53 protein-coding genes and 1 pseudogene (1 of these 54 running past the window's edge) are annotated in these 57,671 nt (G+C 43.2%); 49 read left to right on the top strand and 5 right to left on the bottom strand.

Annotated features, from left to right (window positions below; translation table 11 throughout):
* The 7 genes from NYE35_RS23545 to NYE35_RS23515 all read left to right on the top strand — a co-directional run.
* Window positions 1–95, top strand: partial view of a hypothetical protein gene (locus tag NYE35_RS23545; protein ID WP_076275644.1) — the 3' end only. 118 nt of this gene lie to the left of the window's left edge; the window shows 95 of its 213 coding nt (coding positions 119–213); its start codon lies off the left edge, out of view; it ends in the stop codon at window positions 93–95.
* Between the two features lie 17 nt (window positions 96–112).
* Window positions 113–571, top strand: coding sequence for a phage holin family protein (locus NYE35_RS23540; RefSeq protein WP_341122141.1), 459 nt, complete (start codon window positions 113–115; stop codon window positions 569–571).
* Window positions 571–1,308, top strand: a complete 738-nt coding sequence (locus tag NYE35_RS23535) for an N-acetylmuramoyl-L-alanine amidase (RefSeq protein WP_341122140.1) — start codon at window positions 571–573, stop codon at window positions 1,306–1,308. Before NYE35_RS23540 ends, NYE35_RS23535 begins: the two co-directional genes overlap by 1 nt.
* A 141-nt stretch (window positions 1,309–1,449) precedes the next feature.
* A complete protein-coding gene (locus NYE35_RS23530; RefSeq protein WP_218640949.1) occupies window positions 1,450–1,572 on the top strand; it encodes a sporulation protein YjcZ in 123 nt (40 codons plus the stop codon).
* Between the two features lie 362 nt (window positions 1,573–1,934).
* The gene (locus NYE35_RS23525) at window positions 1,935–2,924 is read left to right on the top strand and encodes a hypothetical protein (protein ID WP_076275167.1); all 990 of its coding nucleotides are present in this window, start codon (window positions 1,935–1,937) and stop codon (window positions 2,922–2,924) included.
* Window positions 2,894–3,760, top strand: coding sequence for a DUF3037 domain-containing protein (locus NYE35_RS23520; RefSeq protein ID WP_341122139.1), 867 nt, complete (start codon window positions 2,894–2,896; stop codon window positions 3,758–3,760). The genes NYE35_RS23525 and NYE35_RS23520 overlap by 31 nt, the downstream gene beginning before the upstream one ends.
* A 168-nt stretch (window positions 3,761–3,928) precedes the next feature.
* Window positions 3,929–4,777, top strand: a complete 849-nt coding sequence (locus NYE35_RS23515) for a hypothetical protein (RefSeq protein WP_076275165.1) — start codon at window positions 3,929–3,931, stop codon at window positions 4,775–4,777.
* Window positions 4,778–5,051: 274 nt separating this feature from the next.
* Here NYE35_RS23515 and NYE35_RS23510 read toward each other — a convergent pair whose 3' ends face one another.
* Complete coding sequence (locus NYE35_RS23510) at window positions 5,052–5,921, bottom strand: hypothetical protein (RefSeq protein ID WP_341122138.1); 870 nt, start codon at window positions 5,919–5,921, stop codon at window positions 5,052–5,054.
* A gap of 702 nt (window positions 5,922–6,623) precedes the next feature.
* Here NYE35_RS23510 and NYE35_RS23505 point away from each other — a divergent pair.
* Window positions 6,624–6,911, top strand: coding sequence for a helix-turn-helix domain-containing protein (locus NYE35_RS23505; RefSeq protein WP_341122137.1), 288 nt, complete (start codon window positions 6,624–6,626; stop codon window positions 6,909–6,911).
* A 13-nt stretch (window positions 6,912–6,924) separates the two neighbouring features.
* On the top strand, window positions 6,925–7,101 hold the full coding sequence (locus tag NYE35_RS23500; protein WP_141240374.1) for a YolD-like family protein: 177 nt from the start codon (window positions 6,925–6,927) through the stop codon (window positions 7,099–7,101).
* Between the two features lie 214 nt (window positions 7,102–7,315).
* On the opposite strand, the pseudogene NYE35_RS23490 reads toward NYE35_RS23500, so the two are convergent.
* Window positions 7,316–7,555 (bottom strand): annotated as a pseudogene (locus NYE35_RS23490) (MBL fold metallo-hydrolase); the annotation flags it as partial.
* Window positions 7,556–7,703: 148 nt separating this feature from the next.
* On the opposite strand from NYE35_RS23490, the gene NYE35_RS23485 reads away from it, so the two are divergent.
* The 4 genes from NYE35_RS23485 to NYE35_RS23470 all read left to right on the top strand — a co-directional run bounded on the left by NYE35_RS23485 (window position 7,704) and on the right by NYE35_RS23470 (window position 12,939).
* Window positions 7,704–8,342 (top strand): hypothetical protein, encoded by a 639-nt coding sequence (locus tag NYE35_RS23485; protein ID WP_341122135.1) that lies wholly within the window; start codon window positions 7,704–7,706, stop codon window positions 8,340–8,342.
* A 395-nt stretch (window positions 8,343–8,737) separates the two neighbouring features.
* On the top strand, window positions 8,738–9,214 hold the full coding sequence (locus NYE35_RS23480) for a GNAT family N-acetyltransferase (RefSeq protein WP_038572782.1): 477 nt from the start codon (window positions 8,738–8,740) through the stop codon (window positions 9,212–9,214).
* A 203-nt stretch (window positions 9,215–9,417) separates the two neighbouring features.
* The gene (locus NYE35_RS23475; protein WP_341122134.1) at window positions 9,418–10,332 is read left to right on the top strand and encodes a phosphotransferase; all 915 of its coding nucleotides are present in this window, start codon (window positions 9,418–9,420) and stop codon (window positions 10,330–10,332) included.
* 1,014 nt (window positions 10,333–11,346) lie between these two features.
* Window positions 11,347–12,939, top strand: coding sequence for a sensor domain-containing diguanylate cyclase (locus tag NYE35_RS23470; protein WP_038572778.1), 1,593 nt, complete (start codon window positions 11,347–11,349; stop codon window positions 12,937–12,939).
* Between the two features lie 298 nt (window positions 12,940–13,237).
* Here NYE35_RS23470 and NYE35_RS23465 read toward each other — a convergent pair whose 3' ends face one another.
* Window positions 13,238–14,263, bottom strand: a complete 1,026-nt coding sequence (locus tag NYE35_RS23465; protein WP_341122133.1) for a ketopantoate reductase family protein — start codon at window positions 14,261–14,263, stop codon at window positions 13,238–13,240.
* 153 nt (window positions 14,264–14,416) lie between these two features.
* Here NYE35_RS23465 and NYE35_RS23460 point away from each other — a divergent pair, with 153 nt between their 5' ends.
* The 6 genes from NYE35_RS23460 to NYE35_RS23435 all read left to right on the top strand — a co-directional run bounded on the left by NYE35_RS23460 (window position 14,417) and on the right by NYE35_RS23435 (window position 21,094).
* Window positions 14,417–14,941, top strand: coding sequence for a TetR/AcrR family transcriptional regulator (locus NYE35_RS23460; RefSeq protein WP_076099848.1), 525 nt, complete (start codon window positions 14,417–14,419; stop codon window positions 14,939–14,941).
* Between the two features lie 440 nt (window positions 14,942–15,381).
* Window positions 15,382–16,350: an SIS domain-containing protein gene (locus NYE35_RS23455; RefSeq protein ID WP_339809543.1), complete on the top strand. Its 969-nt coding sequence runs from the start codon at window positions 15,382–15,384 to the stop codon at window positions 16,348–16,350.
* Window positions 16,351–16,366: 16 nt separating this feature from the next.
* The gene (locus NYE35_RS23450) at window positions 16,367–17,179 is read left to right on the top strand and encodes a fructoselysine 6-kinase (RefSeq protein ID WP_341122132.1); all 813 of its coding nucleotides are present in this window, start codon (window positions 16,367–16,369) and stop codon (window positions 17,177–17,179) included.
* A gap of 97 nt (window positions 17,180–17,276) precedes the next feature.
* Entirely contained in the window at window positions 17,277–17,990 is a 714-nt protein-coding gene (locus tag NYE35_RS23445) for a GntR family transcriptional regulator (RefSeq protein WP_038572768.1), read from the top strand.
* 90 nt (window positions 17,991–18,080) lie between these two features.
* Window positions 18,081–19,661, top strand: coding sequence for an amidohydrolase (locus tag NYE35_RS23440; RefSeq protein ID WP_076099846.1), 1,581 nt, complete (start codon window positions 18,081–18,083; stop codon window positions 19,659–19,661).
* A gap of 2 nt (window positions 19,662–19,663) precedes the next feature.
* Window positions 19,664–21,094, top strand: a complete 1,431-nt coding sequence (locus NYE35_RS23435) for a YfcC family protein (RefSeq protein ID WP_076099844.1) — start codon at window positions 19,664–19,666, stop codon at window positions 21,092–21,094.
* Window positions 21,095–21,229: 135 nt separating this feature from the next.
* Here the strand turns inward: NYE35_RS23435 and NYE35_RS23430 are convergent, their stop codons facing one another.
* Complete coding sequence (locus NYE35_RS23430; RefSeq protein WP_341122131.1) at window positions 21,230–22,210, bottom strand: MBL fold metallo-hydrolase; 981 nt, start codon at window positions 22,208–22,210, stop codon at window positions 21,230–21,232.
* A 190-nt stretch (window positions 22,211–22,400) separates the two neighbouring features.
* On the opposite strand from NYE35_RS23430, the gene NYE35_RS23425 reads away from it, so the two are divergent.
* The 27 genes from NYE35_RS23425 to NYE35_RS23295 all read left to right on the top strand — a co-directional run bounded on the left by NYE35_RS23425 (window position 22,401) and on the right by NYE35_RS23295 (window position 52,250).
* Window positions 22,401–22,808, top strand: a complete 408-nt coding sequence (locus NYE35_RS23425) for a PaaI family thioesterase (protein ID WP_341122130.1) — start codon at window positions 22,401–22,403, stop codon at window positions 22,806–22,808.
* A gap of 40 nt (window positions 22,809–22,848) precedes the next feature.
* The gene (locus NYE35_RS23420) at window positions 22,849–24,387 is read left to right on the top strand and encodes a class I adenylate-forming enzyme family protein (protein ID WP_076272229.1); all 1,539 of its coding nucleotides are present in this window, start codon (window positions 22,849–22,851) and stop codon (window positions 24,385–24,387) included.
* A 16-nt stretch (window positions 24,388–24,403) separates the two neighbouring features.
* Window positions 24,404–25,384, top strand: a complete 981-nt coding sequence (locus tag NYE35_RS23415) for a zinc-binding dehydrogenase (RefSeq protein ID WP_341122129.1) — start codon at window positions 24,404–24,406, stop codon at window positions 25,382–25,384.
* Between the two features lie 5 nt (window positions 25,385–25,389).
* Complete coding sequence (locus tag NYE35_RS23410; RefSeq protein ID WP_169744797.1) at window positions 25,390–26,232, top strand: VOC family protein; 843 nt, start codon at window positions 25,390–25,392, stop codon at window positions 26,230–26,232.
* A 53-nt stretch (window positions 26,233–26,285) separates the two neighbouring features.
* A complete protein-coding gene (locus NYE35_RS23405) occupies window positions 26,286–27,089 on the top strand; it encodes an ABC transporter permease (RefSeq protein ID WP_076272227.1) in 804 nt (267 codons plus the stop codon).
* A gap of 16 nt (window positions 27,090–27,105) precedes the next feature.
* Window positions 27,106–28,254, top strand: a complete 1,149-nt coding sequence (locus NYE35_RS23400) for an ABC transporter substrate-binding protein (protein ID WP_076272226.1) — start codon at window positions 27,106–27,108, stop codon at window positions 28,252–28,254.
* 20 nt (window positions 28,255–28,274) lie between these two features.
* Entirely contained in the window at window positions 28,275–29,051 is a 777-nt protein-coding gene (locus tag NYE35_RS23395; protein WP_341122128.1) for an ABC transporter ATP-binding protein, read from the top strand.
* Window positions 29,052–29,090: 39 nt separating this feature from the next.
* Window positions 29,091–29,783 (top strand): SDR family oxidoreductase, encoded by a 693-nt coding sequence (locus NYE35_RS23390; protein ID WP_052097246.1) that lies wholly within the window; start codon window positions 29,091–29,093, stop codon window positions 29,781–29,783.
* Between the two features lie 164 nt (window positions 29,784–29,947).
* Window positions 29,948–30,400 (top strand): MarR family transcriptional regulator, encoded by a 453-nt coding sequence (locus tag NYE35_RS23385; protein ID WP_052097244.1) that lies wholly within the window; start codon window positions 29,948–29,950, stop codon window positions 30,398–30,400.
* Between the two features lie 31 nt (window positions 30,401–30,431).
* Entirely contained in the window at window positions 30,432–31,568 is a 1,137-nt protein-coding gene (locus NYE35_RS23380; RefSeq protein ID WP_052097243.1) for an amidohydrolase, read from the top strand.
* 261 nt (window positions 31,569–31,829) lie between these two features.
* Window positions 31,830–33,734 (top strand): beta-glucoside-specific PTS transporter subunit IIABC, encoded by a 1,905-nt coding sequence (locus NYE35_RS23375; RefSeq protein WP_076272224.1) that lies wholly within the window; start codon window positions 31,830–31,832, stop codon window positions 33,732–33,734.
* Between the two features lie 44 nt (window positions 33,735–33,778).
* Window positions 33,779–34,615, top strand: coding sequence for a BglG family transcription antiterminator LicT (gene licT / locus NYE35_RS23370; protein ID WP_076272223.1), 837 nt, complete (start codon window positions 33,779–33,781; stop codon window positions 34,613–34,615).
* A gap of 18 nt (window positions 34,616–34,633) precedes the next feature.
* Window positions 34,634–36,091, top strand: coding sequence for a glycoside hydrolase family 1 protein (locus NYE35_RS23365; RefSeq protein WP_155288217.1), 1,458 nt, complete (start codon window positions 34,634–34,636; stop codon window positions 36,089–36,091).
* 148 nt (window positions 36,092–36,239) lie between these two features.
* On the top strand, window positions 36,240–37,130 hold the full coding sequence (locus NYE35_RS23360) for an AEC family transporter (protein WP_341122127.1): 891 nt from the start codon (window positions 36,240–36,242) through the stop codon (window positions 37,128–37,130).
* 140 nt (window positions 37,131–37,270) lie between these two features.
* A complete protein-coding gene (locus tag NYE35_RS23355) occupies window positions 37,271–38,149 on the top strand; it encodes a LysR family transcriptional regulator (RefSeq protein ID WP_341122126.1) in 879 nt (292 codons plus the stop codon).
* Window positions 38,150–38,444: 295 nt separating this feature from the next.
* A complete protein-coding gene (locus tag NYE35_RS23350; protein WP_341122125.1) occupies window positions 38,445–39,440 on the top strand; it encodes an ABC transporter ATP-binding protein in 996 nt (331 codons plus the stop codon).
* Window positions 39,427–40,431, top strand: a complete 1,005-nt coding sequence (locus NYE35_RS23345) for an ABC transporter ATP-binding protein (RefSeq protein WP_038572738.1) — start codon at window positions 39,427–39,429, stop codon at window positions 40,429–40,431. Before NYE35_RS23350 ends, NYE35_RS23345 begins: the two co-directional genes overlap by 14 nt.
* Window positions 40,428–41,378, top strand: coding sequence for an ABC transporter permease (locus NYE35_RS23340; protein WP_038572736.1), 951 nt, complete (start codon window positions 40,428–40,430; stop codon window positions 41,376–41,378). The genes NYE35_RS23345 and NYE35_RS23340 overlap by 4 nt, the downstream gene beginning before the upstream one ends.
* A 15-nt stretch (window positions 41,379–41,393) precedes the next feature.
* Window positions 41,394–42,272 carry an oligopeptide ABC transporter permease gene (gene opp4C / locus NYE35_RS23335; protein WP_341122124.1) on the top strand — a complete coding sequence of 293 codons (879 nt, stop codon included), beginning with the start codon at window positions 41,394–41,396 and terminating at the stop codon, window positions 42,270–42,272.
* Between the two features lie 24 nt (window positions 42,273–42,296).
* Entirely contained in the window at window positions 42,297–43,451 is a 1,155-nt protein-coding gene (locus NYE35_RS23330; RefSeq protein WP_256718383.1) for a M20/M25/M40 family metallo-hydrolase, read from the top strand.
* A 19-nt stretch (window positions 43,452–43,470) separates the two neighbouring features.
* Window positions 43,471–45,099, top strand: coding sequence for an ABC transporter substrate-binding protein (locus tag NYE35_RS23325; RefSeq protein ID WP_076272217.1), 1,629 nt, complete (start codon window positions 43,471–43,473; stop codon window positions 45,097–45,099).
* A gap of 15 nt (window positions 45,100–45,114) precedes the next feature.
* Window positions 45,115–46,536, top strand: a complete 1,422-nt coding sequence (locus NYE35_RS23320; RefSeq protein ID WP_341122123.1) for an amidase — start codon at window positions 45,115–45,117, stop codon at window positions 46,534–46,536.
* A 337-nt stretch (window positions 46,537–46,873) separates the two neighbouring features.
* A complete protein-coding gene (locus tag NYE35_RS23315; RefSeq protein WP_341122121.1) occupies window positions 46,874–48,796 on the top strand; it encodes a BglG family transcription antiterminator in 1,923 nt (640 codons plus the stop codon).
* Window positions 48,797–48,823: 27 nt separating this feature from the next.
* Window positions 48,824–49,162, top strand: coding sequence for a PTS lactose/cellobiose transporter subunit IIA (locus tag NYE35_RS23310; RefSeq protein ID WP_038572728.1), 339 nt, complete (start codon window positions 48,824–48,826; stop codon window positions 49,160–49,162).
* A 1-nt stretch (window position 49,163) separates the two neighbouring features.
* On the top strand, window positions 49,164–49,469 hold the full coding sequence (locus NYE35_RS23305; protein ID WP_036683292.1) for a PTS sugar transporter subunit IIB: 306 nt from the start codon (window positions 49,164–49,166) through the stop codon (window positions 49,467–49,469).
* Between the two features lie 3 nt (window positions 49,470–49,472).
* Window positions 49,473–50,771 carry a PTS sugar transporter subunit IIC gene (locus tag NYE35_RS23300; protein WP_036683289.1) on the top strand — a complete coding sequence of 433 codons (1,299 nt, stop codon included), beginning with the start codon at window positions 49,473–49,475 and terminating at the stop codon, window positions 50,769–50,771.
* A gap of 18 nt (window positions 50,772–50,789) precedes the next feature.
* Window positions 50,790–52,250: a glycoside hydrolase family 1 protein gene (locus NYE35_RS23295; RefSeq protein WP_341122120.1), complete on the top strand. Its 1,461-nt coding sequence runs from the start codon at window positions 50,790–50,792 to the stop codon at window positions 52,248–52,250.
* Between the two features lie 158 nt (window positions 52,251–52,408).
* Here NYE35_RS23295 and NYE35_RS23290 read toward each other — a convergent pair whose 3' ends face one another.
* Window positions 52,409–53,062, bottom strand: a complete 654-nt coding sequence (locus NYE35_RS23290) for a GntR family transcriptional regulator (RefSeq protein ID WP_036683283.1) — start codon at window positions 53,060–53,062, stop codon at window positions 52,409–52,411.
* A gap of 219 nt (window positions 53,063–53,281) precedes the next feature.
* On the opposite strand from NYE35_RS23290, the gene uxuA reads away from it, so the two are divergent.
* The 3 genes from uxuA to NYE35_RS23275 all read left to right on the top strand — a co-directional run bounded on the left by uxuA (window position 53,282) and on the right by NYE35_RS23275 (window position 57,569).
* Window positions 53,282–54,358 carry a mannonate dehydratase gene (gene uxuA / locus NYE35_RS23285; RefSeq protein ID WP_038572722.1) on the top strand — a complete coding sequence of 359 codons (1,077 nt, stop codon included), beginning with the start codon at window positions 53,282–53,284 and terminating at the stop codon, window positions 54,356–54,358.
* Entirely contained in the window at window positions 54,359–55,969 is a 1,611-nt protein-coding gene (locus NYE35_RS23280) for a mannitol dehydrogenase family protein (RefSeq protein ID WP_038572720.1), read from the top strand. It begins immediately after the preceding gene.
* A 220-nt stretch (window positions 55,970–56,189) separates the two neighbouring features.
* A complete protein-coding gene (locus NYE35_RS23275) occupies window positions 56,190–57,569 on the top strand; it encodes an ABC transporter substrate-binding protein (protein ID WP_341122119.1) in 1,380 nt (459 codons plus the stop codon).
* The last annotated feature ends 102 nt before the right edge of the window (window positions 57,570–57,671 follow it).

Genomic DNA, 57,671 nt, shown 5'->3' with positions numbered 1-57,671 from the left:
AACAAGTTGATCATAGAGTCGGTGAAATGTTAGGTACATTGCAACCAACAGAAAATTCAAAATTAGAACCAGCAGTAAATTCGGAAAAACAATAGAAAGGGGGCGAATTGTAATGACTAAATCTCAAATTGCTGCGTCAACAGTAGGCGCTGTGCTTATTCCAACATTTGATTTTTTATACGGGGAGGCGGACGCTGTCGTAACCATCATGGTCGCACTTTTGTTTTTTATTATCATGGATTGGTTATCTGGTATTCGAGCCGCCAAAAAGGATAACACATATGCAAGCAAATACGGAATTGATGGTGTGTTTCGTACATTCTTTATGCTCTTACTTCCAGCGGGAGGACATTTGCTAGATATGGTTTTTGGCTTACCTGGAGCGATATTTGGTGCATTAGCAATAGGTACGTTGTATCACGTGTTACAGAGTATGACTGCTAATTCAATTCGGGCAGGGTGGGGCGATTCACTTCCATTGCCGGTTTTAGATGTAGTGCTCAAGTGGGTAGGTAGCGAGCTAGATAAAAAGGTAAAAAGGGCTGCAAGTAGAAACGGAGATGAAGAGTAATGAAGAAGGTATGGATTGATGCAGGTCATGGTGGTAAGGACCCGGGAGCTGTCGCAAACGGGTTGAAGGAGAAAGACATCGTACTGTCAGTGGCATTGGAGATTAAAAAGCGTCTTGAAGCTAATTATGATGGAGTGCAGGTATTGCTATCTAGAAGCACTGATGTTTTTTTGGAACTTGCGGAGCGCACAAGTCTTGCAAACAAAGCTGGTGCTGACATTCTGGTGTCCATGCACTGTAATGCTGGTGGCGGCTCTGGTGGCTTTGAAACCTTTAGATATACAAAAGCATCAGCCGCATCAGCAGCACTTCAAAACGTCCTACACAAGGAGATTATGGACACGCTCAATAGGGTTGCGGTTGGAGTGATCAATCGGGGGCAGAAGGCAGATAATTTGCACATGGTACGAGAAAGCAAGATGCCGGCAGTACTGACGGAGAATTTGTTTTTGGATGTTGCAACTGACGCTGCCAAACTCAAAAAAGACGCGGTTATCCAAGCGATTGTAGACGGTCATGTGACTGGCATCGCTCAGTATGTAAGCTTAAAGAAAAAGGAGAGTGTCGTAGTGAACAAGGAAAATAAAGTGACAGTTAATGTAAACGGAAAAAAGGTAGCTGATGGAGTATTGGATGCTGGTACTGTTCAGGCTCCAGTGAGGGCCGTGGCTGAGGCATTAGGTACTGTGGTGAAGTATAATGCTGTAACAAAGTCGGTAAATATCACCTTAAAGTAAAATCCCATACGCTTGGGGTTAAGCCTGTCAGCTTCGACAGGTAGGCTTTTTCTCGTCTCTTTCTCGTTCATGCATGCCCAAGCAAAAGGCTGAATTACAACATACTTTATGTTGAATTCATTTATGAAGGAGGAAAAACTGATGGGTGGAAATGTTGGAGGAGTTGGTGGCGTTGGCCATCACCATGTTGGATTCACATCCACTGGTGCGATTCTGGTTCTTTATATCTTGCTGGTCATTATCCTTTGTTCATGCTTTATCTAAATTCTCAAACGCTTTGTATTGTGCCCACTAGATCTTGTTGGTGACTAGAACATTAAGCAAACATTTATCATGTCTTCATGGAGTCCTAAGCTAAGAAGATTATAGTAATCACATAACCCCCTTATAATATAGATCTTGACTCTGCCAGACTTTGGTGGAGTCATTTTTTTTCACTGGATTCGACTGGTGTTTTTCTGTTTATCTAGTGAAAGATCAGTTTATGGATTGCTCTAAAATATTAGTCAACTTCGACACAATTCTAGAAAATGTGCTATTATTTTAGCAACTCTCTCATAAAATGATTGTATATTTTTGTAATATGTCATAGAATGTTTACCATCTGAGTTTCCGGAGGGGTCTTGGTGGTAGATAAAATCCAAGTCAGCGCCTTTTTAAAATATCTTGGTGAAGGCGTGAGTCAACCAGCGTTAGTTCTAAGTGACGAAAATGAACGATATATTTTAAAAAATCAAAAGACTATGATTGATGGAAAAAGCGTTGATCTGAACTGTACATTCCTCAATGAGATTTTAGCATACCAGATTGCTTTGTTTTTAGATGTCCCAGTACCAAAGTCAGCGATAGCAGATGTTAATCAAGTTTTACTTGACAATGGCCCTTCGCTTAGATTCGTACATAGATTTAGTGAAGGGGAATTCTTCGCCTCAAAAGAAGTTCTCGACAAAGAAGAGAATCTTCTTGAGAACTACGGAATTCTCCGGCAAATGGGGAAGCCATATATAAATCGAAGTTGGAATAGATATTTTTCCAATATATGCAATCCAGAAGATGCACCAAAGATTATAGCACTAGATCTTCTTATCTCTAATGTGGATAGATATAACAATACCGGAAATTTATTAGTAGCCAATATTCCAGAAGGTCGTAAGATGTTCTGTATTGACCACGGTCATGCATTCTATGGGGCTGTATGGGATGTTAATAAGATGTCTAGACTGAAGAATACCTTTGTTTCGCAAGAAAGCTTAGATTCATATCTTGGATATCTTAAATATTTTCCGGCAGCAGCAGGACAAATGAACGGATTGGGAGAAGTCTTTAAGGCGATAGAAGTTAACTGCAACTTAGATCAAATTGATTTTCATTCGTTTCAGCAAGTCGTATTAAAGATTGAATCTATACAGGAGAGCCATTTAGATGAGTGGCTAGGTAATGTTCCTGACGCCTGGTTTGTTGATAAAAACAATCAAATAGGTCTTTATAAACATTTTCTGATGAATCAGAAAGAGTTGATGAGGTTTGTTATTCAATCCATGGCGAATGCTAATGCTTTTACAAACTTTAGAGGAGGGCAACTTCAATGGAAAGACAGGCTTGCTGGTACAGTATAGTCCGTTATTCTCCTGATGAGTTATCGGGGGAGATAATTAACGTGGGTGTGATAGTCCACTCAGCTGTTGGTGATAATATTTTACATTACTTTCTTTTGGATGAGTCCTCCCCTAAAGTTAGATCGATAATAAGTTCTAAGGCTGAGGAGTTAACATATAAGTCGTTCAAAGAAATTTTAGATTATTACCTTAAGGAAAGCCCGAAATCATTAGATGGTTCTGTTGGGGGATTAGAGATAGGCTCACCTCACTCTACAAATTACTTACTAGAATTACGGAAATTCTTTAAAAATAAAAAAATGAACCTTTCTGAACCAACATTTTCATTGAGTAGTGATATTTCAGGTTTGTTTAAAGCATTATTTAATTCATATGTTGGTGAAAAATATTATCCAATTGGTGATAAAGAGCAGAATATAAAAAGCATAGTCAGGAAAATATTTGAGGATAATCATTTCATGAATACAAAAGTAAAACAAGACATAGGTTTATATCCAATCCCAGAGTTGCCGGTTAAAATCAATGTTGATTTTGGTTTTAAAAATGGTGTTTGGAACTATATGCAAGTGACTCCTGACATAAAGAATGCATCTAAAAATACTGAATGGTTTACTAAAACTCAGTTCTTGATCGAAAATGTAAAAGATGATGCTAAGGTTTATCTAATGTATAGAAAATCATCACTTCATGGTGAAAAGAATGAGACTATGAATATAATTAATTACTTTAATGATAAAGACAGGGTTTTTGGAGTGGATTTAGACGATCAAAGTAGAATGAAGAATTTATGCCATAAAATTGAACGAGAAGCACATTTAATAGAAGAAGTAATTTAAGAATATATTTTGATTTTAATTACATAGACACCCTGCAGATAAGCTATGCAGGGTGTCTTTTTACGTTCAGGAAATATTTCCTTATCAGTGATATAGAGTACATATACATAATGTTCCAAATCATATATACTGAATTCCAATTAAGTTATTGATTGGAGTGGGAGTAGTTTGTGGAATCAGATTGCCGAATTTCCTTTATTTAAAACGTTAGGATGGGGAAGTGTTATAATTTTTATAGGAACTTTAGTTACTCAAATTAAAAAGTTACAACCAATAACAACCCTGTCTTCAACGAATGTTGAAAAATTATTATATACAAAGGAAATGCGTATTTCAGTAAATGTGTTAACTTTTATTTTTCATGCGTTTATAACTACCATGATATCAAGTGGATTATCTTTTTTGTTGTACGAAGTTTATACTAATTTTTTTATTGATGTGACCATCCAATCTTTAAATATAGTAACGTTTGTATTTTTTGGAATTGCAATGTTGAGCCTATTAATCTTATTTATTTCTGTAAACTTCAAAAAAGGAATAATTGAAATTCTATTCAAGTCTAGGGATGGACGTATCAATAGTACACTGATTATTCTAGCAATATTTGCAATTACCTCGTTTTGCATGTTCCCAAACATTCTTGTGTCATCAGTAATTATAGGGGATGTAGATTATGAAAATAATGCTGAATTATTTGCTATATTTCTAGCATTTCTTTTAGTACTTACGCCAGTTAGCTCATTTAACTTGGTTGTATTAAAGAGAGTATGGAAACTCATTCTAAAAAAATTGAGATCATACTCTGGAGAATATTATTACATATTGCAAGATGGAGATGCTAAGAGGTGGTTCGTATATCATCAAATTGAGAAGGATTTGTTCTTGATTGGAGATTCAGTACTAACAGAGGATTCAAAAGTGTTTAAAACGATTGAAAAGAAAGAGCTGATTACCATGAAAATATTTGTTTATCGAGTTTTAAATGATCCAGAAGGTAGTATTGAATATTCAATTTAATAAGTTGGAGTGATTACTTGAGCGCTACATATAAAGTCTTAGAGAGTGATGCGGAATTTTTGACAGCAGCCTTAGCCCAATCAAAGGTATCCGTATCGTTTTAGGCTGGAACCAGATCCAATAGGTCATCTTATGGATTATGGTGGAATTGTAGAGGGGTATACACCAGACTCAATTAAGATTGCTGGTGCCCATTTCATTCGAACGCGATTTGAATTTAGAGCAGAGATAAAAACACCCCGTCAACCTTAATTGGTCAGCGGGGCGTTTTTATTTATTCAATTGTGTATTCACTTACCTCAAATGTAAGTATTTTATCGAATACAACATAGTCTTTACGTTTGCTGAAAGGCCCTTTGTTATTTGAGTGTTTATCAATAGCATATAATCCAGGTCCTCTACCGGCATCACGGGAGTCATACCATTTCAAGAATGCATCTACTTCTGCAATTGGTAGGTCGTATTCTTTTTCTGTCCCATTCACCAGAGTGATGGTAAGAATAGCTCGATCCCCTGATGGCTGCTCTGGAGTTGCTGTAGGTTTAGGCGTCACTGTTGGTGTTGGTGTAGCAGTTGGGCTAGGAGTACTTGTAGGCACTGGAGTAGCCGTTGGTGATGGTGAAGATGTTGGCGTTGGCGTTGGTTGAACTACTATAGGAGCAGAAGTTGCATTTGTGAAAAAGTCTACCTCGTAAATCGTAATAGGATTTTTTGAGTTGTTGACAATTGCTATTTTATTCATATTTTCATCGATTTGTAAATCATATGAACCGTTACCGATGTGCCCGATGTTATTAGAGCGAATATAAAGGTTATCTTTAAAGTATTTACTATTAAGGTCACTGGCTACTGTAGCATTATGATAAATCTTCACACTATTAATTTGAGTTATTGCATTTAACTCCATCCATAAAGTATCAGTTGTAGTACCAGAAGCACCCAATGTAACTCCAGAAGTTAAATCACCATCAGAGGCAAGGGTAGTATAATGATCCACTGTATTTTCATCGCTTCCAACATTTAACGAATAACCGTGATTATCTAAAATCGCACCCGTTCCAGGAATAGCTAAGGCAGAAGACAAAGGTAGAGCTAAAATGATGATGAACATAGTCAAGAAAATCAATGAAAGCTTCTTTTTCATTTCATAACCTCTTTCATATATGTAATAGAATGTTGCAACTAGTCACTATCCTTGCTTTAGGTTTGGTTTACAGTCATCAGAATGTAATGTAGATTAATTGTCTGTTATTTTGTATAAAAATTCTTTTCTATATAAAATTTTTTTGATATAAAACTATTTATTGATCTTGATTATCAGTTCTCCTTTTTTTCTGGGTGACTTAAAGTTTCTTTCTGAAAGATTAGTTAACCCATGTAACGTCTCGACGAGGTTAATAAACGTAGGTAGGGATACCAGCCTAATTTGAGATTACTGGGCTGATAAAGAATATAAATTGGTAACCTTTAGTGTCGGCTTAATAAGAATATGACAATAAATATAATCAAGTCTAAACAATATTTCTTATATATGGGATAAAATGAATATATTCTTTAAAAATACATATGCAGGAATTTTAGTGGTCGTTTTCTTGTTGCTTATGAAACGAATGTTCGTTTATAATACAAACAAACGTTCTTATTTTTTGGGGGTTCTCAACATGCAAATGCAGATTGGTCAAACCGTTGAAATTGTTTACTTAGATAAAGTCGGCAAGATTTCTCAGCGTAAAATTGAGATCAATGGTATTCGAAACGGTCCGGGCCACCTGCAAGAATACAGGAGCGCCCCGCGTATTCCTTACGTCCAATATCCTCGCTTGGCAGGCTATATCAGAAAAACGCTATGCTTAGCGACACGGCCCGTAAGCTGCTGATGACCTTGCGGCATTGCTCGGTGCATCACGGATATATACCTACACTTGAGGTACTGGAGACAAAGAGTGGCCGGACACTAGAAAAGATCCGAGCCGGGTTGCAGGAATTGGTAGAGGATAACTATATTCTGTGGGAGTTTGGGAAACCATCAGAGAGTGCAGTTGTCGTTGAGGGATGGGAGCGAATAGAGGATCGATCAGCATCAGTTGCATGGGGCTTGGACGGTGGCCATATAGATTACCGGACAGATTACTAGGAGGACAGACACCATGGTTAAGAAACTGGAGAGTATTTGGGATTGCAGTAGGATGATGCTACCGGAGCATAAGACTCGGATTCTCAGTGATGAGCGAGGGCAGCAGTGGAGAGATCGTAAAAAGCCGATGCTTGACGCGCAGGAGTGGGAATTGATTGATCAAGTGTTGGCATATTCAAAACGATATTGAGAGCAGATAACAATAACTCAGTTTGAACCAGTTCAAAATATTAAGCTTCGGGGAGTTGTGATGGCCATAGACAGGCAGCTACGACGGATCAAACTCCAAACGGATGATGACTATGATTGGATTAAGATTGACGATGTGATTCAGGTGACTACATAAAAATGCCCTGGAAGCTTTCACCGGGGCATAACTATTATTCCTCAAATAACTCATCCATTAAACTAATAATAACGCCTTTAGTCACTACTTTGATGGTACGTCCCTCATTCTTCATAGCGGTCAAAAAATCTTTGTGAGTTTCAGTTGTATGCGAAAATTTCGGCGCGTACACTGCCTTCACATCCAGTGCCTTCAGAACATCATCTAGCCCACCAATGTGATCTGCGTCAGGATGAGTAGCAACCATGGCATCAAGTATCTTTACACCAAGGGCATTCAGGTACTTTACTACATTTTCACTTATTCCTTATTAAGCTAACGGGCAGATTAGTGGAGTGAAGATATGGTAAAATATATAAAGTGCCCCCTTGATGGTTAAGGAGACTGACTTGGAATATTCTTAAGTCAATCGATAGCAAATTATACAAGGATAAGGTGTGATGCGGATGACTGATTTTACAATGATTAAAAAGCTGTTTCATATTACGAAACGAAACGGGTTTAGTCATGATGAGATACAAACCATTAAAAATAATTTTGGTGAATTGCCCCAGGTATTTATAGATTATTATTTGGAACTCGGTAAAGACGAGCGGCTGAATCATACGCAAGATAGTTTGATCAAGCCCGAGCAATTCCAATACTTCAAGCATAGCGAATATTTAATTTTTTATTGCGAGAATCAGCGTGCCTGTGTCTGGGGAATCCATAGGAACGATTTATCCAGGTCCAATCCCCCTGTCTATATGAGTTACGATGAAAAGGTATGGAAAATGGAATTTGAAGCATTGACCGATTTTTTTCATGCGATGGCCTATTTGCAAACCGTATTCGCTCTTGAATACGGCTGTGAATCGTTTTATTCCATTGAACAAACCGACTTGGATTTTATTCGTGAAAATTTTAAAAACAAAGATATTTCCTTTCGGCATTGGATTGGCATCGAATTTTATGGGAATTACGATGACAGCATAATAACGTTGATGAATAATGACGATAGTTTTAATTTGATTTTTGCTTCAAGCGACAAAGAACATTTTGATGAAATGGATCGGGTTCTCTCAAAACTAGGAGTAGTAATTTGAAATTTTCTGTTTCAAGAAGTCAACAAAATAGGGACTTCAGAATGTCATCAATAAGTTAAATAGCTTGGAATAGCCTTACAGAAGAAGTGTGAAAAATAGAGTTAAATCCAGTGGGGCAAGCATCTGTTGTACTGTTTGGAATTGAGGATGAACGAAAAGCTAATTAGATTCGGGTAGGATGGCTCAATAAATTCGCGAATACTCTACATATGGAATTATTTACGAAGTTCGTAAATATGACATTATCTGAAAGAGCGGCCCAAAAAACTTTTAAAGTAATTCATTCGCAACATCCTGTTGCCTTATGCAAAAGATTATTTAGTGGAATTTCTTTTATACAACTCGTGTTTGTGAAAAAATACGAACGAGAAATTTAAATGAATAGGGGTTAATAAATGATAAAGATTCGAAATATGACAGAAAATGAATTTGAAAAATTTAAAGAGTGGTCTGTTAATGACTATGCAAAAGATTTAATCAAATCTAAAATGAGTAGCGATAAAGATGCTTATAAATGTGCTGAAAAAGAATTCAATGAACTACTTCCGATGGGTTTATCAACAAAAAATAATTATTTATATGTAATGATAAATCATAGTTTAGAAAAAATTGGTTTTATTTGGTATGAAAAAGAGAATACATCAGGATTCATTTGTGATTTTTTGGTTAAGCAAAATTACAGAAATAAGGGATATGGATTTGAAACTATGAAATTGATAGAGCAGGATGCCAAAGATAAAGGAATTAGAAAACTCAGACTTAGTGTATTTAATTTCAATGAACCAGCCTACAATCTATATAAAAAACTAAAATATAAAGAAGTTGAGAACAATGATGGAAATGCGATAATGGAAAAAATACTTGATAACTAATATATAGGGAATATTAAATGCCCCTTGTGTACTGAATCAGTAAATGATCATTAAGCTAATGGGAAACGTTAATTTAATAAAAACATGTAAGCAGCCGCTCAAACAACCGGCTGCTTTTTCATTTAAGCTAACGGGCAGTTATGCGTAACTTTTAGGGAATGTAAACATCTAAATAACGTAAGGAACGAGGAGGCAGACAATTCATGGGAGGAACGAATGTATGGGATGCGGAGTGGGAGGTTAACGAAGAGCAGGTGCGGACGCTGATCGGCAGACAATTCCCTCAGCTGTCATCGAAGCAAGTGAAGCGACTGGGCTGGGGCTGGGACAATACGGTTTTTCTCATCGGTAACGAGTACGTGTTCCGGTTTCCAAGAAGAAAGATTGCAGTTGGCTCGATTCGTATGGAAGGGAAGCTGCTGCCAAAGCTGGAGGCATATATAACCATCCCCTATCCGAAACCGTTGTTTTATGGCGAAGCAAGTGACGAATACCCGGCACCATTTCTTGGCTATGCCTACGTGCTAGGAGATTTCCCAATCGGTTTGACGGAAGAACGCCGGGCTTTATCGGCAGAGACGCTGGCGAAATTTTTGCGGAGATTGCATGAGTTTCCGGTGCAGGCGGCGCTGAAGTGCGGAGTTCAGCAAGATCATCGAAACTTGACGGACATAGCATCGCGCAAAGTGAAATTGGAGGGCTTTCTATCGAAGGTGGTTGAACACTTGTCGCCGGAGGAGTCCGGTGTGATCGAAGCGTATATTAGCAGGCTGCAAAAGGACCGTGTCGAGGCGGTGAATGCACTGCTACATGGCGATCTTCATTTCAAAAATATGCTTGTGAATGAGAACGGGATCGTTTCCGGCATCATTGATTGGGGCGATCTGAGCGTAGGCCATCCGGCTTGCGATTTGAGCGTTGCTTATAGCTTTTTACCACCTTACGCTCGCGGCGTGTTTTTCGAAACGTACGGAGGAGCGGACGAGGAAACGAAGCTGCTGGCGCGGCTAATCGCGGTATACATCCCCATACTGATCTTAATGCAAGCGGTCGATGACGGGAATGAAGCAATTGCGGCAGAGGCGAAATCCAACATCATGCGGGCATTGTCGGATTAGGCTCATTATTTCGTTGCGGCTATGGGGCTATGGCTATCGGCACCATTTTGTCGTTTAAAGGCCACGATAAGGTACGATCCGCCTTCTCTGATACCGCTTTATGTTGAGGAACACGAAATCCAACAGAGTAAGTCGTTGCGCTAACGGGAAACGTTAGCTCAATATAGACATAAGACACCCAACCGATACGATTGTAAAAATATGCCTCATCAGTGATTATACTGGTGGGGTTTTGCGTTTCTCTGTAACCAAAGATATTTTAACATGTATCAAGTAATTGATAGATTACATTTAGGATTTTATTAGATATGCAAATTAATGAGAGCAAAGTAAGTACGGCAGCAATTACACCAAATAGATATTAACCAGATACTAACCCAAGAAACAACAAAAACCCATGCACAGATTTTAATTTCTGTGCATGGGATCAAAACTCTGGTTATAGTATAAGTGGTACTTTCATTTTTATAATACAAGGTTTTGTTAAATAATCGCAGGGGACGGGCTGGGGACGAACTGGGGACAGACTCTAGGTCAACCAGTAGAAACCAGTCCAAATGAGAACAATATAAGAACGGGTTAAGTCCTTGATATGACTAGGTTATTGAGTTTAGTTCCATATCATATCAATAAAAACTCATGTCTTAAAATCCTGCGGTACGTGAGTACCGTACGGGTTCGACCCCCGTCCTCGGCATCACAGTAAAAACCTTGAGAAATCAAGGTTTTTTTGTTTTTCTTGAGTAAAACTTCCATCAAAAACTAAAGGTTCTTGTGTCATGGAATCACATCCGAGCTCACAGAATCAGGTTGATAACACTCCTTTTCAGTGCTTGTCTACTCACAAGCTCTGGAGGGGGTTTTTTAATGCGGAAGATTCCATTGAACTGCCATATATCAAACGGTATGTACAGTGAAATGAGAGATCCGAGCTCATTGATTACTGTCGAATAACATCTTAATTTGTTGTATTATTGATTAATCTAGTTTTCAAGAAACAAGGAGGGTTAAAGTTTGCTTACACTGAGAAGAGCCGAGCCGCGTCAAAGTAAAAAGCTCAGTCTCACATCGCTGCTTACGGGCTTGGTCACGCTGGTGGTTCTACTAACCTCAAGCATTCTTCTGATTGGCTCTTACGAGTCCAAAAAACAGTCATTGATGGAGACTACACTCCATCTGAATTACTACAACGCTGACCGAATGACCAAAACAATGGATTCCTTATTTCAGTCCATGCGCAGCAGTTTGGAATACAGTGCTGACACACTCTCCGATGACGAAACCTTAACGCCCAAGCAAGTGGATGATAATTTGGAACTGATGCGCAATAGTAGCAATTACTTCAATTCTATCGCCGTGCTCGATGCCGACGGGCTGATCCGCAATGTAGTACCGGCTAGTTTGGGGTCAGTAGGAAACCATATTACTTCTAAGGTCGGTTTGGAAGCTCTGGCGTTAAAAAAACCTTACATATCCTCCCCCTACATGACCCAAACCACCAAGAGACTAATCGTTTTTATGAGTCAGCCGATTTTTAGCAAGAATGGTACATATCGCGGTATTTTGAGCGGCACATTTTATCTGCAGGAGAACAATATTTTGTCTATGATTTTTGGCGATAATAACGTGGACGATTCTGGCTCCTATTATTATATTGTGGATTCAAGCGGGCATCTGTTGTACCACCCGGATAAGCAGCTCATTGGGGAGGATGTTAGCAATAACAAGGTTGTGCAGAAACTCATGAATGGGGAGAGTGGGGAACAGCAAGTGCGTAACACCCGTGACGTTGAAATGCTTGCCGGATACTCCAGCGTTCCAGCCAACGGATGGGGAATTGTGGTCGTTTCGCCGATTAGTGTCATCCATCATCAACTGATGGGGCACCTTCGGACCATTCTCTGGTATTCGTTGTTTCCGTTCATTATACTCCTGATGGGCGTCATTCTCGTAGCACGCAAGCTGGCCCGGCCTTTTGTGTACCTGGCAAATCTGGTGAGCAGGATGGGTAAGGAGAAGATTGAATTGCCAGAAGCGAAGCCGCAATGGAGCCGAGAGGCAGATCTGCTGACCAAGGCTGTGTTGCTTGCCGTGACGGATATTCAGAAGCAGACGGATCAACTGACCCAAGAGGCTACGACGGATGCTCTGACCGGTTTAATGAACCGAAGATCCTTAGAGTATACGATGAGTCAGTGGATTGACTCAGGACAACCGTTTTCGCTCATTGTGCTGGATGTAGACAAATTCAAACTCGTGAACGACACCTACGGCCATCTCATCGGCGACGAAGTGCTGAAACATGTAGCCAATGTTATAGTTACCTCGTTTCGTCCAGACGATGTTTGCCACCGCTACGGCGGTGAAGAGTTCATCATCTTGCTAGCCCACACTAGACCCGAGGAAGCCTTCACCATAGCTGAAAGAGTCCGGCGGGCAATGGAACAAAGCAGGGGGCCAATCCCGACACAGGTTACGATCTCTCTAGGAATCGCCCATTATCCTATTCATGCATTGGAGCGGGAGGGGCTGCTGGAGAAGGCGGATCAAGCGTTATACCTGGCCAAGAGCAGGGGAAGAAACCGGACGATGGTCGCTGATGTTTGAAACAATGGCTCGAAATATGCGGTACTTGCCCCCGTCTTCGGCATCATAGTGAAAACCTTAGGAATACAGAATTTGCGTAGAAGAATATAAGTCTCCTTTGCTGTATCTGATTAAATTAGATGAAGAGCGGGCTGACCGAATGCTGCATATCAGCACGAGTGGCACGAAGCCAGCGGGCAGCAAAGGACGAAAGTGTAACCTTCCAAGCTGAACAAGGAAAATGTTATTCGCTATTATGAATGTTCGGAGCGGAAACAGTATTTCATCTTTGATGAAATACTGTTTTTTTGTGCGGATGTTAATTATGTTCAACACGTTGCAATAATTCCTTTAAAGCCTTCATCTGCCGGCCTTGAAGTTCTCCCTCTACAATCGAATTCCGTAGAGATTCTACATCCTGAGCCTTCACTTTACCCCCATGATGGAAACGATTGAATGCTTGATAATCTAGCGGCAGCATATCTTGTTCCATTTTGAGATGTATTTTTGCTGTCATGCGTGGCCCCATCACAAAACTCATAATCTTACCGATTAGACTATGCTTGGGCAGGGATGCTATTTCACCCTGAGCACGGCAAGCGAGCTGCCAAAGATCTTTATTTGCAATAACGGCTGAGAATTTCGGCCAACCTACGATATCACAAGCAGCGTACACAGGAAAACCGATACTTGAGTAAATATTGAACATCGCCGGACTTACTTGACCACAGCGTGAGACCCCAGAGTTATTGTACAGTGCGCTAAATTGTTTGGCAGCTGATTTATTATTGTTCTCGACCTGGAAACCGACCTTGTTCGCCGGATGATTGTAACAGACAATGGCTTGGTTAATGAGTTTGGGGTCTGTTGGTGCATGCACAGGCAAATCAGCCTTGGATTGATGACTTAACGTACCCAGTATTCCTCTTAACAGCTGGTCTTCCGGAATTCTCATATACTGAATGTAATGTTCACGAATCCCGCTTCCAAACGCACTCATAATCACCGTAGTTTTAGAATTACGAACGACACTTCCCAATTTGGATAACGTAGCTACGCCTTCTGGTGAACGGCTCACATTTCCGTCCAATGTAATAATAATAAATTGATACTGCTGAGGTTTTATTTCTTCTATATTTTCTATGACATTAAAGTTGCTAAATTCTTTCAATGTAGCATCGTCATAGCAATATAGTTTCTGAGGAGGAGCGAAGTCTGCTTTTCGTCCTTTTCGTACAAGAAAGGTAACATCGGTGCCTGATAAATGTAGATGGTAACCTACAGAGAAACCTACTGCTCCTGCACCTACTATAAGAATGTTTGTTTTATCTGAAGTGATTGTCATGGTTAGTTCATCTCCTTGACATGTGTTGATTTAATGTCGTGTTGTCAGTATAATCTACACGTCTGAACAATCACAATAATCAATACCTTTGTAAATGTTATGAAGTAAACAGATTACATCTATTATGTTGAAAGGATAGAACAGGAGGAGCATATGGTTGGAACCAAGAATAACAGAAGAACTAAATATACGATTAATCTCATTAAAGAGAGCTTCCTGGTTTTATTAGAAACCAAAAAGTTACCTCAAATAACGGTCACTGAAATATGTAACTACGCTGATATCAACCGTGGCACCTTTTATTTGCACTACAAAGATCCTTTTGAATTATTTGAAGTGATGCAGAATGAATTTAATAAAGAATTGGTGGAAGCATTACAAGAAGGAGGCAGTCCTTGCACATCTGAAGAATCCATGGTCAAACTGTTAAACATCATTCAAGATAAGAAAACCATGTATCAGCTTCTAATTTCAGAGAGTGGAAAAAGTGAATTTTTAACACGAGTTTTACTTGAACAAAATTGGAACGAACCCTTTCTAAGGGACTATTCTTTCACTTACAAGGTTTATGGATCTATTGGAGTCATTAATCAGTGGCTCGAGTCCAATGGTGGAGAAAGTCCGCAATCCATTGCTAATATAATTTATTCTTTGGGTCATCAGAACAATATAGTTTGAAAAAAACACGCTAAGAGTGGCATTTTAGGAAGCTATATAATAATTACTGTAATAATGTACTATATATCAACAGTCTGTTAACATGCCATATCTCCAAATTTCTGAACCCAGAGGATTTATAATATAAAAAAGTGCCTTTAAACAATGTGGTTAAAGGATTTGTTGTCGAGCTTTGACTTGAAATTCTGAGGTACGTGAGTACCGTAGGAGTTCTACCCCCGTCCTTATCATCCTTGACCAGAAGATCGCATGACTCTCATGAAATATTGAGGTCATGCGATTTTTTTATTTTAAAAATCAGAGCATTACAGATCGTCGCTGCCGAAGATATTTTGGAGTTGAATTCTGAATAAATTAATAGTTGACAGCATTTTTGAAAGCGGTTATATTTATCTCGTAAACAATACGTTATATAACGTTATGTCAAAGGAGAGAATCAAATGAATGCAAATCAGGTTGTTCAAAGTATCCGTGAAAAAGTGGCAGAGGGGATTTCAGAGGTATATTTTGTAGCTTGTGGGGGTTCACTGGTTGATATGTATCCCGCGAAATATTTTCTGGATAGTGAAGCGAAGAAACTGGTAGCGGGGCTCTATACGGCGAATGAGTTTGTTCATGCATTGCCTAAACGTCTGGGCACACAATCGGTAGTAATCGTTTGTTCCCATGGCGGAAATACACCGGAATCGGTAGCTGCGGCGCAAGTAGCCAAACAGCATGGAGCGCACACCATTGGCCTAACCCATAACAAGGAAGCTGCGCTGCTGAATTACTCTGATTATTCTTTCTTGTATGAATGGGGAGATGATAGCAATGTGAAAAATAACCCGATGGCTATCATTCTGGATCTCGCTACTCAATTGTTAGATGCGGCTGAAGGGTATGCGCATGTTGAAGCTTTTCAAAAAGGATTGGAAGCTATCGATGGCATTATTAACCAGGGTAAAAAGCAGGTCGCTCCACGTGCCCGTGTGTTTGCCAACAAATACCGTAATGAGGAGCTTTATTATATCTTGACGAGTGGAGCTTCGTACGGACATGCTTATGGATTTGCAATCTGTTCTTTGATGGAAATGCAATGGCTGCATGCTGCGGCGATTCACTCCGGTGAATTCTTCCATGGTCCTTTTGAAGTGACGGATAAAGAAACCCCATTCATCCTAATGATTAATGAAGGGCGCACCCGTGAGCTGGATGAACGAGCACGGACTTTCCTGAATCAGTATGCAGAGAAAGTCGAAGTGATTGATGCTAAAGAGCTGGGAATTGGTACAATTGCTGATGAAGTTGTGGAATTCTTTAATCCGGTATTATTCTACAGTATCATTTGTGTCTATCGCGAGGCTCTTGCCGAGGTGAGAAATCATCCGCTAGAAACCCGCCGTTATATGGGGAAAGTAGCCTACTAATCGGGAGGATAAAACCATGAAAGCTCTAGGTATTGGCGATAATGTGGTAGACAAGTATGTTCATCAGCGTACGATGTATCCCGGCGGCAATGCACTCAACTTTAGTGTTTTCGCCAAAGGTGAAGGAGTTGTCGCGGCTTTCCTCGGTGTTTTCGGCGATGATGACGAGGCACGTCTTGTGGAAAATACGCTGCAGCAGCTGGAAATCGATATCTCACATTGCAGACATCATAGCGGAGAGAACGGATGTGCACGGGTAACCTTAGAGAATGGGGAACGGGTATTTCTGGGCAGCAACGAAGGCGGGATTACGAGACTGAATCCAATAGCGTTGAGTGAAGCCGACAGAGAATATATCCGCGGGTTTGATATCATCCATACAGGGCTTTATAGTCACACCGGACATTTGCTTGCGGAGCTGAATGAACTGGGAATTCCCCTCTCTTTTGATTTCTCCGATGACTTCGAGGATGCGCAGGTAGAACGGTATATTGGCAATGCGGATTTTGCTTTCTTTTCCTGCAGCCATATGACGGATGAAGAGACGCAGAATTTTATTGAGACTAAACGCAGAAGAGAAGGCCAAGTATTGGTGGCAACACGCGGGGGAGACAGATCCATTGCCTATGATGGAGCAAGCTTTTATTATCAGACCCCTGAGCTTATTGAGGCTGTTGATACGATGGGAGCAGGCGACTCTTATATTACTGCCTTTTTAATGAGTATGATTAAGGATGGTGATATTCAAGCTGCTATGCGGGAAGGCTCCAGATTAGCTGCCAAGAGCTGTATGGTGGAAGGTTCCTTTGGATTCGGGGCTTCTTATTAACAACGGATGCGTACTTATCTTTGCTTGTGAAAAAGAGGATCGTTTGTTACTCTAACAATAGAGTAATATAACGTTATATAACAAGTGAGGGTAAATCATGTTAAATTCAGAGCAGGCAGAGCCATTATATATTCAATTGAAAAAAGCGGTCCAATCCGCCATTGCGAACGGTACCTTTAGTTCAGGAGATAAAATTCCTACTGAAATTGAGCTTAGTGAAACATATAATGTCAGCCGAATTACTGTTAGGAAAGCTATAGAGGAATTGGTGAATGAGGGATATCTGACGAAACGCCAGGGCAAGGGCACTTTTGTCAACGCACAAAAGATCGGCCGCAAGATTGAGCATGTCATCAGTTTTACGGCGGCCTGCAAAGCCAATGGTGTTTCATCACACAGCGTCGTTACGGAGAGAACTAAACTTAAAGCCGATCAGGAAACCGCGGAGCGGCTGCAAATACAGCAGGGTGAACCGGTGTTATATATTCAACGTAAAAGATATGCTGGCGAAAGACCCCTAATGCTGGAAAATAACTATTATCCGTATGACCGTTTTTCTTTCTTAATGGATGAAAAGCTTGAAGGATCGGTATATGAGCTGCTGCGGAAACGTTATCATATTGATCCCAATCAGCCGGGAGAAACGGTGTTGCAAATCACCTTGGCTGATGAACAGCAAGCAAAATTACTGGAGATTCCCATTGGTGATCCTTTGTTCTATATGAACACTATTATTTATGATCAGGACAGTCAGCCGGTTCATGTAGGCAAGCAGTACATTATCGGTGACCGTTATCAATTTACTTTATAATTCATTCTGCTTCTTGCGGTAAGCGGGAAGCAGAAGCTTCGATATAACGTTATAAGTCGTATTATTAATCGGCAGAAAGGCGTTGAAATCATGGAAGCAGTTAAACATGGTTTTGCAGATCGGGTACTGTTGTCTAATGCAGTATTTACAGGAATAGAAGATGGCGCTTCACCGGCATTTATTGCCCTGCAAGGGGAGCGAATCGTCGCGGTTGGAATCCCGGCAGAAGCAGAGGAATGGATAGGACCGGCAACATTTGTTCATCATCTGAAGGATGCGTTCATTATGCCTGGTATACATGATAACCATGTTTTTTTTACCGGTTACATGTCCATGCACCGTGGAGTGGATCTGACGAATGTCGCTACAATTCAAGAGGCTTTAGAGTTGCTTAAACAGGAAGCAGAAAAAATACCCTCAAAGCAAAATGTATACGCTTACGGGTGGAGTGAAGAGTGTTGGGGCGAGCTTCCGGGGCAAAGCTTATTAGACGAAGCTTTTACTGAATGGGCTGTAATCGCCATTAATCTGACGAAAAGCTATTGTTGGATGAACAAGTTTGCTCAGGATAAGTATCAGTTTCTCCCTGACCAATGCAGCGCGGAATCACGCGCCCTCCTCCTTCATGACATGATGCAGGATCAGGAATTAGTCAGACAAGAGTTTTTGGACTTTGCCCGAATGCTTGCTAAACGGGGTGTCACTTCGATAAAAGATATAGGCTTTGACAGGCATAGCGGTTTGTTGCCGGTCCTTGAAGAGCTGGAAGCAACGGGAGAGCTGCCGTTGCGGGTCCATTTTGCGCTTGAACCTGTATTGCAGCCGCTTGATATTTCCACGGGTTTGCAGTACAAAGAGCGTTATCAAGGAGAATTTCTTCGGTTTCAGGGATATAAGCTGATGTTGGATGGTGTGGTAGCTGATCATACGGGAGATATGCTGGAGCCTTATGCGGATATGCCAGGTGTTACAAACTTGCAGTCAGTTGACTACGAAGGGTTAGAAGAGGCATTTCGGGCAGCAGACAGCCATGGAATTAAATGTTGTCTAACGGCTGAGGGAGATGCAGCAATTCGTAAGGCAGTAGACATGATCGAAGATTGCAATCGTAACCGGGGAGCACAGCGGATTAGGCATTCAATCAGCGATTTGGAATATCCACATCCCGAAGACATTCAGAGGATGGGGGAGAACGGGATTTTTGCCGAGGTATATGCCCAGATCTTGCTCTTAAATCCTTCTTATGAGGATGCTTATATGGCTGCTGTGGCCGGAAAAGAGAATGAAAGCCGGTTTTATAATTACAAGTCCATGCTTGAGGCCAATGTACCGATTACGATAGGTACAGATTTGCCGCTTTTCCTCACCAGTGTTCCTGATTCGCTGTATGCGGCTTCTTTTCGGTTGTTCCCTGATGGATCCCCTCCGGGAGGCTGGAATTCCGAGCAGGGGATGCCGGCATCAGAAGTCCTAAAGGCCTGGACGATTAACGGGGCCAGACATTGCGGTATGGAAAGTACAGGAACCTTGGAAGTTGGAAAAGCTGCTGATATTGCTGTATTTGACCGTAATCTTCTGGATACAGCTGCAACCGAGATTAGAGATGCACGTGTGATTTTGACAATTACCGCCGGTCAAATCACCTATGATGCTGCCAGGAACGAGGGGTAGAAATGGAAACGGTTAAACGTAAAATAAAATGGTCCCTTCCTCATAGTTATACATTGATTTTTCTGATTATCGTGGCTATTGCCGGATTAACCTGGATTGTCCCGAGCGGCCAATTTGACCGTCAGGAAGTGCTGGTGGATGGTTCCTCCAGAACAGCCATCATCCCGGGAACCTATCATACCGTTCCCAAAATCAGTGAGCAAGGGGATTTGAGACAAGGATTTGCCCAAATTGCCAGTGCGCCGTTAGAAGGAATCATCAATGCTGCTGATGTCGTCGCCTTCGTCCTGATTGTAGGGGGAGCTTTTGGAATTATTCTGCAGACTGGGGCGATTGACCGGGCACTGATGGCTCTAGCCGGAAGACTCAAAAGTAAAGGGATATTACTGATTCCGATAGCCATGGTGATTTTCAGCCTGGGGGGTTCAACCTTTGGAATGAGTGAAGAAATCATTCCGCTTTATGCCATTTTTATACCGTTAATGTTTGCCTTGGGCTTTGACTCCATGACGGCGATTCTCATTCTATTTCTCGGAACACAGATCGGCTATGTCGGATCAACTGTTAATCCTTTCTCTGTATTGATTGCGCAAGGCGTAGCAGGGGTGCAGGGAAATCCACAGCTATGGCTCAGATTTATTGAATGGGTTGTTTTTACTGCGATATCGATTGGTTTTACGATGTGGTATGCGCAGCGGGTGAAGAAGAATCCGGAGAAATCAGCGGTATTCCAAAATGATATTCTAAACCGCCAACACTTCATCAAGGAGAACGATGGGATAGATGTAAGTTTCTCGAACCGGGATAAATTAATTATTGGAGGCTTCATCTTTACCTTGGGGCTAATTGTCTGGGGAATACTGAGCAAAGGCTGGTATATGACCGAGATCGGAGCGCTTTTCTTTGCACTTGGGATTTTTTCGGGGATTGTCACCCGGATGAGTCAGAAGGAAATTGCCGAGAATTTTGTTAAAGGTTGCGGAGAATTTATCTACGCTGCCGTGATTATCGGTTTGGCCCGGGGGATCCTCGTCGTTGCAGAGAACGGGATGATTATCGATACCATTTTGAATGGGCTGGCTACTATGCTTGAGGGCTTGCCGAATTACTTGTTCACCACCATCATGCTGGTCGTGCATAATATTATTACGTTCTTGGTTCCTTCTTCATCAGGAGAGGCGGCCTTGACGATGCCTGTGCTTGCACCATTAGGCGATCTTGTGGGTGTTAACCGCGAAGCAGTAGTAACCGCATACCAATTTGGAAATGGATTAACGAATCTCATTTCGCCAACAGGCGGTGTGCTGCTGGCAGGTTTGGCCATCGCCCGGATCAATTTTGGACAATGGTTAAAGGTAATTCTCAAGCTGTTTCCGATTCTTTGGCTGGTGGCGGCAATCTTTGCCGCAGTTTCCTCAGCTGTAGGCATGTAGTGGATAAAAAATATTGCAAAGCCATGCGGGATTTCCCGCATGGCTTTTGAATTTTCATTATTTACGGCAGAAGCCTACATCAAAACAAACCTGTTATATGGCCATGCTTCAAAAACAAAAAAAAGCGCCCGCTACTCATAGAACATCGTTCAAAACACAATATAACGATTCATCTCGTTCTATAATGCTAAGCTCATTCCTCTTCTGTAAGTACCGCAAATGCGCTACCGTTTCTCCAAGCGCAAAATTTAGGGAAGCAGGATCGACTACCTTAGTGAATAAATAGGTGCTGATTTCGTAAGGGGTGAGTTCTTCGGCGTTTAAGTTTCTCCATATGGACCGGATCTCCTGAAGACGTTCAAGATGATGCTTAATTACGCCATCGATGAACGATTCAGCTAACTCAAATACTTTGCCGTGCCCAGGAAGGACAGTTTGGATTTGTAATGTCCGCAGCATTTGTAGGGTATCAAAATAATCTTGTAGGGGATTGGTGTTGGTACTGTAATCATACGTAATATTAGGCGTGATTTTCTCAAGCAGAAGGTCACCACCTATGAATAATTTGCTTGACTCGTTAAGAAAGCCGATACTCCCTTCCGCATGACCGTTACCCAATTTAATTTGAAATTGCTTCCCTCCTAATAGAATGTTCTCCTCTGGTTCTAGGATCACTTTGGCTCCCTCGATAGGCTTCACCCAAGTAAACAGTTCCTCATGGTGTTCACTCATCTTGTTTACGAGCGAACCTGGAACCCCACACTTTAGGCTAAATTGAGCAGACTTCCTGATAGATTCGCTGTGAAAGATGCGATCTGCCCATTCAAATGTTTCCATGCTGCTGTAAACAGCAGCATTCGTCCACTGCTGAAACAGACCTGCAAGGCCGTAATGATCCGGATGATAATGAGTCACTATAATCCTTTTGATGTCGCCGAAAGTCAGATGATAGTTTTTCAATACTTCAGTCCAGACCGTTAAGGTATCCTCTGTAGCTAAACCAGGATCAATTACGCTCCATCCCTCTTTATCCTCTATGAGATAACTATTCACATGGTTGAGACGCAGGGGCAGAGGTAATCTCACTTGATGTATGCGCAGCTCTGAATGGTTCATCTTTATCTCCTTTTAATTTAATCTGATTTATCGGAATTGTGAAATTAGTATGAACTATAATCCAGAAATAGCGCAGTGTCAACGCTTTTTAATTGAAAAAAGGATGAAAAAAAGTATATTGACAATTAAATCATATCGGTTTAGTATGATTAAAATGTTTCGTTGGCAAACAAAAAGGGGGTGACACAGCATGAAAGATGCAATCAACCGAGAGCGGATTGAAGCCTTGCTTAGAAGCTCGGCGTATCACCGCTTTTTGGATGTTCAAGTAGAAGAATTAAGCGAAGAGTCAATTACGATTTTACTTCCGGAAAATGATCTGTTTGTTACAGGGGATGCTGGATATATTCATGGTGGAATTATTGCAACGCTGATTGACATTGCCGGATACTTTGCAGTACATCGCAAGGTAAATCTGCCCACACCCACTATTGATCTGCGGATTGACTATTTAAGACCAGCTGCGCCAGGTGCTCTGCATGCCAAGGCCAATTTAGTTAAGTTGGGAAGAACGGTTAGTCTGGTAGATATTTCAGTAACAGATCATACAGAGAAGGAAGTTGCTGTAGGCCGAGGATTGTTCAGCTCGAAGCAGTAACCATAACTATTAGGAAGTCAGCCCTAGAAGGAGAGGAGTTATGAATACGTATAATTTTGCAAGCATCATTCAAGAATCTGCTGCTCGATATCCTTCAAAGACTGCGTTGATCACACCCCAGATTACATTGAATTATTCAGAGCTGACTCAGCGGGTGAATCAAGCGGGGAATTTCTTCTTATCCCTTGGGGTTAATCCGGGAGATCGTGTCAGTATATTATTTAACAATGATTACCGATTCCTGGAAATCTGCTTCGGCTTGATGTCGATCGGAGCTATTCCAGTGCCGATGAATGCCAAGCTGGGTGCGGAGACGTTAGCTTATGTGTATCGCAATAGCGGCAGCCGTGTACTCATCTTTCATGATGAACTGAGTGAGAAGGTACAGGCTGTGCAGCAGATCAGTGAAGCCTCTATTCTGGTACGCTGCGCCAGCGTGAATGAACAAAAGACTCCCGTTGCATTGTCCTACGACGAATTGCTTCCTCTGCAGTCCTTAAGTCTGGAACTGTACCCGTCAGAGGAGGGAGATATCTGTTTCCTCCCGTATACATCCGGTTCAACCGGAAATCCCAAAGGCTGCAGGCTAACTCACCGAGGGCAGTTGTGGAATGTTCAGTCTACTTCGCAGCTTAGAGGTTTAACGGATGAGACGCGGGTGATCATCTCTCTGCCTCTCTATCACAAGAATGCCATGACGACGATGAAGACCATTTTTTGGCTTGGTGCCTCAGCCGTCATATTGCCTAAAGCAGATCCCGAGCAGATCTTGAAAGCTATTGAGACTCATCGCGTTACATATATGACGGGAGTGCCCGCTCTTTATCGAATGTTAATAAACTATCTTAAAGAGCATCCAGGTTTTGATCTTACGTCCTTACTTTTTGGTATCTGCGGTTCTTCCGATACACCTAGCGAACTATTGGATGAGGTTCAACTGCTCATGGGGATGCCGGTATATGAAGGGTATGGACTTACCGAAGGGGGACCCGTTGTGCTGGAATCCCGGGAGGGTGTTCAGCGAACGGGCTCGGCAGGTATTCCAGTACCAGGCTGTAAGATCCGAATCGTGGATGAACACGAGAACGAGGTCGGGCCGAATGTAACGGGTGAGCTTTGGGTGAACAACCCGGGAGTGGCTGACGGTTATTGGAATCTCCCGGAGGTTACTGCTCGCAAGATTACACCAGATGGTTGGCTGAAGACTGGGGATGCAGCTTGTAGGGATGAGGATGGATTTGTTTACATTGTTGGACGTAAGGACGACATGATGAATGTAGGCGGAGAGAACGTGTATCCCAAAGAGGTGGAGAACATTCTGCTGAAGCATCCTTCGATTGATGATGTCTGTGTCCTGCCCATTCCTCATGAAGTAAAGGGAGAAGTTCCTATAGCCGTCATTGTGACAGGCAAAAGAGGTGAACTTAAGGAGGAGGAGGTGAAGCAGTTCTTCATCCTGAATGGTCCTGCTTACGCTCATCCCCGCAGAGTCATCTTTGTAGATGCTTTGCCACTTACCGGACCGGGCAAGCTTGATCGAATGTCTTTAAAAGAGCAAGTCATTCAAAATTTAACCTAGGAGGAGAAGATATACGATGAGAGCTGCACTTATTCTTGAACATGGAGATCGCAATAATGTTGTTGTAGGAGAGTACCCGAAACCCGAAGCGGGGCTAAACGAAGTTGTTGTTAAGGTTGAAGCAGTTTCACTGAACCACCTTGATATTTTTGTACGGCGAGGAATTCCGGGGAGAAAGCTCCCTTTGCCACATATCTCTGGTGGGGACATTTCTGGAGTTGTGGAACAAGTAGGAGAAGGAGTTCTAAACGCCAAGCTTGGTGACCGGGTTCTCATTGATCCATCTATTCCGGGTCATGGGGCGCTGGGGGAAGACCTGACTGGAGGACTTGCAGAATATGTGAAGGTTCCAGCGCAGAATTTGATCCCGTTGCCGGATGAGATTTCTTTTGAAGATGCGGCTGCTCTTCCTATTGCTTATGGAACAGCCTGGAGAATGCTGATTACCCGTGGCAAGCTACAAGCGAATGAAACGATTTTGATTCTGGGTGCAAGCGGCGGTGTAGGTAACGCGGCTGTGCTCATCGCTAAGCTGGCGGGTGCCAAAGTTATTGCGGCAGCCGGATCTGATGACAAGTTGGAGAAGCTTAAGGAGCTTGGAGCGGATCTGGTCATTAACTATAACAAAACAGATTTCTCGAAAGAAGTCTGGAATTACACGGGCAAAAAAGGAGCGGATGTCGTCGTTGACTATACCGGAAAGGCCACATGGCCTCAAAGTATTAAATCGACTCGGGTAGGTGGACGAATTCTAACCTGCGGTGCAACGACTGGTTTTGAAGCAGTGACGGATCTGAGATATGTGTGGGTACGTGAAATTACAATTATCGGCTCCAATGGTTGGGAAGCGGGCGATCTGATCACTCTGCTGGAGCTTGTGCAAAGTCGCAAGCTGAAACCGATTATTGACAGAGTATTGCCACTTGATGAAATCAGGGAAGCTCATCGCATCATTGAAGAGCGAGAATTTTTTGGCAAGATCATTATCAAACCATAGGGGAGGTGGACATTATCGGGTTCACATTGAAGTTTGACCATATTGTTCATTATGTACATCAGCCGGAGCAGGTATTTAAAGCATTGGAACCTTACGGCATCAGTGCCATACAGGGTGGAAGACACGAACAAATTGGGACTTATAATGCACTCAGCTACTTCGATCTCAGTTATATCGAGTGGATCGGTGTATACGATCATAGTCTGCTTCCACTTGGAGACCGGACAAGCCGTTATGGTCTGATAGAAACGTTGGCCGAAGATGGATTCCAGGAAGGGCTTAGCAGAATCGCACTTCGTACCCATGATATTGAAGGACTTGCAGCGCATCTGCGCAGTCAAGGTCTTGAGGTAATTGGACCGGAGGAAGGTAGTCGCAGAAGACCGGACGGTACGCTGTTAAAGTGGAAGCTCTTATTCGCAGGAGAAGCCGATGTAGAAGACGGGCTCCCACTTCCCTTCTTCATTCAGTGGGAAGGAGAAGAATCGAAGCGGAAGCAAGAGCTGCAGGAGGCCGGAGTGATCGTTCCACATGAACGTGGACTTCTCAAGCTTAGTGAGGTCGGATTTACAGTGATTCGTCTGCAAGAGACAGTCGAAAAATGGGCGAAGTGGTTCGGCGTCTACGCGGGTGAAGTTGTCTATGATCCTATATTGAGAGGCAATCGGCAGACTCTTGATCTGCAAGGGACTGTACTCAGCTTTGTCGAGCCTGTGGAAGAGGGGCCGGCTGCAGAAGCCTTGAAGTTGCGCGGACAGCGACCATTCCTTGTAGGGTTAAGTTCCGAAGAACCTGGAAGTCAGCAGCAATATGTTGATATTCACGGTTCACTATATCATTTGGATTGAGGCTGCATGTCGGACTTCTTCTGACAAAACAGGCAAAGAAGGGAGGTTACTGTATGGCCAAAGAGAGGAAAGGCCGAACGGGGCAAAAACCTCTATGGATTATTATTGTTCAGGTGGCGTTTGTAATTCTGCTGCTGGGGTGGATGGAAATTGCGGTCTCCAAAGGCTGGGTGAGTCGAGTTTTCCTGGCTTCACCAACACAAATTTGGAATGAACTTGTCTATACCATTCAAGAAAATACATTGTGGCCGCATCTGATCTTAAGTCTGAAGGAGGTTACAGTAGGCTATTTGATATCTGTTGTTGCCGGAATCGGACTCGGTGTACTCTTCGTGTCATTCCCAACATTGGAAAAGCTGATAGATCCACTGGTAGCATCAGTAATGGCTATCCCGAAGACAGCGATTATGCCGCTGCTCATCGTCTGGTTTGGGATTGGGTTTACGAGCAAGGTCGTGCTAGTTATTCTTTTTTGTTTTTTTAATATTCTCTACAACACCGTTACAGGTGCCAAACAGACTCGGAACGATCATATCAAACTAGCCAGGGTCTTCAAGGCAAGCAGAGCTCAGACAGTATTTAAGGTACTTCTGCCATCGGCGCTGCCAAGCATTTTCAACGGGCTGCGGGTCACTGCGGCCACAGCGATTACCGGCGTTGTTTTTGCAGAGATGGCAGCCTCCAAGGGCGGATTAGGATTTATGCTAAATGAGTCTCAAGCTGTACTTAATACACCCAGGTTATATCTCGTTATTATCATCGTAACGATCTTGTCCGTCTTATTCGTGAACATCGTCAATCTTGTCGAGCGGATCACTTGCCGCCGTTGGATGACGAGCCCACATCAATCTAAATAGAGTAGGTGCGATCCATATGAAGAAGCGTAATAAAATAATCAACCTGTTATCCATAATTCTCATTCTATCCCTCATCTTGACAGCATGTGGATCTAACCCTGGTTCAAATGCTGCGAACAATAAATCAGCTAACGATTCCAATACAAGTAATACCCCTGCAGCTACCGCGTCCCCTTCAAATGCAAACAATGAGGAAACTACGTCCTTGAGCCCAGCTGATGGAATCCCTCCTTGGCAAGGCCGCGACAATGAACCTGTTAAAATCAATGCTGGCTTCGCCAAAGGAATGACTGGGATAGCCAATCAATTTGCAATAGCGAAAGGTTGGTATTCCGATGCTGGTATAGATCTTGATATCGTTGATATTCCCAATCCTGTAGCTGCTTTCGGCGCGGGCGAGGTAGACATTGCCGATGGTGACCCAGGTACTTATATTCCAGCCATCGCTAATGGCGTTAAGATGAAAATAGTCAGCAATATGTGGAGAAGTCGAGGCGCCTACTGGATTATTGCCAAACCGGAGATTAAGACATGGGCAGATCTGAAAGGCAAAACCATTGGAACCGGTCAAGCCACAGGTGGCATGCCTTTGACTCTCAAGGAGGTTCTTAGCCAGAACGGGATTGATTATGAAAATGATGTGGAATATGCGGCGAATAACTTTTTTCAAGAAGCCTATGCATCTTTTGTGAAGGGTGAAGTTGACGCTACGATCATTCACCAGCCATTCGCCACGTTAGCTGAACAAGAAGGAACAGGACATGTTCTTGCAAAAACCTGGGAGTTTGTCCCCGAATATCAGACGGGTGTGCTTGTAGCCAGCCAGAAGTTGATTGATGAACAGCCGGAGGTTGTTGAACGCTTGCTTGAAGTTTACTTTTATGCGAATGAATATGCCAAAACTCATCTTGATGAATTTTATCCTTGGGCAGCCGAATATCTGAATCTGGATGAAGAAACAGTTAAGACGGCTATTAATTCCGAGATTGTATTATGGGAGAACAATCCGATCGTCGATACGAAACGTCTTCAGGTTACTGAAGATCTGCTAACCAAATATGGCATGCAACGTGAAGCGATTTCTGTTGACGGTGTTGTCGATAACACATTTGCCGAAAAGATTGCGAAGACATTGCTGCTTGGAAAATATGCGAAGCAGCAATAATCACACAGGGAGGAGCGCTTATGCCTACTATTGAACTCCGTAACATCAACAAGGAATACTCCAGTGTGGACGATGAGCAGACTCTAGCGCTCAAAAATATAAATCTTCAGGTGAGTGATGGCGAGTTCGTCTGCGTTCTTGGGCCAAGCGGATGCGGAAAGAGCACGCTGCTCGAAATCGTGGCGGGCTTACTTAAACAATCCACTGGTGAGATTATTTTGGATGGCAAGGTGCAGTCTGGAACGAGCAGAGATATCGGAGTTGTATTTCAGGATTCCGCTTTATTTCCTTGGCGTACTATTCGCCGGAATATAGAATTCGGCTTGGAAATTGCAGGGGTTCCTCGTTCAGAGCGACGTGAGCGGGCAATCCGCGCGATTGATCTTGTAGGGCTAGGCGGTTTTGCTGACAAATATCCGCATCAATTATCTGGAGGTATGCGCCAGCGAGCCGGCTTAGCCCGGACGCTGGTAGCAGATCCACAAGTCATCTTAATGGATGAACCCTTCAGTGCTGTCGATCACCTGACACGACTAACGCTGCAAGATGAGATCATACGGATCTGGCAACAGGAGAAGAAGACGGTATTCTTCATTACTCATGATGTGGCTGAGGCCGTATATTTGGCTACACGTATCGTCCTGCTCAGTCCACGTCCAGGACGGATCCATAAGATTTTTGATGTTCCTTTTGAAAGACCGCGCAGTAGAAATGATGCCGAGATTCTGAACATTGTGGAGAAGATCTATATCAGTATCAATAATCCCCCTGAGGATCAGACCGAGTATTTTATTTAATAAGTCACATTTCAATAAATTAGCCACGGAGGTGACACGATGAATATATTAATTACCGGGGGAAGCGGAGGAATTGGATTTGCAATCAGCCGGAGGCTTGGTGCGGGGGGCCACCGCTTGCTCATATCTGGGCGGGAAGAACGTCATCTCGAAAATGCAGCCGCAGTACTACCTCAGGATGCATTGTATTTGACTGCAGATGCTGGGGACTTATCTTCTATTAACCGGCTTGTCAAATATTCCGAAGAACATTCATTCTCGCCAGATGTGCTGGTGCTTAATGCTGCAGCCTTCTATGATGCAAGCCGTTCGGTGATTGAACCCGATGTGGCCGAACTAGATCGTATATTACAGGTGAATCTACTGGCGAATGTAGCTTTGGTAAAGGCTTTCCTTCCAGCTATTAAGACCGGAAGTTACCCACGTATATTTTTCATAGGATCAACGGCGGCTCTTCGTTCGGACAGCTCTTTTTATGCTATATCCAAAGCAGCCTTGAGCAATTATGCCCGTGGCTTAAGAGAGGAACTAAAAACATCCGGCGTAGGCGTGACCCTCATTCATCCTGGGGCAACATTTACTGAAAGAAGAGTACCGGGAGAAGGGATTGCTGAGGATAGATTTCTTGCATCAGATGATATAGCCAAGATCGTTGAGATGATGCTGGAGCTAAGCCCACAGGCAGTTGTGGAAGAGATTAGTATTCGTCCTATGCTCGGTGATACTTACTAAAAACAACCTAGAGAATACCGCGCCTCAGCTTTCAACATGAGATTGCCTTTGAACTCGTCATGGGCATTGGTGAGAATGAAATTTTTGTTTGACGAATCTTGTGGAGTACGTATAGTATGAAATTGTTTCGTAAGAAAACAAAATTTCAAGAGGGGCGTTAAAGATTGGAGAAATTTCATGTTGAACTGGACCGCGCGTTGGTTCGAATGTTCGAAGTTTATAATGCACTGAACAAGAGACCAAGAGAGTATACTTCTGGGGTCGTCTTATATTTATCTGAAATTCATATGATTGAAGCGATTGGGCATCATCCCGACTGTAAATTAACAGAAATCTCAAATGTTCTTAACATTACCAAAGGCACCACTTCCAAATTATTATCCAAGCTGGAAGCAAAAGGTCTTGTTTCGAAATATCAGGTTGAAGGGAACAAGAAGGAAGTGTATTTTAGACTGACTGAACTGGGACAAGGAGCCTTTGAAGGTCACTATCAGCTACATGAGGCGAGAAGTTCGGATATTGATAGAGAATTCGACAATTATTCTCCTGAAGAGCAGAGGATCATCCTTAGGTTCATCCACATGTACACGGAGGAAATGGGACGTTATCTAGAATAAGGCTATTGTCTAGTCATTAGGAGGAAATGCATTGAAGAACTTGGAGCAGAAATTGCAGGAGATTCGTAATAATTTGCATGAAAATCCGGAGTTATCCAACGAGGAATATTCGACAACTCGCAAGCTGAGGGACTGGTTAGAAGAAGCGGAAATTCATATCTTGGATACACCCTCTCTACGAACAGGACTCGTCGCGCAGATCGGTACAGGACAAGCACCCATCATAGCCATTCGTGCAGACATTGACGCTCTTCCGATACAAGAGGAGACGGGGCTGCCCTATAGCTCTCAAGTGGCCGGGAAGATGCATGCTTGCGGACATGATGTACATACGGCAGTGATTCTGGGGGCCGCTTATAGTCTTAAAGAGCGGGAGAAAGAATTGTCTGGAACTGTGCGTATCCTTTTTCAGCCTGCTGAAGAGACTGGACATGGAGCCAAACAGATCATAGATTCTGGAGGTCTCAAAGATGTTGAAGCAATCTTCGGCTTGCATAATTGGCCTGAACTTCCGGTAGGTGAATTAGGAACCAGGGTCGGTGCAATTACTGCAGGCGTAGACCGATTTGAAATTACAATTAACGGAACGGGAGCTCATGCTGCGTTACCGGAGAAAGGTACAGATTCGATTGTGTTGGCTTCACAAATTGTGCTGGCTTTGCAGACCATTAGCAGCCGGTCTATTAGTGCACTAGAATCTGTAGTAGTGAGCATAACACGGATTAGCGGAGGAAATACATGGAATGTGCTTCCGGAAACCGTGGTCCTTGAAGGGACAGTTCGAACTTTAAATACATCGATTCAGCAGGAGATTCCCCGCCGAATGGAGCAAATTATTCAGGGGTTGGCTGCAGCCGCTGGGGCAGAAGCGTTGTTGCACTGGTATCCTGGACCGCCTGCAACCATAAATGATTCCAGATGGACTGCATTTATGAGTTCGGTGGCTGAAGAGCAAGGCTATCGAGTTCTTGAGATAGGTCCCCAGATGGGAGGAGAGGATTTCTCTTATTATCTGCAAACGATTCCTGGAGCTTTTGTAATGATCGGATCAGGGGCTACCTATAATCTACATCATCCAAAGTTTGCGCCCGATGAGACCCTGCTGCTTCCAGCAGCAGAATATTTTGCTACCCTGAGCGTGCGGGCTCTGAAAGAATTGAGCAAATAAAATACAAAAATAACCTGTCACAGAAGCTCTTGCATTTTCAATTAGCAGATGATATAGTGTGCATGTAAGCGTTTTAGGCGAAATGACCCGGGAATCGCTGCTTATAATAATACTTATATAATTCACTATAACTTCATAAAGCGTAATCCAATACAGGCGTGTTACTGTTCGGCAGGCAAGACCTAAATTGGGTAGAGAAATTTTCCTACCCTCTTTAGGTCTTTTTTTGTTCCCTATTTGAGGAAAGCGGGTGTATCCCATATGAATTACAAAGAAACGGCTCAGTTGATTTTTGACAAAGTAGGCGGAAATCAGAATATTAGCGGGGTTATCCATTGTTCGACCCGACTGCGAATTAACCTCCACAATCCTAGTCTCGCGAAAACAGAGGAAATTAAAGCTTTGACTCCAGTTATGGGAGCTGTTTATAGTGGCGGACAATATCAAGTCATTATTGGAAATGATGTAGGGTATGTCTATAACGAAATGGTAAAATTACTCGATTCAGACAAGACTGCTCCAGCGCAGGAGATATCAGCAAAACCTGACCGTAGCCTAAAAGGGTTGTTTAATAGCTTTGCTGCTATCATATCGGGGATCTTTCAGCCTATAATACCTGCAATTGCTGCTGCCGGAATGCTAAAGGCGTTGCTTCTATTAAGCACCGTAACCGGGATTCTCTCTAAGGAAGGGCAGACCTATACGATCCTTAGTGTGATGGCAGATTCTGCTTTTTATTTCCTTCCGCTATTACTAGCCTTTTCAAGTTCGCAAAAATTCAAAACAAACCCTTATGTTTCAGTTGCTTTAGGAGGGGTTTTACTGCATCCGAATTTAATCAGTTTGCTTGGCGGTGAAGAACCTGTTCGTTTTATTGGGCTCCCAGTTGCTTCTGTCACCTATGCAACTTCTGTTATCCCTATTATCTTAACGATTTGGTTTATGTCTTACATTGAAAAATTTGCGGATAAGATTTCACCTGGACCGGTAAAAATTTTCCTTAAGCCACTCATTACTATTCTAATTGTTGCACCCGTTGCTTTGATTGCCTTGGGGCCGTTGGGGAATTATGTAGGTACAGGGCTTTCCAGCGGTGTTTTCTGGATACAGGAGCGGATCGGTTGGTTAACGGTTGTCATTCTCTCCATTTTGATGCCGTTAATCGTTATGTTCGGGATGCATAAAGTGTTTTACCCGATTATTTTTGCCGCTATCGCATCACCAGGTTACGAAACGTTGGTATTGATTGCTATGCTGGCTTCCAATATGGCCCAAGGAGCAGGCGCTTTAGCCGTTGCTGTAAAGACTAAAGACTCTAAATTGAAACAGATTGCTTTGCCCGCTGGAATATCTGGGTTATTCGGAATTACTGAACCAGCTCTATATGGAGTACATTTACGTCTGAAAAAAACACTTTTTGCCTGTATGATCGGTGCGGGAACGGCTGGACTATACGCTGGGCTGGTGAATCTTAAGGGATATGCTGCTGTTGGTCCAGGCTTGGCTTCGCTTCCTATGTTTATCAGCGAGGACAGCTCAAACCTCATAAACGCTTTGATTACCATGGCTATTTCCATCATCGTTACGTTTGTTGCTGTTTTTATCCTCGGTTTCAATGATGAGGGAGCTGTACCCGCTTCAGGTGAGCCAACGTTGGCTGACGGAAAAGACAAGCTTGCCGAACAGCCAATTAAACCGCAAAATACCAAAGCTAAATATGTTGTTTTTGCACCGATTGAAGGAACTGTATTGCCGCTTCGTGAGGTTAACGATGAGGCTTTCGCTCAAGAGGCGATGGGCCAAGGGATGGCGATTCAACCTGCTAACGGAAAAGTTGTAGCCCCGTTTGACGGCACTGTGGAAACAGTCTTCCGTACAAAGCACTCCATTGGGTTAAGATCAGCTGACGGCATTGAATTACTTATTCATGTAGGGCTTGATACTGTGAAATTAAAAGGTCAGCATTTTAATCTCCATGTGAAAGAAGGCGATGAGATCCGGCACGGGCAGCTGCTGATGGAGTTCGACCTTGATGAGATCCGAAAGGCAGGATTTGATACCACTACACCGGTTATCGTCACAAATTCGGCTGACTATCTGGAAGTTCTGGGTCATGATAGCCCAGGTTTAACTGGACCAGATAAGCCGCTGATTACTGCGTTTTAACTTGGAAAAAGAAAATATGCCTGGAAAGTGAGAGGTCATTTTATATGGAAGTAGTAAAAGTTCTCAATACGAGCATCGTTCTTGCCAAGCGTGCAGATCAAAAAGAAGTTATCGTAATGGGCAAAGGCATCGGGTATAAAAGCAGACCGGGTGACAGTATTAATGAGGACGAGATCGAAAAGGTATATGTGCTTGAAAATGAAAGCATGTCTTCCAACTTGACTGCTTTAATGAAGGAAACTCCCCAGGAGTACTTGATTCTTGCGGACGAAATCATATCTAATGCCAAAACCGTTCTTTCCAGGCACCTCAGCGAACATTTATATATCTCTCTGACGGATCATTTATATATGGCGGTCAAACGTCATAAAGATAATCTTACAATTCAGAACCGGATGCTTTGGGAAGTCAGAAAGTTTTATCCAGTTGAATTTGGTATTGGAGTCCAAGCCCTTCAACTTATTGAACGGCAAGTGGGAATCTTGCTGCCAGAAGAAGAAGCGGCTAATATAGCCTTCCATCTGGTTAATGCTCAACAAACCGATGACAATATGAATCAGGTCCTACTCATGACGAGTACAGTAAAAGACATACTTAACATTATCAAAATTCAATATGGAATTGAACTTAATACCCAGAGTATTAATTACTCACGTTTTTTAACCCATTTGCAGTTTTTTGTCCAGCGCTTACTAGAAAACAAGATGCTGGAATCTCATGATCATGAACTTTTGGGGCAGATCATAAATAAATATCCGGAAGAAGAACGATGCGTCGAATCTATCAAACATTATATAGAAGCGAAATTCGAGTACACCATATCAAATGAAGAAATGATGTATCTAATTATTCATATTAACCGTGTTATTCATCGGAATTAGAGAGGAGCCATAAAAGTGATAGAACATTTAAAAAGAAAATTCCCTGAAGGTTTTTTGTGGGGAGGGGCAATTGCGGCTAATCAGGCGGAAGGAGCTTGGAATGTAGACGGTAAGGGATTATCAACCGCTGATATAGCGATATACAAAAAGAATCTAAGCAAAAGTGACTATAAAAAACATAATACGGTGGGTGAAGAGCAGATTCAGATGGCTATGGAGGATGCTTCAGACCGGGATTATCCAAAACGCAGAGGTATTGATTTCTATCACCGATATCGAGAAGACCTCGCCTTATTCGGAGAGATGGGCTTAAAAACCTTGCGGGTATCCATAGCATGGACACGGATATTCCCGAATGGTGATGAAGAACATCCTAATGAAGCTGGGTTGAAATTTTACGATAATTTGTTTGATGAAATGCATAGGCAAGGGATAGAACCACTGGTTACTTTATCCCATTATGAAATGCCGATGCACCTTGTTAATGAATATGGGGGATGGACAGATCGGCGTGTCGTAGAATTTTTTATTACTTTCTGCAAAGCGGTGTTTGAAAGATATAAAAACAAAGTGAAGCTTTGGGTTACGTTTAATGAAATTGACAGTATTGTACGTCATCCGTTTACTAGTGGCGGGATTGTTCCAAATCGTCATGACAATGTTGAACAAGCTGTTTATCAAGCATTGCATCACCAATTCGTAGCTAGTGCACTGGCAGTAAAGTACTGCCATGAAATTGTTCCTGGGTCAAAGATTGGCTGCATGCTAACTCGGCTCATGATGTATCCCCATACCTGTAGTCCCAAAGATGTTCTGGCCGCCTTTAAGGATAACCAGTTCAATTACTTCTTTACAGATGTGATGGTACGTGGAGCATACCCTAACTTTATTAAACGCTTCTTCAGTGATAAAGGTATAAATATTCATAAGGTAGAGGGTGATGATGAAATCTTAAAATCACATCTGGTCGATTTTATTTCATTTAGCTATTATATGTCATTGGTTGCCAGCGCTGAAAGCGAGGGTCTAGAGAAAGTTAGCGGAAACACTATGGGGGGCGTAAAGAATCCATACTTAGAAACCAATGCTTGGGGATGGCAAATCGACTCCATTGGTCTTCGGATTTCTCTGAACGATCTCTACAACCGGTATCAAGTTCCGCTATTTATTGTAGAGAACGGAATTGGAGCGCATGACAAAATAGAAGATGACGGAACAATTCAGGATGATTATCGAATCGCTTATTTCCAAGCTCATCTCGAGGAAATGCACGAGGCTATTCTGGATGGTGTGGAGCTCATGGGTTACACCAGTTGGGGCGTGATAGATCTTGTCAGCTATTCTTCTTCCGAAATGGAGAAAAGATATGGATTTATTTATGTTGATTTAGACAATGAAGGAAATGGGACGCTCGAAAGAAAGCGCAAAAAGAGTTTCTATTGGTATAAAGATGTAATTGCAAACAATGGATTGTAAGTTAAAGTGTTGATGTTATAAGTGCTTATATCTTTTAAGTATTAAAACTAGATTATATATATATTTGGAATATGATTTGACCTATGGTAGGATTTTTCTGTCGCGCTGAATAGAGTTCTGACGTTGACGGAAAGGATAAATGATAGAGATGATCATAACACAAATCTTGATATTATTTGGTTTAATGGCTATTGGGTTTATAGCGAATAAAAGAGGGATTTTAGACGAAAGTAGTGATAGGAGTTTCTCTAAGCTTATTATTAATATTGCTATCCCGGCGACGATAATCAGTTCATCGATTGGTCAGAATATGGACAACAAAATGGAAGCTATGACCGTATTCGCAGTAGCGATGGCAGTGTTTATTATAACTCCTATTTTCGGTAGATTTTTTGTGAAAAAGCTGAAAATGAATAAAACTTATGAAATCATGCTGGTGTACAGCAACCTAGGGTTTATGGGTATTCCTATTATTTCAAGTATTTATGGTGAGAGTGCCATATTTTATGTTTCGATATATATGATGTTATTTAATATAAGTCTTTTTTCGTATGGGATTTCCATTATTCAGAAGGATGATGCGAGCCGTGTAGGGATTTTTATAAATTTGATTAATCCAGGTATTATATCAGCAATCCTAGGCTTAGTCATATTTATCCTAGACATACCGGTTCCACTTCCGCTTGTTAAACTGTTAGCGACTATTGGGAGTGTCACCACACCACTGGCGATGATCGTTATTGGATCTACTCTAGCTGCAGTAAGTATAAGGGATGTTATAAAAGATAAGACGTTATATCAATTTACCTTCTTGAAAATCGTACTAATCCCAGGAGTGCTGTGGTTTATTCTTCAATTTTTTATTCACGACGCAATGATTTTGGGGATAGCCGTTATTTTAACAAGTTTGCCGACAGCCGGCAATGTGTCCATGTTATGCCTGGAATATGACGGAGATGTTGAACTGGTTACGAAGGGCATCTTTATGTCTACTATTTTTTCGCTGGTGACGATTCCTGTTTTGTTATTTCTTTTTTAGACTAGCCCCTTGATGAGAGGGGTTCTTTATTATGTATGGAGTGCTTTTGCTTTGCATTCGCAAGAAACTATTAAAAAATGAAGAGATTGTCTATACTTATTAAAGCTCGTCTATGTTGTAAGTGAAGGAGGAGGGCTTTAATGGATACACGCAAGTTGCGTTACTTCGTAACCATTGTGGACTCGGATCAGAATATAACAAAGGCGGCCAAGTTATTGAATTTAGCCCAACCCCCTTTAAGTCAACAGGTGAAACTGCTTGAAGAGGAGCTAGGGGTTAGTTTGTTCGAACGCCACGGGAAAAGGCTCTATTTGACACAATCGGGGGAAGTTTTATATCAGCAAGCTGTTAAGATCCTGCAATCTATAGAGGATGCACGTTGTGAAGTGATGGAGACGGCAGAGGGTCTAAGGGGGAAACTGAATATAGGGATTTACGATTTTTATTCAGGTCTGATTGCAGAGAAGATTAGGATATTCTCGAATAAGTATCCTTTGGTCACCTTTAAAATATTGGAACATGAACCCCAGCAACTGATTGGGCTGCTGAAGGACAGAACAATTGATTTAGCTTTTGTGAATTTGCCTATCCCTATGGACGATTTCTCTGTGCGAATTTTTGGGGATCATGGATTGGCGTGTGCTGTTCCGAATAATATAGGAGGGGACTTCACAGGCCACGACGTGTCTCTGTACGAATTGAAAGATATTCCTTGGATTATTTTAAAACGGGACAGTCAAAGTGGATTGCAGCCGATCATTTTAAATGAATGCAGTAAACTGGGGATCACACCGAATATATTATGTGAAAGCAATAATGTGGAATCCGTTTTGGCTCTAGTAAATGCCGGTTTGGGTGCTGCTATATTCCCTGCATTTTTTGTTCAGCATGCGGCGAATCCTAAATATCGAATTCTAAATCTCAAAGATATCTCGCTGAAAATGGAATCGGCAGTGATCTGGATGAAAGAACGTTACTTATCCAAGCAGGCTCGCCTCTTTCTGGAATTATTTGAATAGTACAGGATGAAAAATAGAGCTATATTATAGGATGGTTACAGGGCTTGTCGTTATTAAAACGGCAAGTCTTTTTGTTATGCACAAATATATATGTTAGATAATATCACTCATAATATGTTTTAGAATAAGATTTTTATGTTGATTATACGATTTTTGTATATGCAAACAACGATTTAAGTATTGGATAGGCAAAAATGATTCTGCTAATATACAAATATATAATATAATGTGTGAAGTTATATAACACAAAATGGTATATTTGTTCATTGCATTACAGGGGGAGTGAAGAGAATCAATGAGTAGTCTTCTTAGAGTATCAAATCTTCAAGTGGCTTTTAATACGGATCATGGTGAGGTTATCTCTGTAGATCAAATCAACTTCAATGTTAATTCTGGTGAAACCGTTGGGATTGTCGGTGAATCCGGTTGTGGAAAAAGCGTGACCTCGTTGGCGATCATGAGGCTCCTCAGTAACAATGGGAAAATAACAAACGGAAATATATTTTTTGAAGATAGTGATCTTGCAGCTATGTCCGAAAGCAAAATGCAGAGAGTGAGAGGAAAAGAAATAGCAATGGTTTTTCAAGAGCCGATGACGGCCCTGAACCCGGTTTTCACGATAGGCAATCAGATGATCGAGGGTGTAAGAAATCATTTAAAAATGTCTGTTGCCGAAGCCCGGAAACATTGTATTGCAACACTTAAGGAAGTAGGAATTTCGAGAGCTGAATCCATTATGAAAGACTATCCACATGCCCTTTCTGGAGGAATGCGCCAGCGGGTAATGATCGCGATGGCGGTAAGTTGCAGTCCGAAATTAATCGTTGCAGATGAACCCACAACGGCTTTGGATGTGACGATTCAAGCGCAAATCCTAGATCTAATGAATCGGATGAAGGAACAAACTGGTGCTGCACTTATTCTAATTACTCATGACTTAGGGGTAGTTGCTGAAATGGCGGATAAAGTCATAGTCATGTATGCGGGACAAGTTGTTGAAGAAGCTGATGTCTACCAATTATTCGCAAACCCATTACATCCCTATACTCAGGGGTTAATGCAGTCCATCCCCCATTTAGACAATCAACGGGAAACCAGATTGGAGTCCATTCCAGGCTCTGTACCCTCAATCCAAGAGATGCCAACCGGCTGCCGGTTCCAATCGCGTTGTTCTAAAGTACACGACAAATGCCAACAGGCACCGCCTTTATATGAAATCGGCACTCGAAAAGCCAGATGCTGGTTGGTGGAATCCATGATGAAGGAGACAGATGCAGATGCCAACGAATAAGAGTGCCGCTGAGGAACCTTTAATAGACGTAAAAGGATTAAAAACTTATTATCCGATCAAAAAAGGAATTGTATCAAAAACTGTTGGCCATGTGAAGGCTGTTGATGGTGTGGATTTTATGATCAATAAGGGTGAAACGCTTGGGTTGGTGGGGGAATCCGGCTGCGGCAAATCTACCGTTGGCCGATCGGTCATTCGTATGGAGCAGCTAACGGAGGGAAGTATCCACTTTCAGGGACAGGACATTACTTCCTATTCACAAAAACAGATGAGAAACATCCGTACAGGGATGCAGATGGTTTTTCAGGATCCGTTCTCTTCCCTAAACCCGAGAATGACCATCGGTGATATTTTAAAAGAGCCTATCAAAGTGCATCGTCTTGTTGAACCGGATAAAGCTTCGCTTCGTGTGAATCAGCTACTGGAAATGGTCGGGTTGTCTAAATCTTATATCAATCGTTACCCTCATGAATTTTCAGGGGGACAGAGGCAAAGAATCGGTGTGGCGAGGGCGTTATCCGTAAACCCCAAATTGATCATTTGTGATGAGCCGGTATCTGCACTTGATGTATCGATCCAATCTCAAATCCTGAACTTACTAAAGGACTTACAGCAAGAATTTCACTTTTCTTATCTCTTTATAGGTCATGGCTTGGGTGCTGTTAAATATATCAGTGATCGAATTGCGGTAATGTACATGGGAAAAATTGTGGAGACCGGGAAGACAGAAGAGCTAATGGCAAATCCGAAACACCCGTATACGAAAGCATTGCTAGGAGCGTACCCCATTCCGGATCCATTAATGAGAAAAAAAGAACGGGTGATTATACAGGGAGATGTGCCGAGTCAAGTAAACCCTCCCCAAGGCTGTCGGTTCCACACTCGTTGTCCAATTGCATCTGTGGAATGTACGCAACAAGAACCTCTGCTGAAAGGTGGGGAACATGCTGTTGCCTGCTTAAAAGTAGAGGAGTTTGGAGGGTTATTGTGATAAATTACATCATTCGCAGACTATTAATCTCGGTTCCTGTCCTATTTGGAGTGACTCTAATCAATTATTTTATTATCCAGATGGCGCCAGGGAGCCCCGCTGATATGTATATCAGTCCGCAGCTTTCTGCAGAGAATATTGCTAACTTGAAAGATCAAATGGGCTTAAATGATCCTGTCTGGCTTCAATATTTCAAATGGCTTGGCCAATTATTTCAAGGTAACCTCGGTTATTCTCTAAAAACCAATGAGCCGGTGATTCAACTGATTGGAGAGCGGATCTTACCGACGCTGCTCTTGACCGGAAGTGCGCTAATCATCGGGCTACTGATCGCATTACCGCTTGGTATTATCAGTGCAATCAAACGTAATACAATCGTGGATTACTGTTCAACCGGATTTTCCTTCTTGGGCTTCTCAATCCCAACCTTTTTCTTAGGCTTAGTAGCTATATTTATTTTTGCACTACAACTCAATCTCCTGCCCAGCGGAGGAATGAAAACGTTAGGGAACAGCGGAGGAGCATGGGATATTATTAATCATTTAATCTTGCCTGCCTGTATTCTATCTATCGGAACTGCATCAACGGTGACCCGGTATGTACGCTCCAGCATGATTGAGATTCTTGGACAAGATTATATGCGTACTGCTCGTGCGAAAGGGTTGAAAGAGTTTTTTGTGATTGGAAAGCATGCTTTGCGTAATGGGCTTATTCCTATCCTTACATTAGTGGGGTTATCAGTAGGTGAGCTTTTAGGCGGGGCGGCAGTAACTGAGCAGGTATTTCAATGGCCGGGGCTAGGGCAACTCACCATTCAGTCTATCCTGTCCAGAGATTATCCGGTCATTATGGGCATCAGTATACTAGCTGCGATCGTTATGCTGGCGGCGAATTTAATAACGGATATTCTATACTCTGTTGTTGACCCGCGAATTAAATATAACTAGAGAGGAATTGGACATGTGGAAGAAGTAGCAAAAGTATCAATTAGTGTTCCTGACAATGTATTCCGGAATTCATTACGTATTTTTCGTAAACATCGCATGGCCGTGGTTGGATTTGGCTTTTTTGTAGTCATGGCGCTTATTGCTCTCCTCGCTCCATTCATTGCACCTTACAGCCAAAGTGCTTTAAGCACTAGTTTTAATGAAGGTCCGTCTATGGATCATTGGTTGGGTACGGACTCACTGGGGAGAGATGTGTTTAGCCGCTTAATTTACGCAACACGGGTCTCTCTATTAATTGGCGTCTGTTCTGTAGCTATTTTTGTAGTGGTTGGCACTATTGTGGGTTCGATAGCGGGTTTTCTTGGCGGCAAAGTAGATATGGTTATTATGAGAATTACAGATGTTTTCTTATCTTTCCCACAACTGATTATTATCCTTGTTGCAGTAAGTATTCTTACCCCAAACATGGGCACGATCATTTTTGTCCTATCAGCGTTTTCTTGGGCAGGGGTAGCCAGAATCGCTAGAGGAAGTGTGCTTTCCCTGAAAGAAAGGGATTTTGTCAAGGCGGGAGTTGCTTTGGGATTAAGCCCTACGAGGATATTATTCCGGCATGTTATTCCGAACGCGCTGGGCCCTATTATTGTGAATGCGACTTTTGGTGTCGCTGGAGCGATCATGACAGAATCTGCTTTGAGTTTTCTGGGCATGGGAATACAACCACCCGCAGCCAGCTTAGGGAATATGCTCATGGATGCGCAATCGATTAGTGTTCTGCTTCATCAGCAATGGCTTTGGTTGCCGCCGGGCATTACTATACTGCTCACTGTGCTGGCTGTGAATTTTATAGGAGATGGGCTTAGAGATGCCCTTGATCCAAGAAATGCAAAATAAGAGATGTGAGAGGGAGAGATGGAGATGAGTCGTACTATTTTTAGTGTGAACGAGAAGCGTTTAATTGAAGACTTTTTTGAGATTTGCAAAGTTGATGCGCCTAGCCAATTTGAACAACCAATGGCTGATTATTTGATTGAGGCTTTGGGTCAGAAGGGTTTTACTTTTCAAATCGATGAGGCGCATAAAGAAATTGGTGGTGAATGCGGGAATCTTATCGCTTACTGGGAGGGCACGGATTCGTCCATTCCGCCGTTATTTTTCTCAGCTCATATGGATACTGTATGGTCGACAAAAGGATTGCAGCCTGTGATCAAGGACGGAGTTATCTATTCGGATGGCACAACCATCCTTGGCGCAGATGATCGTTGTGCTATAGCTGGTTATCTTGAGGCTATTAATACCATACAAGAGAATGGAATATCTTGTGGTCCTATTGAGTTAATCCTAACTGTGAGCGAGCAGAGAGGTTTAAAAGGGGCACATGCTTTAGATATCACTAAAGTAAAAAGCAAGGAAGGGTATGTTTTTGATTGTAACGGTGATGTTGGGCAAATTATCTTGCAGGGAGGTAACAGCACGCGGATACACTTTGATATCGAAACGGGTGAACCCCAATCCGGACATTTTGTACTAAATCCAGAGGCTGTTAATGCTTTGGTGATCGCAGCTGATGGCCTAAAGACGATGAAGCTGGGCATTATCAATAGCGAAACGAATGCCAACATTGGAATTTTGCAAGGGGGTGATATGACGTCAATTGTTCCCGGAACTGTAGAAATGATAGGGGAAGTTCGTTCATTTAATAGAACGGATCTGTCAGAGCAACTGAAGCACATGAAAGAGGCGGTTGAACAGGCGGCAAAAAGTCACGGTGGTGACGCTAAAGTGTCAATAGATGACCGCTATGTAGGCTTCAAAATTGAAGAGGATGATTTTATTGCGAAAACGGCTATTACATCTGCGGTTCAAATAGGTGTTGTGCCTGATATCACCAGAACATTAGGTGGAGCAGATACCAATGCATTAAATGAGATTGGTTTAAAGTGCATTACCCTTGGGAATGGATTTCGCCAAATCCACACGTTCCAGGAGAACGTAAGTGTATCCAATGTCGTCAATACCGCCCGTCTTACGCTAGCTATTATTCAGAACTGGTATGAATCACAGAAAAAATGATTAATGTGGGGGACATCTAATGAAAAGAGCGAAAGTACTTATCGGTTTAACAATGGTCTTATTATTATCTGCTTGTGGTACTTCTGCCAATACACAAAATAGTGAAACTGGAACGAACACGAGTGGGGCTAAGTCAACGAGTGCTGGTTCAAAAATCATTACTGTTGGAATTACCAATACCATTGCCGGTGCTAATCCGATTAACTCAATGGATGATCCATTAATTGCCGATATTATCTTTCCTCCTCTTGTATTGCCTAATGAAGAGTTGTCATTTGATATGATGCTTGCAGAAGAGGTAAATACCACAGATCATCAAAACTTCACAGTGAACTTAAGGGAAAATGCCAAATGGACTGATGGTGAAGCATTGACTGCTGATGATGTGCTTTTTTCGGCCAAGTTAATAGCAGACCCAAATGTTATTGCAGCGTCCGGCCAAGGCTTTAATTTATTACAGGGTATGGACGACAAGGGGAAGTTAGAGGCCGGGGCCTCTATTGATCAAGCTGTTGAAAAATCGGATGATCATACCCTTATTTTTCATATGAAAAATGCTATAGATACCAATTTATTTCTGGAGAAAATCGGGATCAATCTTCGGGCGGTACCGGAGCACATTTTGAAAGATGTGAATCCTGCAGAGGTTAACAAAGATCCATACATGATCAATCCAACGGTATCCTATGGTGCCTTCAGTCTTAAGGAGAATGCAAAGGATCAATATTTTGAACTGGCGGCCAATCCGGATTATTTCCTGGGTGCACCCAAAATCGATTCGCTGTTCATAAAAATATTACCTTCCGCCAATATTGTGGCCCAGCTCAAGAGCGGTGAACTGAATATGAATTACCCAAGCAAAGGGAATATAGCTCCTGAAGATTATGCAACTGTCGAAGCGATGGATAACGTGCGTGTTGTCACTGGTAAACCTTTGAGCATTCAGTCTTTATTCATGAATACCAAAAGAATTTCAGATGCCCGCGTTCGTCAAGCTATTGTGCTGGCATTTAATAGAGAACTGATTACGAAGAATCTGCTGCGTGGTTATGGCAAAGTTATTGATGCTCCATACACTTCCATTCATCCTTACTTTGACAGCGGTTTGACACTAACACCTTATGATCCTGATAAGGCTAAACAGCTCTTGCAAGAGGCGAACTATGATTTTAGTCAAACATTATCACTAGTTGTGCCTACCGGAAATAAAGTGAGAGAACAAGCTGCCGACATTTTGGCTGAGAACTTAAAGGATATTGGTGTAAAGGTCAAAGTGGATAAATTTGATTTTGTAACGGCTGCTAACAAAGCCAGCGTAGAGCATGATTTTGATCTTGCGATGTTCGGCTCAACGATTACAATCGATCCGGATATCAGTGGTACTTACGCTTCTGGTGCGCTCTACAATTTTGGTGAGTACAGTAATCCTGAAATAGATGCACTATTGAGAAAAGGTGCTGCTGAGACGGACTCGGCTAAGCGTAAAGAGATTTATTATTCAATCCAACAGATTCTTGTCCGGGATATGCCTAGTGTAACCATTTATGAACAGAACACATTTAATGCTGTTTCTAAAAATGTGCTCGTGGGAGAACCGAAGGCCATTGGCATGATGAATAATGTGAATGAATGGGATATTGCTGAATAAAAGGAGGATGAATAAATGATACGCTGGAATATAAAAGACCTGCATAACGGATATCTAAATAAAGAAATCTCCCCTGTTGAAATTACTAAGCAATATCTGAAATATGCTGAAGAAATTAATCCTGAAATGAATGCCTATATAACTATTGCTGCGGAAGAGGCGCTTAGCACAGCCAAAAGCTTGGAAAAATTATTGATGAGTGGTGGAAAGATTGGAAGCTTATTCGGAGTTCCGGTCTCTATTAAAGATAATATTGATACACATGGAATTCGAACGACAGCGGGCTCGAAAATTGAACAGGATCGAATTCCTGAGCGTGATTCTATTGCCTTCAGCCGCCTCCGCAAAGAAGAAGTGGTACTCATCGGGAAAAACAACATGCATGAGTTTGCATTTGGGGTTACCTCGGAGAATCCTCATTATGGAACCGTTAAAAATCCATGGAATAAAGAACATGTAGCTGGAGGCTCCAGCGGCGGTTCGGCAGCTGCTGTGGCAGCGGGATTATCAGTTGTATCTGTAGGTTCGGACACTGGGGGATCTGTCAGAGGACCTTCCGCTTCTAATGGCGTTGTTGGCTTGAAACCTACCAGAAACCTTATTCCGCCACAAGGGACAAAACATATTTCATGGACGCTTGATCATGTTGGACCTATTGCAGCTAATATGACGGACATGGCTATTGTAACAGGCGTGCTCTCGGATGATAAGAACTTGTCAACCCAGCTGATTGAAGATCTTCGAGGTGTAAAAGTAGGGGTTCCAACTTCCTTTTTTAATGAACAATTGGATGCTGAGCTTTATAACTTTTATACCACAGCCATCTCCCAATTCGAAAGTTTAGGTTGTGACATTGTTGAAGTTGAACTTCCAGATATCTCTGACTTTTTCGATCTTACACTAGCTATTGCCATCTCTGAGGCGGGACATATTTTTAAGCAAGTTATGTCGAATAAATCTCAAATTGCACTATTGGGAGAAGATCTAAAAGTCTATATCGAGCAAATGGGGAGTTTTCCTGCTTATCAGTATATTGGGTCCATGTTTAGACGGGATGAGTATCTTGCTGCTTTTAATGAAATGTTCGAATCTATTGATCTGCTGATCACGCCGACATTGCCAAAAACGCCTCAGAAAATTGGGGTTAAAGAAGTGCTTATTGATTCAAAAATAGAAGATATATTTCATTGTATGAATAGGTTCACCGCTGTTTTTAACATTGTCGGTTACCCGGCCCTAGCTTTGCCATGTGGCATAACAACTAAGAACCTTCCTGCCAGTGTGCAACTGATTGCAGCTCCCAATCAGGAGGGCATGCTGATGAAGGCCGGTTATACGTATGAACAAAACTTTCTTCATGAATTTTACAAGACACGTGACGCAATATGTCTAAAGACAGGGGACCTTTCCCTGAGTTTGGGGGATATTAGCAAATAAGCAGTATGAGACTTTTCCTTATCTTATATTAATTCTTCCATCAAAATCCCAAGGTCAGTTACACTGACCTTGGGATTTTTGATTCTTTCACATCGCATCTATAGAAGATGATCTCAAATTAATCGGCACTCTCCTCTTTGTTGTATATTTCCTCCTGATTTGTGGCCACAAATAATGTATGCTAAGAATTTAATCCGTTATTTACCTATCCGTCAGTTTCTGCCGTTCCAAACAGCAGAATACAAACTGTTCAGAAGATAACGCTTCCACGTATGATGTATTCATAACCAGCTGAGTGCTTCATCCGATACTAGTATCACAAATGAGGGAATTTAAGGTGAGAGAATATACGATTGTTAATATTTTATATACCCGCAAGAGTCCTGTGCGCATGAGTGAGCTGATTGCCGAAGTGGGGTTGTCTGAACGGACTCTCCGTGACGTAATCCGTGCACTCGACAAAACAGGAGAGGCGAATGGTTTTGGTATCCGCATGATCCGCGGCCAGGGTTATCTATTGGAGATTGGTGATGAAGCCAAATTCAGTAGCTACCAGGAAAAAGGCATGCTGCAGCTGGATCAGGTGGATCTCGATAATAAGCAGTCACGCCAGCAGTATTTACTATTTTATCTCTTGCAGAATGATGGCTATCAGTCTATGGATAACATGGCGGAAGAAATCGGCGTCAGCCGTTCTACCATTATTTCTGATCTGAAGGAAGTAGAGCAGCGACTGGCCGCTTTCCGGCTTAGCTTGAAACGTCGGGCTCATTATGGCATGAAAATCGAGGGGGAAGAGCAAGACTTCCGCAAAGCCTTTTCTTACTTTATCTTGCAATCGGGTCATACGCTGCAGCATACGGAGGATTTTCATGCCTTCAGTCAGGACTTTGATGCTGAGCAGCTTAAGGGATTTCTACTGCAAATCCTCAAGGAAAAAGAACTGAAGATCTCAGATGTGTTTCTGGATAATATCTTGACCCATCTGTTCATTCTTCTATACCGGGTTTCCAAGCACAATTTCATTGTGGCTGGTCAAGCCTTGCAGGGAACACCTGAGCCGCTGTATCAGGATATTGCTAGGAGCATCGCAGATTTTATCTCCTCTCACTACCGGATTAAGCTTCCGGCGGATGAGATTGATTATTTGGCGCTGCACATTTCTGGCAAGACCATTATGGAGCGGATGTCGGAAGAGACCAAATCGCATCTGCGGGAGGGAATTACGGCTATTCTGGAGCGCTTGGACCGCGAGTTCCTCACTGGATTCACTCAAGATCACGAGCTGCGCGAAGCGCTTCTATTGCATATGTTCCCGCTGCTGAACCGGTTGTATTACAATCTTCAGCTCGGCAACCCATTGGTGGAGGATGTTTACAGCCAGTATGCCAATGTGTTCGTCATTTCCTTCCGCTTCGCTGAGATTGTAGAGGAGCAGTACGGGTTTCGGATGTCGCGCGATGAGGCAGGGTATGTCGCGTTGCATTTTGCCACTCATCTGGAACGGATGCAGCAGCGCAATCTGGAGAAGTTCAAGCGGATTGCCGTGATCTGCTCGACGGGAGGGGGCAGTGCCCAGTTAATCCGGCTGAAGCTGGAAGCGGTATTCCCCAAAGCGTCGGTGATCACAGCCTCCATTACGGAGGTGGAGGAGATCAGCAGCAAGCCTGTGGATCTGATTCTCTCTACTGTACCGCTGGCAACAGAGATTAAGGAAAAACCGGTGATCCATATCAAACAGCTGCTGGATGATCAAGAGATTCAGCGGATCAAAGAAATATTGTCTTTGCAGATTAATCGTACAGAACCGTCCTACAAGCTGATGGATTTCAAGGATTTGTTCCGCAGGGAGCTGTTCCATCTGTCTGGTTCGGACGAAGATTACATGGATCTGTTAAAGCAGCGCTGCCGGGAGATCGTGGGCAATCATTATGCAGCTGACGATTTCCCTGAACAAGTGCTGCTCAGAGAGCAGAAATTCACCACCATTTACAAAAATGGGGTGGCCGGCCCGCATCCGATGCGGATGAGCGCGATCCGCGACTGTATCAGTGTAACCGTGTTGAAGAAACCGCTGATCTATGAGGGGAAGCCGGTCCAATTGATTTTTCTGATCAATCTGGGTCCGGGGCAGTTGTTCCTGCACAAAGAGATCAGCAAGCTGCTACTGGTTCTAATGGAGAAGGAAGACAGCCGTAACCGGCTGCTAAACACGAATAGTTATGAGCAATTTATGAATGAGATAGAGAACCTACTATAAAAAATGACGATACGGAGTGGAGAACCCATGGATTATGAACAAACGATTATGCAGATTATTGCCAGCAGCGGAGAGGCAAGAAGCCTTAGCCTAAAAGCGGTAAGAACCGCGCGCGCCGGAAACCTGGAAGAAGCGGGCGAGATGATTAAGAACGCCAAGACCAGCCTGACCAAAGCACACAAAGTGCAAACGGGGCTGATCCAGGCTGAAGGCCGGGGCGAAAAGACAGAAATTACGCTGCTGATGATTCACGCGCAGGATCATTTGATGAATGCCCTGACGGTTAGAGAACTGGCTGTGGAATTGATCGAAGAAATCAAAGAACGCAAAGCACTCGAACTAGAATTGAAAGGATCGGTGAACTAAGATGAAAAAAATATTGCTCGCCTGTGCAGGCGGATTCTCGACAAGTATGCTGGTGGAACGGATGAAAGAATCGGCACGGACACAAGGGGTTGAAGTGGTTATTGATGCGGTGGCGGAGAGTGATATCGCCGATCAAAAGCCTTTTGACATCATTATGCTTGGACCACAAATGGGACACGCCGAAGGCGATCTGGCCGCAGAATATCCGAACATTCCAGTAACTACGATCGATATGATGGACTATGGCATGATGGATGGGGACAAGGTGCTGGCTACAGCACTTGAACTGATGGAGAAGGGGGCTTAAGTCATGGCAGGCGGCGCAGAATGGAGAGCCAAGATCCAGAAAGTCAGCACGAAAATCCAAAAAAACACCTATATCAGCGCTATTTCCAACGGTCTGATGGCCTTGATGCCAATATTGATTCTGGGCGCTATTTTTTCCCTGATTAATGCACTCAAGCTTGATCCTTATCAGAATTTCCTGGAAAGCACTGGACTCAAAACTTATACTTCGATTCCGGCAACCGTAACCACTGATTTGATCGCACTCTACGCGGTGTTCTCCATCGCTTATAATTTCGCTACCCAACATAAGCAGCAAGGCTTCTCGGCAGGGATTTTGGCGCTGATGAGTTTCTTGCTAGTTACACCAAAAGGTCTGCTGGATGACGGTGTGACCAAAGCATTTGGTTACTCCTGGTTAGGCGCCAAGGGATTGTTTGTGGCAATCATCCTGGCACTGCTGGTAGGTAAGATCTATACCTTTGTATTGGAAAAGAAATTCTATATCAAAATGCCGAAGGGTGTTCCGCCCACGGTCGAGAAATCTTTTGCCGCACTTACGCCTGGTTTTATCGTAGCGGTTCTGATGCTAGTGCTGACGGCGATTTTCGCCGCAACGAAATATGGCAATATGCACGAGTTTGTCTTCTCGATTATCCAGCTGCCACTGACTAGTCTGGGGGGTACCTGGTGGGCGATGCTGATCTGCATCTTCGTAATTCACCTGCTGTGGTTCTTTGGAGTTCACGGCACCTTGGTAGTCTATTCCGTTGTCGGCCCGATTTGGGTGGCTTTGGGACTTGAGAATCTGGACGCTTACCAAAGAGGTGTGGAAGGTACGCATATCATTGGTTCACCGTTCTTCCCGGTTTATGTACTGATCGGTGGTGCGGGGGCAACGTTAGGTCTCATTATTGCGATGTTGTTCGCCAAATCTACACGTTATAAGACACTTGGTAAACTGGCAATTATCCCAAGTCTGATCGGTGTCAATGAGCCGGTGATTTTCGGGATGCCATTGGTGCTGAATGTTCGGTTTATGATTCCGTTTATCCTGACTCCGCTGGTGAGTAGTGGTCTGGCGATTCTTCTGACGACGCTGGGTATCCTTCCTGTGCTGCACGGGATTCAGGTACCGCTGGGCATTCCGGTGCTGGTTAATGGCTGGATGAACGGGGGCTGGCGCGTAAGTGCGTTCCAGCTGGTTATGATTGGCGCAAGCTTCATGATCTACTATCCATTCTTCAAAAAAGCCGATGCCGAAGCGCTGGAGCAAGAACAGCAGGCTGAAGCTAAAGCGGCAGCAACTGCTGCCACCAATTAATAAAAGGAGGCTCAACCGATGACTTATCCATTTCCGGAAAACTTCCTGTGGGGCGGTGCGGTAGCCGCCAATCAGGTCGAAGGCGCGTATAATGAGGGCGGCAAGGGTTTGTCCACTGCTGATGTAGTCAAATATTGTCCTCCTAAGGAACGGCAGAGCCTGGAGCAGCTATTGTCCATGTCCGGTCCACAGCTAGAAGAGGCCATACAGGATGATAATCAGGGAAATTACCCCAAACGCAGAGGGATTGATTTCTACCACCGCTACAAAGAAGATATCGCCTTGTTCGCTGAGATGGGTTTTAAGGTATTCCGTATGTCCATCTCCTGGCCACGTATTTATCCGAATGGCGATGAGCAGGTACCCAACGAGGCGGGACTGCGTTTCTACGACGATGTTTTTGATGAGTTGCGCAAATATAATATCGAGCCGCTGGTCACCATTTCCCATTATGAAATGCCTGTGCACCTAGTCACCAAATACAACGGCTGGGAATCCAGAGAACTGGTTGAACTGTTCGTCCGTTATGCGGAGACTGTGTTCACCCGTTACCGGGATAAGGTGAAGTATTGGCTGACTTTCAACGAAATCAACTGTACGCTCAAAGCGCCGTTTCTGGGCGCAGGGATTATTCTGGATGGCAAGTCAAATGAGAAGCAGGTTGCTTTTCAGGCTTTGCATCACCAGTTCGTAGCCAGTGCGCTTGCGATTAAGCGGGGCCGGGAGATCAATCCGCAGTTCCAGATCGGCTGCATGCTGGCCCGCAAGCTGCTCTACCCATATTCCTGTCATCCCGGTGATGTACTGAAAGCGCAAGCGGAGAACCAAATGGCAATGTTCTGCTCCGATGTTCAGGTTAGAGGCTATTATCCTTCTTATATCCGCCGGCATTTGGAGCAGCATGGAGTGACAATAACCATGTTGCCGGGAGATAAAGCTTTACTGCGGGACAATCTTGTAGATTTTCTTTCCTTTAGTTATTACATGTCCTCAGTAGTCAGTGTGGATGAGAGTATCACGGCCACCACGGAAGGTAACCTGTCCTCAGGGCTGAAGAATCCCTTCCTGAAAACTTCCGACTGGGGCTGGCAGATCGATCCAAAGGGGCTGCGGTTTGTGCTCAAGGAGATGCATGACCGCTACCAGCTTCCTTTGTTTGTAGTAGAGAATGGTCTGGGTGCTGCAGATGTACTCGAACTGGATGGCACCATCCGTGATCCATACCGGATAGAGTATCTGGCACAGCATATTGAGCAGATGGCGGAAGCCATTGCCGATGGCGTGGAGCTAATGGGCTACACCAGCTGGGGCTGTATTGATCTGATCTCGGCTTCCACCTCGGAGATGCGCAAGCGGTACGGCTTCATTTATGTTGATCAGGATGATGCAGGCAATGGAACGCTGCTGCGTCTGCGTAAGGACAGCTTTTACTGGTACAAAAAGGTCATAACCTCTAACGGTGCAGATTTAAGATATTAGTGTGGTGTTATAGTCCTTGTTCATTTTTTACGAAAACCTTGAGAAATCAAGGTTTTTTTGTTTTTTTAATAGGGAATAGAAATTTTATGTGTTTCTTCTTATCACGAAGTTTTATCCGGGAAGGCACTTAACTTATGGGCAAGCCGCTTTTTGGCCGACTATTTTTTTAGGTATTCCGAGAAGTTCTCCTGAAAGTCCAGTGAATGAATATCTTCCCGAAGATGGTGGTGGATTAGCGGACCGATATTGGTGGTTTCCTTTTGCACCATAAGCTCAAGAATGGATTGGTGTTCGCTCCAGATTTCTTCCAGCTTGTCGGTCTTGAGCATGTGCAGTCTGCGGTACCTGAGATAATGTACATTCGACTGCTGGATCAGAGTCCACAGATACTCACGTCCAGCAAGCCTGTACAAGGCCCGGTGAAACTCGTCGTCTAAATTAAGGAAAGAATCTACAGCATTCTCCTGCCCGATGACTTCTTTTTGTTTCTTAAGAATTTCCTTCAGCTCGTGCACTCCTGGTAGTAAAAGCTGTGCAGAAAGATCCTTGAGGATCTCCTTTTCCAGTGTGCAACGCAAGTATGTGATTTGTTCAACAGATTCAAGATCAATGAAGGAGACAATATTACCCTTTTTGGGGTAGATATCGGTATAAGATTCCAGTGCAAGCTGCTTGAGAACATCACGCAACGGCGTACGTGAAATCTGAAACCGCTCAGACAAGGCTGTTTCACTTAGAATGGTACCTGGCTTTAACGCCAGCGTGAGGATTTCTTGCTTCAGTGTGTTTAGAATTTCAGCTTTGATTGACATTTCTGTTCCTGCTTTCAATTGTTGATGACAGATACAGTACTAGTATACATGATAAGTTCGTTCATTAGAATCATCGAGATGAAAATAGGGTGGGAATTCCTTGTTTTTATGATAAAATTCCTGATGAATTTGTGATTGACAAAGAATTGTTCTTATTCTATGATCAAGTAAATCTTGTATACAAGATAGACGAAAACGAATTCACAGGAGGGTTTATCAATGAACATGACGTGGAGATGGTACGGCGAGGGCAATGACAATATCACGCTGGATCATATTCGGCAGATTCCGGGTGTAATGGGGATTGTCTGGTCTTTGCACGAGAAAGTAGCTGGAGAAGTGTGGGAAATGGAACGGATCCAAGAAGTGGCGGATCAAATCACCAGTAAGGGTTTCAGCACGGCTGTAGTAGAAAGCGTCAACGTTCATGATGATATCAAAATCGGCTTGCCGACCCGTGATAAATATATCGATATTTATATCGACACCATTCGTAAACTCGCCAAGGTTGGCGTTAAGGTGATCTGCTATAATTTTATGCCTGTTTTCGATTGGACCCGCACAGAGCTGTATAAAGAGTTGCCTGATGGCTCGAATGCCCTCTTTTATGAAAAGGCTGCCATTACCGATAATCCGCGTGAGATGGTGGACCGGATTTTGAAGGGAGCTGGACAGTTCACGATGCCGGGCTGGGAGCCGGAGCGGCTGGCGAAGCTAGATGAGCTGTTTGCGGCTTATGCGGATGTGACGGAAGATAAACTGTTCGACAACCTCCAGTATTTCCTGGAACGCATTATTCCAGTATGCGAGGAAGTGGACATCAAGATGGCTATTCATCCGGATGATCCGGCTTGGCCGATCTTTGGACTGCCGCGTATTATCCGCAATCGGGATATGATCCGCCGCTTTCTGGATTTGGTGGACAGCCCGTACAACGGTTTGACGTTCTGCACAGGGTCACTCGGCACGAATCCGGATAACGATCTGCCAGCGATGATCCGCGAGTTCCATGACCGTATTCATTTTGCACATATCCGCAATGTGAAGGTATTTGAGAACGGTGATTTCATTGAGGTGTCGCACCGTGGGCGTGACGGAAGCGTTGATGTGGCCGAGGTGGTCAAAGCCTATCATGAGAACGGATACATTGGTTATGTACGTCCGGATCACGGGCGTCATCTGTGGGGGGAAGAGAAGAACTGCCGCCCGGGTTATGGTTTGTATGATAGAGCTATGGGCATCATGTATTTGCTTGGTGTCTGGGATAGCTTGGACAACGTCAAGGAGGCAAAATAAATGCTGCATCTGACCAGAAGCAGTATCCAAGGGGAAAAAGCAGCTTGGAAAGCTGCTGGAGTGGAGCTTCCACAGTTCGACTATGAGCAGGTAGCAAACAATACACAGCTTAAACCGGAATGGATTCATTTCGGTGCAGGTAATATTTTCAGGGGATTCGTGGCAAATGCTCATCAGAAGCTGCTGGATAGCAGGAAGTCGGATACAGGTATTATTGCGGTGGAGACCTTTGATTTCGAAATGATTGATAAAGTCTACAAGCCCTACGACAATCTGACCCTTTTAGTGCTGATGAATGCTCGTGGTGATTTTCAGAAAAGAGTAGTCAGCAGTATTGTGGAGGGAATCGCAGCGGACAAAAACCGTGAAGCGGAGTACCGCCGATTGATCGAGGTGTTCGAGAATCCGAGCCTGCAAATGGCCAGCTTCACCATCACGGAGAAGGGATACTCGTTGACGGATCCGCATGATAAATATCTTGGCATTGTGAAAAAGGATATCGAGAGCGGACCGGAGCATCCTGTTCATGTCATGAGCATTGTAGCTTCGCTTGCTTATCGAAGATATCTGAAAGGCCAATATCCGATGACCTTTGTCAGCATGGACAACTGCTCACACAATGGCGACAAGTTGAAGAACGGTGTTGTGTCCATCGCTAAGGAATGGGCCCAAAGAGGACTTGTTGTGGAAGACTTTGTGCGCTATCTGGAAGATGAACGATTAATAACCTTTCCATTGTCCATGATCGATAAAATCACACCACGTCCTTCGGAGAGTGTACAGGCCGCGCTTCTGGAACAGGGAATTGGCGATATGGATGTAATCATTACCTCCAAAAACACATATACCGCTCCTTTCGTAAATGCCGAGATTAGCGAATACCTTGTAGTGGAGGACAACTTTACGAACGGACGTCCACCACTAGAGGAAGCCGGAATTATTTTTACGGACCGGGAGACAGTCAACAAGGTGGAGACGATGAAAGTAACGACCTGCCTTAATCCGCTGCATACGGCGCTTGCTGTTTCCGGTTGTCTGCTTGGCTACACCTTGATCGCGGATGAGATGAAGGACGATACTTTGCGGAGGTTTGTGGAGATAATCGGTTACAAAGAAGGTCTGCCCGTCGTAGTGGACCCGGGGATTCTCAGTCCAAAGCAGTTCCTGGACGAAGTCCTTACGGAGCGTTTTGCCAATCCATTTATCCCCGATACTCCACAGCGGATTGCTACAGACACTTCGCAGAAGGTGGGTATACGGTTCGGTGAAACTATTAAATCCTATATTCGACGGGAGGAGCTCGATCCAGCGCAGCTAACAGCGATTCCACTGGCTATCGCGGTGTGGTGTCGTTACTTACTAGGAGTGAATGATGCTGGAGAGGTCTTCACATTGAGTTCAGATCCGTTACTAGAAACACTGCAAGGTTACCTGCAAGGAGTTTCGCTTGGAGACCAAACCGCAAGTGTGCGCCCCATTCTTGAAGATGAGCGACTTTTTGGGGTTCCGTTGTACGCAATTGGTCTAGGCGATAAGATTGAGGTTATGTTCCAGGAAATGATGGCAGGCCCAGGAGCGGTACGGAGAACATTAGAGAACTATTTGAAGTGAAAGCTAGGCAGTTAAGTAGATTTGATTTAATATAGGGTAAAATAAAGCAAAAAAAGTCCCTAGGCAATCAATCGGGGCTTTTTTTGTATGATTTTAAAAAATCCAAACAAAGTGTGAAAAGAATCTTATGTAAAATGAGAAGAACGAAAGTTAAACTAAAAACATGGCGAATAACCGGTGTTCGTCAACTGAGCGACGAATTTTGAGGGGGTTCAACACCATGTTCAAAAGAAAAAAAAGCTGGGCACTTGTCATGGCTTCGGTCATGTTGGCTGGAGGAGTGTTAAGTGGTTGCGGAAGCAGTAACAATAACAATAACTCGTCGAATGCCAGTCCCCAGCCAAGCAGCTCGACTAGCGACAGCGGCACTGAAACGAAAGATTCCGGCAAGAAGACAACGCTTACGTTCTGGGCTGCGGCTACAACGCCGGACCGTGATGTATTCTGGCAAAAAGTTACGAAGGAGTTCATGGCTGAGCATCCGAATATTAAAATTGAATACTTGGGCGTGCCTGGAGATTTGAATGGTTATATTCAAAAGCTGAATGTTGCTATTGCTGCTGGACAAGGGCCGGACCTGATCAATAACTTTACGTCTGACTTTATTGCCCGCGATGTGCTCGAGCCAATCGATTCTTATTTTGATAGCTGGGAAGGAAAGGACAAGATCACAACGGGTTCGGTTACCTCAATGAGAGCAGCGGATCCAGTTGACAAGAAGTTATTTGGATTACCTTATGGCGTGCTGCCTTGGATGGAATGGATTCGTTCGGATTGGCTAAAGGAATCAAATCTACCGAATCCGGACACATGGGATCAATTCTTTGACAATGCACAGAAGCTGACTGACAAGTCCAAGGATCGTTACGGATACTCTATACGGGGTGGAGCCGGAAGTGCAACTTCGCTGGAATATCTTATGTATTCATACTCGGGAATTACGAACTATTTCACGCCAGAAGGCAAAGCAACGATCAACGATCCACTGAATGTAGAGTTCCTGGAGAAATACTTGAGCGGCTATAATGTCAATACACCTGAAGATGACTTAAACAAAGGCTGGACGGAATTGGCTGCTTCGTTCCAGTCCGGCAAGGTAGGTATGATTTTCCATAACCTTGGTTCCGCAAGCGCTCACAGTAAAGCGTTCAATGACGATTTAACCAAATTTACAGCCATTCCATTCCCTATGGGTGCCAAAGGCTATCGCGTTCACCCCGGCGTTACACCATCGGTGATGATGATGACAAAGAACTCCGGGAATAAGGAAGCAGCATGGGAGTTCATGACGTACTTCGTAACGCATAATGATAGTGAGTACGGTGAGCTCTATGGCGAAATTCCGACTTATCTTGATGCTTTGGATGCTGATTGGATTGTAAACGTGCCTTACGTGAAGACGGGTGCAGACCTGATGAGCTCACCGGACACGAAGTTTACCGATAATCCCGTTTATCTGCCGGGCTATAACAAGGTTCAGACGAATATGGAGCCTATGATCCAGAAGGTAATGGCCAAAAAGATGAGTGCCAAAGAACTATTGGATGAATGGGCAAAGCAGCTTGAAAAAGAAAAAGCAAGTTTTGACTCTTCGAAATAAAACAGTTAATATCCCTTAAAGTAGCCACAGACGAGTCCTAACCAAGGGGCTCGTTTTCTTTTTTTAGAAATTGAATAAAAACAAACAAGATCTGTTAAAAAA

Source organism: Paenibacillus sp. FSL L8-0494, assembly GCF_038003695.1.
Taxonomy (GTDB): domain Bacteria; phylum Bacillota; class Bacilli; order Paenibacillales; family Paenibacillaceae; genus Paenibacillus_AQ; species Paenibacillus_AQ odorifer.
Note: the sequence above shows the minus strand (reverse complement) of the source record. Positions and strands in the feature narration are given on the sequence as shown.

What these genes read in the sequence shown, in the direction of transcription:
- NYE35_RS23420 (WP_076272229.1), top strand. Translation starts at nt 22,849, where the DNA reads ATGAATACGTATAATTTTGCAAGCATCATTCAAGAATCTGCTGCTCGA.
- NYE35_RS23485 (WP_341122135.1), top strand. Translation starts at nt 7,704, where the DNA reads ATGACTGATTTTACAATGATTAAAAAGCTGTTTCATATTACGAAACGA.
- NYE35_RS23465 (WP_341122133.1), bottom strand. Translation starts at nt 14,263, where the DNA reads ATGACAATCACTTCAGATAAAACAAACATTCTTATAGTAGGTGCAGGA.
- NYE35_RS23425 (WP_341122130.1), top strand. Translation starts at nt 22,401, where the DNA reads ATGAAAGATGCAATCAACCGAGAGCGGATTGAAGCCTTGCTTAGAAGC.
- NYE35_RS23280 (WP_038572720.1), top strand. Translation starts at nt 54,359, where the DNA reads ATGCTGCATCTGACCAGAAGCAGTATCCAAGGGGAAAAAGCAGCTTGG.
- NYE35_RS23450 (WP_341122132.1), top strand. Translation starts at nt 16,367, where the DNA reads ATGAAAGCTCTAGGTATTGGCGATAATGTGGTAGACAAGTATGTTCAT.
- NYE35_RS23390 (WP_052097246.1), top strand. Translation starts at nt 29,091, where the DNA reads ATGAATATATTAATTACCGGGGGAAGCGGAGGAATTGGATTTGCAATC.
- NYE35_RS23475 (WP_341122134.1), top strand. Translation starts at nt 9,418, where the DNA reads ATGGGAGGAACGAATGTATGGGATGCGGAGTGGGAGGTTAACGAAGAG.
- NYE35_RS23440 (WP_076099846.1), top strand. Translation starts at nt 18,081, where the DNA reads ATGGAAGCAGTTAAACATGGTTTTGCAGATCGGGTACTGTTGTCTAAT.
- NYE35_RS23535 (WP_341122140.1), top strand. Translation starts at nt 571, where the DNA reads ATGAAGAAGGTATGGATTGATGCAGGTCATGGTGGTAAGGACCCGGGA.
- NYE35_RS23310 (WP_038572728.1), top strand. Translation starts at nt 48,824, where the DNA reads ATGGATTATGAACAAACGATTATGCAGATTATTGCCAGCAGCGGAGAG.
- NYE35_RS23445 (WP_038572768.1), top strand. Translation starts at nt 17,277, where the DNA reads ATGTTAAATTCAGAGCAGGCAGAGCCATTATATATTCAATTGAAAAAA.
- NYE35_RS23455 (WP_339809543.1), top strand. Translation starts at nt 15,382, where the DNA reads ATGAATGCAAATCAGGTTGTTCAAAGTATCCGTGAAAAAGTGGCAGAG.
- NYE35_RS23400 (WP_076272226.1), top strand. Translation starts at nt 27,106, where the DNA reads ATGAAGAAGCGTAATAAAATAATCAACCTGTTATCCATAATTCTCATT.
- NYE35_RS23330 (WP_256718383.1), top strand. Translation starts at nt 42,297, where the DNA reads ATGAGTCGTACTATTTTTAGTGTGAACGAGAAGCGTTTAATTGAAGAC.
- NYE35_RS23360 (WP_341122127.1), top strand. Translation starts at nt 36,240, where the DNA reads ATGATCATAACACAAATCTTGATATTATTTGGTTTAATGGCTATTGGG.
- NYE35_RS23405 (WP_076272227.1), top strand. Translation starts at nt 26,286, where the DNA reads ATGGCCAAAGAGAGGAAAGGCCGAACGGGGCAAAAACCTCTATGGATT.
- NYE35_RS23500 (WP_141240374.1), top strand. Translation starts at nt 6,925, where the DNA reads ATGGTTAAGAAACTGGAGAGTATTTGGGATTGCAGTAGGATGATGCTA.
- NYE35_RS23430 (WP_341122131.1), bottom strand. Translation starts at nt 22,210, where the DNA reads ATGAACCATTCAGAGCTGCGCATACATCAAGTGAGATTACCTCTGCCC.
- NYE35_RS23480 (WP_038572782.1), top strand. Translation starts at nt 8,738, where the DNA reads ATGATAAAGATTCGAAATATGACAGAAAATGAATTTGAAAAATTTAAA.
- NYE35_RS23395 (WP_341122128.1), top strand. Translation starts at nt 28,275, where the DNA reads ATGCCTACTATTGAACTCCGTAACATCAACAAGGAATACTCCAGTGTG.
- licT (WP_076272223.1), top strand. Translation starts at nt 33,779, where the DNA reads ATGGAAGTAGTAAAAGTTCTCAATACGAGCATCGTTCTTGCCAAGCGT.
- NYE35_RS23350 (WP_341122125.1), top strand. Translation starts at nt 38,445, where the DNA reads ATGAGTAGTCTTCTTAGAGTATCAAATCTTCAAGTGGCTTTTAATACG.
- NYE35_RS23435 (WP_076099844.1), top strand. Translation starts at nt 19,664, where the DNA reads ATGGAAACGGTTAAACGTAAAATAAAATGGTCCCTTCCTCATAGTTAT.
- NYE35_RS23375 (WP_076272224.1), top strand. Translation starts at nt 31,830, where the DNA reads ATGAATTACAAAGAAACGGCTCAGTTGATTTTTGACAAAGTAGGCGGA.
- NYE35_RS23520 (WP_341122139.1), top strand. Translation starts at nt 2,894, where the DNA reads ATGGAAAGACAGGCTTGCTGGTACAGTATAGTCCGTTATTCTCCTGAT.
- NYE35_RS23345 (WP_038572738.1), top strand. Translation starts at nt 39,427, where the DNA reads ATGCCAACGAATAAGAGTGCCGCTGAGGAACCTTTAATAGACGTAAAA.
- NYE35_RS23290 (WP_036683283.1), bottom strand. Translation starts at nt 53,062, where the DNA reads ATGTCAATCAAAGCTGAAATTCTAAACACACTGAAGCAAGAAATCCTC.
- NYE35_RS23510 (WP_341122138.1), bottom strand. Translation starts at nt 5,921, where the DNA reads ATGAAAAAGAAGCTTTCATTGATTTTCTTGACTATGTTCATCATCATT.
- NYE35_RS23415 (WP_341122129.1), top strand. Translation starts at nt 24,404, where the DNA reads ATGAGAGCTGCACTTATTCTTGAACATGGAGATCGCAATAATGTTGTT.
- NYE35_RS23460 (WP_076099848.1), top strand. Translation starts at nt 14,417, where the DNA reads ATGGTTGGAACCAAGAATAACAGAAGAACTAAATATACGATTAATCTC.
- NYE35_RS23300 (WP_036683289.1), top strand. Translation starts at nt 49,473, where the DNA reads ATGGCAGGCGGCGCAGAATGGAGAGCCAAGATCCAGAAAGTCAGCACG.
- NYE35_RS23275 (WP_341122119.1), top strand. Translation starts at nt 56,190, where the DNA reads ATGTTCAAAAGAAAAAAAAGCTGGGCACTTGTCATGGCTTCGGTCATG.
- NYE35_RS23295 (WP_341122120.1), top strand. Translation starts at nt 50,790, where the DNA reads ATGACTTATCCATTTCCGGAAAACTTCCTGTGGGGCGGTGCGGTAGCC.
- NYE35_RS23325 (WP_076272217.1), top strand. Translation starts at nt 43,471, where the DNA reads ATGAAAAGAGCGAAAGTACTTATCGGTTTAACAATGGTCTTATTATTA.
- NYE35_RS23505 (WP_341122137.1), top strand. Translation starts at nt 6,624, where the DNA reads ATGCTTAGCGACACGGCCCGTAAGCTGCTGATGACCTTGCGGCATTGC.
- NYE35_RS23530 (WP_218640949.1), top strand. Translation starts at nt 1,450, where the DNA reads ATGGGTGGAAATGTTGGAGGAGTTGGTGGCGTTGGCCATCACCATGTT.
- NYE35_RS23305 (WP_036683292.1), top strand. Translation starts at nt 49,164, where the DNA reads ATGAAAAAAATATTGCTCGCCTGTGCAGGCGGATTCTCGACAAGTATG.
- NYE35_RS23355 (WP_341122126.1), top strand. Translation starts at nt 37,271, where the DNA reads ATGGATACACGCAAGTTGCGTTACTTCGTAACCATTGTGGACTCGGAT.
- NYE35_RS23540 (WP_341122141.1), top strand. Translation starts at nt 113, where the DNA reads ATGACTAAATCTCAAATTGCTGCGTCAACAGTAGGCGCTGTGCTTATT.
- uxuA (WP_038572722.1), top strand. Translation starts at nt 53,282, where the DNA reads ATGAACATGACGTGGAGATGGTACGGCGAGGGCAATGACAATATCACG.
- NYE35_RS23320 (WP_341122123.1), top strand. Translation starts at nt 45,115, where the DNA reads ATGATACGCTGGAATATAAAAGACCTGCATAACGGATATCTAAATAAA.